General features: G+C 61.4%; 48 protein-coding genes and 1 pseudogene (1 of these 49 running past the window's edge). 22 read left to right on the forward strand and 27 right to left on the reverse strand.

Features of this window, described 5'->3' with window-relative positions; all coding sequences use genetic code 11:
* Window positions 1-919 precede the first annotated feature (919 nt).
* From rpsI to EOE18_RS12030, 3 genes are all read right to left on the reverse strand, one after another.
* A complete protein-coding gene (gene rpsI / locus EOE18_RS12020; protein WP_127709845.1) occupies window positions 920-1,399 on the reverse strand; it encodes a 30S ribosomal protein S9 in 480 nt (159 codons plus the stop codon).
* Window positions 1,399-1,878 carry a 50S ribosomal protein L13 gene (rplM, locus tag EOE18_RS12025; protein ID WP_127709847.1) on the reverse strand — a complete coding sequence of 160 codons (480 nt, stop codon included), beginning with the start codon at window positions 1,876-1,878 and terminating at the stop codon, window positions 1,399-1,401. Before rplM ends, rpsI begins: the two co-directional genes overlap by 1 nt.
* 379 nt (window positions 1,879-2,257) lie before the next feature.
* Entirely contained in the window at window positions 2,258-3,319 is a 1,062-nt protein-coding gene (locus tag EOE18_RS12030; protein ID WP_127709849.1) for a COX15/CtaA family protein, read from the reverse strand.
* 168 nt (window positions 3,320-3,487) lie between these two features.
* On the opposite strand from EOE18_RS12030, the gene EOE18_RS12035 reads away from it, so the two are divergent.
* The 3 genes from EOE18_RS12035 (at window position 3,488) to EOE18_RS12045 (ending at window position 5,550) form a co-directional block, all read left to right on the forward strand.
* Window positions 3,488-3,862 (forward strand): MerC domain-containing protein, encoded by a 375-nt coding sequence (locus tag EOE18_RS12035; protein WP_127709851.1) that lies wholly within the window; start codon window positions 3,488-3,490, stop codon window positions 3,860-3,862.
* Window positions 3,863-3,880: 18 nt separating this feature from the next.
* Complete coding sequence (gene thiS / locus EOE18_RS12040; protein ID WP_127709853.1) at window positions 3,881-4,870, forward strand: sulfur carrier protein ThiS; 990 nt, start codon at window positions 3,881-3,883, stop codon at window positions 4,868-4,870.
* A 152-nt stretch (window positions 4,871-5,022) separates the two neighbouring features.
* On the forward strand, window positions 5,023-5,550 hold the full coding sequence (locus EOE18_RS12045) for a hypothetical protein (protein WP_127709855.1): 528 nt from the start codon (window positions 5,023-5,025) through the stop codon (window positions 5,548-5,550).
* Between the two features lie 56 nt (window positions 5,551-5,606).
* Here the strand turns inward: EOE18_RS12045 and EOE18_RS12050 are convergent, their stop codons facing one another.
* The 8 genes from EOE18_RS12050 to EOE18_RS12085 form a co-directional block, all read right to left on the reverse strand.
* Window positions 5,607-6,317 carry an HTTM domain-containing protein gene (locus EOE18_RS12050; protein ID WP_127709857.1) on the reverse strand — a complete coding sequence of 237 codons (711 nt, stop codon included), beginning with the start codon at window positions 6,315-6,317 and terminating at the stop codon, window positions 5,607-5,609.
* A complete protein-coding gene (locus EOE18_RS12055) occupies window positions 6,314-6,769 on the reverse strand; it encodes a hypothetical protein (RefSeq protein ID WP_127709859.1) in 456 nt (151 codons plus the stop codon). Before EOE18_RS12055 ends, EOE18_RS12050 begins: the two co-directional genes overlap by 4 nt.
* A 45-nt stretch (window positions 6,770-6,814) precedes the next feature.
* Entirely contained in the window at window positions 6,815-7,870 is a 1,056-nt protein-coding gene (ribA, locus tag EOE18_RS12060; protein ID WP_127709861.1) for a GTP cyclohydrolase II, read from the reverse strand.
* Entirely contained in the window at window positions 7,870-8,658 is a 789-nt protein-coding gene (locus EOE18_RS12065) for an exodeoxyribonuclease III (RefSeq protein ID WP_127709863.1), read from the reverse strand. Before EOE18_RS12065 ends, ribA begins: the two co-directional genes overlap by 1 nt.
* A 364-nt stretch (window positions 8,659-9,022) precedes the next feature.
* Entirely contained in the window at window positions 9,023-9,724 is a 702-nt protein-coding gene (locus EOE18_RS12070; RefSeq protein WP_246027420.1) for a LolA family protein, read from the reverse strand.
* 69 nt (window positions 9,725-9,793) lie between these two features.
* A complete protein-coding gene (gene rpmG / locus EOE18_RS12075) occupies window positions 9,794-9,961 on the reverse strand; it encodes a 50S ribosomal protein L33 (RefSeq protein ID WP_008831595.1) in 168 nt (55 codons plus the stop codon).
* A 175-nt stretch (window positions 9,962-10,136) separates the two neighbouring features.
* The gene (locus tag EOE18_RS12080; RefSeq protein WP_127709865.1) at window positions 10,137-10,952 is read right to left on the reverse strand and encodes an undecaprenyl-diphosphate phosphatase; all 816 of its coding nucleotides are present in this window, start codon (window positions 10,950-10,952) and stop codon (window positions 10,137-10,139) included.
* Window positions 10,953-11,010: 58 nt separating this feature from the next.
* Window positions 11,011-12,852: an ABC transporter transmembrane domain-containing protein gene (locus EOE18_RS12085; RefSeq protein ID WP_127709867.1), complete on the reverse strand. Its 1,842-nt coding sequence runs from the start codon at window positions 12,850-12,852 to the stop codon at window positions 11,011-11,013.
* A gap of 188 nt (window positions 12,853-13,040) precedes the next feature.
* On the opposite strand from EOE18_RS12085, the gene EOE18_RS12090 reads away from it, so the two are divergent.
* Entirely contained in the window at window positions 13,041-14,282 is a 1,242-nt protein-coding gene (locus tag EOE18_RS12090) for a polyhydroxyalkanoate depolymerase (protein ID WP_127709869.1), read from the forward strand.
* Window positions 14,283-14,299: 17 nt separating this feature from the next.
* Here the strand turns inward: EOE18_RS12090 and EOE18_RS12095 are convergent, their stop codons facing one another.
* The 3 genes from EOE18_RS12095 to EOE18_RS12105 are packed head-to-tail and all read right to left on the reverse strand — an operon-like array spanning window position 14,300 to window position 16,960.
* Complete coding sequence (locus tag EOE18_RS12095; RefSeq protein ID WP_127709871.1) at window positions 14,300-15,376, reverse strand: acyltransferase family protein; 1,077 nt, start codon at window positions 15,374-15,376, stop codon at window positions 14,300-14,302.
* On the reverse strand, window positions 15,373-16,746 hold the full coding sequence (locus tag EOE18_RS12100; protein ID WP_127709873.1) for a putative O-glycosylation ligase, exosortase A system-associated: 1,374 nt from the start codon (window positions 16,744-16,746) through the stop codon (window positions 15,373-15,375). The genes EOE18_RS12095 and EOE18_RS12100 overlap by 4 nt, the downstream gene beginning before the upstream one ends.
* Window positions 16,739-16,960 carry a hypothetical protein gene (locus tag EOE18_RS12105; protein WP_127709875.1) on the reverse strand — a complete coding sequence of 74 codons (222 nt, stop codon included), beginning with the start codon at window positions 16,958-16,960 and terminating at the stop codon, window positions 16,739-16,741. Before EOE18_RS12105 ends, EOE18_RS12100 begins: the two co-directional genes overlap by 8 nt.
* An 85-nt stretch (window positions 16,961-17,045) precedes the next feature.
* On the opposite strand from EOE18_RS12105, the gene EOE18_RS12110 reads away from it, so the two are divergent.
* The 5 genes from EOE18_RS12110 (at window position 17,046) to EOE18_RS12130 (ending at window position 26,104) form a co-directional block, all read left to right on the forward strand.
* A complete protein-coding gene (locus tag EOE18_RS12110) occupies window positions 17,046-18,287 on the forward strand; it encodes a TIGR04063 family PEP-CTERM/XrtA system glycosyltransferase (protein ID WP_127709877.1) in 1,242 nt (413 codons plus the stop codon).
* Window positions 18,288-18,351: 64 nt separating this feature from the next.
* Entirely contained in the window at window positions 18,352-19,404 is a 1,053-nt protein-coding gene (locus EOE18_RS12115) for a hypothetical protein (RefSeq protein WP_127709879.1), read from the forward strand.
* Between the two features lie 253 nt (window positions 19,405-19,657).
* Window positions 19,658-24,298, forward strand: a complete 4,641-nt coding sequence (gene gltB, locus EOE18_RS12120) for a glutamate synthase large subunit (RefSeq protein WP_127709881.1) — start codon at window positions 19,658-19,660, stop codon at window positions 24,296-24,298.
* Window positions 24,299-24,322: 24 nt separating this feature from the next.
* On the forward strand, window positions 24,323-25,759 hold the full coding sequence (locus EOE18_RS12125; RefSeq protein ID WP_127709883.1) for a glutamate synthase subunit beta: 1,437 nt from the start codon (window positions 24,323-24,325) through the stop codon (window positions 25,757-25,759).
* A 138-nt stretch (window positions 25,760-25,897) separates the two neighbouring features.
* Window positions 25,898-26,104, forward strand: coding sequence for a hypothetical protein (locus tag EOE18_RS12130; RefSeq protein ID WP_127709885.1), 207 nt, complete (start codon window positions 25,898-25,900; stop codon window positions 26,102-26,104).
* Between the two features lie 28 nt (window positions 26,105-26,132).
* Here the strand turns inward: EOE18_RS12130 and EOE18_RS12135 are convergent, their stop codons facing one another.
* The gene (locus tag EOE18_RS12135; protein ID WP_127709887.1) at window positions 26,133-26,792 is read right to left on the reverse strand and encodes an N-acetylmuramidase domain-containing protein; all 660 of its coding nucleotides are present in this window, start codon (window positions 26,790-26,792) and stop codon (window positions 26,133-26,135) included.
* A 162-nt stretch (window positions 26,793-26,954) separates the two neighbouring features.
* On the opposite strand from EOE18_RS12135, the gene EOE18_RS12140 reads away from it, so the two are divergent.
* A complete protein-coding gene (locus tag EOE18_RS12140) occupies window positions 26,955-28,097 on the forward strand; it encodes a glycosyltransferase (RefSeq protein WP_127709889.1) in 1,143 nt (380 codons plus the stop codon).
* On the opposite strand, the gene ung is transcribed toward EOE18_RS12140, so the two are convergent.
* On the reverse strand, window positions 28,071-28,787 hold the full coding sequence (gene ung / locus EOE18_RS12145; protein WP_127709891.1) for a uracil-DNA glycosylase: 717 nt from the start codon (window positions 28,785-28,787) through the stop codon (window positions 28,071-28,073). The two genes, EOE18_RS12140 and ung, sit on opposite strands and share 27 nt — an antisense overlap.
* Window positions 28,788-28,852: 65 nt before the next feature.
* Here ung and EOE18_RS12150 point away from each other — a divergent pair, with 65 nt between their 5' ends.
* The 7 genes and pseudogenes from EOE18_RS12150 to EOE18_RS12180 all read left to right on the forward strand — a co-directional run bounded on the left by EOE18_RS12150 (window position 28,853) and on the right by EOE18_RS12180 (window position 36,032).
* A complete protein-coding gene (locus EOE18_RS12150; protein ID WP_127709893.1) occupies window positions 28,853-29,476 on the forward strand; it encodes a ribonuclease D in 624 nt (207 codons plus the stop codon).
* Window positions 29,477-29,486: 10 nt separating this feature from the next.
* Window positions 29,487-30,134 carry an LPS export ABC transporter periplasmic protein LptC gene (gene lptC, locus EOE18_RS12155; protein ID WP_127709895.1) on the forward strand — a complete coding sequence of 216 codons (648 nt, stop codon included), beginning with the start codon at window positions 29,487-29,489 and terminating at the stop codon, window positions 30,132-30,134.
* A 57-nt stretch (window positions 30,135-30,191) separates the two neighbouring features.
* Window positions 30,192-30,752 carry an LptA/OstA family protein gene (locus EOE18_RS12160; RefSeq protein ID WP_127709897.1) on the forward strand — a complete coding sequence of 187 codons (561 nt, stop codon included), beginning with the start codon at window positions 30,192-30,194 and terminating at the stop codon, window positions 30,750-30,752.
* 270 nt (window positions 30,753-31,022) lie between these two features.
* Window positions 31,023-32,300: a glycosyltransferase family 4 protein gene (locus EOE18_RS12165; protein WP_220446006.1), complete on the forward strand. Its 1,278-nt coding sequence runs from the start codon at window positions 31,023-31,025 to the stop codon at window positions 32,298-32,300.
* A 29-nt stretch (window positions 32,301-32,329) separates the two neighbouring features.
* Window positions 32,330-33,298: an NAD-dependent epimerase/dehydratase family protein gene (locus EOE18_RS12170; protein WP_127709899.1), complete on the forward strand. Its 969-nt coding sequence runs from the start codon at window positions 32,330-32,332 to the stop codon at window positions 33,296-33,298.
* Window positions 33,299-33,346: 48 nt separating this feature from the next.
* On the forward strand, window positions 33,347-34,744 hold the full coding sequence (locus tag EOE18_RS12175) for a lipopolysaccharide biosynthesis protein (RefSeq protein ID WP_127709901.1): 1,398 nt from the start codon (window positions 33,347-33,349) through the stop codon (window positions 34,742-34,744).
* Window positions 34,745-35,099: 355 nt separating this feature from the next.
* A pseudogene (locus EOE18_RS12180) lies at window positions 35,100-36,032 on the forward strand (IS5 family transposase).
* Between the two features lie 98 nt (window positions 36,033-36,130).
* On the opposite strand, the gene EOE18_RS12185 reads toward EOE18_RS12180, so the two are convergent.
* The 10 genes from EOE18_RS12185 to EOE18_RS12230 all read right to left on the reverse strand — a co-directional run bounded on the left by EOE18_RS12185 (window position 36,131) and on the right by EOE18_RS12230 (window position 50,646).
* Window positions 36,131-37,609 carry a glycoside hydrolase family 30 protein gene (locus EOE18_RS12185; RefSeq protein ID WP_127709903.1) on the reverse strand — a complete coding sequence of 493 codons (1,479 nt, stop codon included), beginning with the start codon at window positions 37,607-37,609 and terminating at the stop codon, window positions 36,131-36,133.
* 3 nt (window positions 37,610-37,612) lie between these two features.
* Entirely contained in the window at window positions 37,613-39,085 is a 1,473-nt protein-coding gene (locus EOE18_RS12190) for a nucleoside hydrolase-like domain-containing protein (protein ID WP_164852742.1), read from the reverse strand.
* Window positions 39,086-39,264: 179 nt separating this feature from the next.
* On the reverse strand, window positions 39,265-40,773 hold the full coding sequence (locus tag EOE18_RS12195) for a carboxylesterase/lipase family protein (RefSeq protein WP_127709908.1): 1,509 nt from the start codon (window positions 40,771-40,773) through the stop codon (window positions 39,265-39,267).
* Between the two features lie 5 nt (window positions 40,774-40,778).
* The gene (locus EOE18_RS12200) at window positions 40,779-42,992 is read right to left on the reverse strand and encodes a beta-glucosidase family protein (protein ID WP_127709910.1); all 2,214 of its coding nucleotides are present in this window, start codon (window positions 42,990-42,992) and stop codon (window positions 40,779-40,781) included.
* Window positions 42,993-43,089: 97 nt separating this feature from the next.
* Window positions 43,090-45,321: a TonB-dependent receptor gene (locus EOE18_RS12205; protein WP_127709912.1), complete on the reverse strand. Its 2,232-nt coding sequence runs from the start codon at window positions 45,319-45,321 to the stop codon at window positions 43,090-43,092.
* A gap of 151 nt (window positions 45,322-45,472) precedes the next feature.
* Entirely contained in the window at window positions 45,473-46,642 is a 1,170-nt protein-coding gene (locus tag EOE18_RS12210) for a glycosyltransferase (protein WP_127709914.1), read from the reverse strand.
* Complete coding sequence (locus EOE18_RS12215) at window positions 46,639-47,841, reverse strand: glycosyltransferase (RefSeq protein WP_164852743.1); 1,203 nt, start codon at window positions 47,839-47,841, stop codon at window positions 46,639-46,641. The genes EOE18_RS12210 and EOE18_RS12215 overlap by 4 nt, the downstream gene beginning before the upstream one ends.
* Entirely contained in the window at window positions 47,838-48,437 is a 600-nt protein-coding gene (locus EOE18_RS12220; RefSeq protein ID WP_220446007.1) for an LbetaH domain-containing protein, read from the reverse strand. Before EOE18_RS12220 ends, EOE18_RS12215 begins: the two co-directional genes overlap by 4 nt.
* Complete coding sequence (locus tag EOE18_RS12225; RefSeq protein ID WP_127709917.1) at window positions 48,434-49,273, reverse strand: glycosyltransferase family 2 protein; 840 nt, start codon at window positions 49,271-49,273, stop codon at window positions 48,434-48,436. Before EOE18_RS12225 ends, EOE18_RS12220 begins: the two co-directional genes overlap by 4 nt.
* A gap of 68 nt (window positions 49,274-49,341) precedes the next feature.
* On the reverse strand, window positions 49,342-50,646 hold the full coding sequence (locus EOE18_RS12230) for a hypothetical protein (protein ID WP_127709918.1): 1,305 nt from the start codon (window positions 50,644-50,646) through the stop codon (window positions 49,342-49,344).
* A gap of 294 nt (window positions 50,647-50,940) precedes the next feature.
* On the opposite strand from EOE18_RS12230, the gene EOE18_RS12235 reads away from it, so the two are divergent.
* Entirely contained in the window at window positions 50,941-51,759 is an 819-nt protein-coding gene (locus EOE18_RS12235; RefSeq protein ID WP_127709919.1) for an SGNH/GDSL hydrolase family protein, read from the forward strand.
* Here EOE18_RS12235 and EOE18_RS12240 read toward each other — a convergent pair.
* Window positions 51,737-53,749: a right-handed parallel beta-helix repeat-containing protein gene (locus EOE18_RS12240; protein ID WP_127709921.1), complete on the reverse strand. Its 2,013-nt coding sequence runs from the start codon at window positions 53,747-53,749 to the stop codon at window positions 51,737-51,739. The two genes, EOE18_RS12235 and EOE18_RS12240, sit on opposite strands and share 23 nt — an antisense overlap.
* Before the next feature lie 135 nt (window positions 53,750-53,884).
* On the opposite strand from EOE18_RS12240, the gene ruvA reads away from it, so the two are divergent.
* The 4 genes from ruvA to EOE18_RS12260 all read left to right on the forward strand — a co-directional run.
* Entirely contained in the window at window positions 53,885-54,496 is a 612-nt protein-coding gene (gene ruvA / locus EOE18_RS12245; protein ID WP_127709923.1) for a Holliday junction branch migration protein RuvA, read from the forward strand.
* A complete protein-coding gene (locus EOE18_RS12250) occupies window positions 54,496-55,353 on the forward strand; it encodes a hypothetical protein (RefSeq protein WP_127709925.1) in 858 nt (285 codons plus the stop codon). The genes ruvA and EOE18_RS12250 overlap by 1 nt, the downstream gene beginning before the upstream one ends.
* Window positions 55,350-56,390, forward strand: a complete 1,041-nt coding sequence (ruvB, locus tag EOE18_RS12255; RefSeq protein ID WP_127709927.1) for a Holliday junction branch migration DNA helicase RuvB — start codon at window positions 55,350-55,352, stop codon at window positions 56,388-56,390. The genes EOE18_RS12250 and ruvB overlap by 4 nt, the downstream gene beginning before the upstream one ends.
* A 232-nt stretch (window positions 56,391-56,622) precedes the next feature.
* Window positions 56,623-57,671: the 5' portion of a PEP-CTERM sorting domain-containing protein gene (locus tag EOE18_RS12260; RefSeq protein ID WP_127709929.1), read on the forward strand. It continues 4 nt past the right edge of the window; 1,049 of the gene's 1,053 nt are visible here — the first part of the coding sequence; the start codon lies at window positions 56,623-56,625; the stop codon falls past the right edge of the window.

The following is a 57,671-nucleotide window of genomic DNA, read 5'->3' on the forward strand; positions in this document are numbered from 1 at the left end:
CATGTTCGGGCATCTCAAAATCAACCGCGCTATCGCCACCCGCTATGACCAACTGGCCAGCAGCTTCCTCGGGATGGTCTATCTCGCCACCGCCCGATACTGGCTCAAATTTGTCCACGCTGCCTAGATAGCTTTCAAGTCCGCTTTGGACTTGGCAAAATGCTGTATCATGAAACGAGTGTGAGGATTGCTTGGGTCGGTTGATAAAGCGATTGTTCCCCTCGCCGCAGGTGAGAGTCTGATTTCGGAGCGATGATTTTCTACATGATTTCTTGGAATGACGAAGGTTGCATATCTTTCGTCAGGAATAGGGTATTCATGGGAAAACCTGCCATCGAATTGTCCAGCGATTATTAGATATTCGTAGGATTTTTAAAATCCGATGAGTTTACAAGAATGTTAGTCCAATTCCATCGCATATTGCGGCTATTTTTATTTGGTTGATTGAGCTTGCTGAACTTAACTTCGAGCTGCGCTCCATTTCCTGAGAGGACATCATAACTCGCGTCGTAGTGTTGATTGATCAGCCCGTTCGTCCACGCTGAGACAGCGGCCTCGGCCGCCGAGCATCCCGCGTGTCTCGTTGATGCAAGCAGTTCCAATGCGTCAGCCGCGCTCAAAATGTCGTCTAGCAATTTCTCGTTTGGTAGGTGAACGCCTCGTAACGCTTCCACAGCTGTATAGATGCGATTTAGGTGGTGGACGGAATATGTCTGATTTTTTTCGCTATGTCCCAAAATTGGCATACACGCTCTTGCTTTTTCAATGAAAAGACAATTTGATGGGCCGTAATTGTGGAAAACTCTAGCGCTATGTCAAACCGGCCACAAAAGAGGCGGCCCGTTTCCGGACCGCCTCTTTGTTTTCGCACCAGTACGAAGCGTGATTGGCGCTTCGAGAACTGCCAGCCGAAGCGTGATTAACGCTTCGAGAACTGGAAGCTGCGGCGTGCCTTGGCACGGCCATACTTCTTGCGTTCCACGACGCGGGGGTCGCGGGTCAGGAAGCCGGCAGCCTTTACAGCGCCACGCAGAGCGGGTTCGAACTTGGCCAGAGCCTGGCTGATGCCATGCTTCACAGCGCCAGCCTGACCCGACAGGCCGCCACCCTTGACGGTGCAAACCACGTCATAGGCGCCCGAACGGTCAGCAACGCCAAAGGGCTGGTTGATCACGAGACGCAGGGTAGGACGTGCGAAATACACTTCCTGATCGCGGCCATTGACGGTGATCTTGCCGGTGCCGGGCTTGATCCACACGCGGGCCACGGCGTCCTTACGACGGCCGGTGGCATAGGCGCGGCCCTGGGCGTCGACTTCGCGTTCGCGCAGGGGGGCGGCAGGAGCGGCAGGAGCGCTGGTTTCGGCCAGATCGGCGAGGTTGTTGATGCTATCGGACATTACGCGCCAACCTTGTTCTTGCGGTTACGAGCAGCGACATCGAGCGGCTGGGGCTGGGTGCCACCATGGGGATGCTCGGCGCCAGCATAGAGGTGCAGGGCGCGCATTTGCGCACGGCCCAGAGGACCACGCGGAATCATGCGTTCCACAGCCTTTTCCAGAACGCGCTCGGGGAAGCGGCCTTCCAGAACCTTGGCAGCGGTCACTTCCTTGATACCGCCAGCATAACCGGTGTGCTTGTAGTACACCTTGTTCTTCAGCTTGTTGCCGGTCAGACGCACCTTGTCGGCGTTGATGACCACAACATGGTCACCGCAATCGACGTGGGGCGTGAAGCTCGGCTTGTGCTTGCCGCGCAGCGTGTTGGCGATGATCACGGCCAGACGACCGAGCACCAGACCTTCGGCATCGATCAGATGCCACTTCTTTTCCACGTCAGCCGGTTTGATCGACTGCGTGACCTTGGAAAGAGCCTTCATGGCTTTGAGTTCCCGTCAAGTCAGGGGGCTTGGCCCCTATGAACAGCAATCCCCGCCTTGGCCGCGCCGGAATCGGCACAGACCCCAAGCGGGGGATTGCGCGCCTAATGTTGGAAAGGGGTTCCAGAGTCAAGGTTTCCGGCGCTTTTGACGTAAGGTAAAATAATACCGCGCAGGCATTGCGACTTTCGTGGCAGCCCCTATGCCGGCTCACGATGCGCCTTCAGAGGGGGATCGGCCGCCGAGTGGTCTTTCGGCGCGGCGCGCGAGAGCAGGCATAGAGGTGCCGACAAACGGGCCATAAGTTAGGCCGCGACCGCAAAGGGCTTCGTTTGTCGTCCTATCAACGCTTTAAGGCCAAATTTGGTTCCGCAGGAATTTATCCCTTGCGCGAAAAATCCCCCTGCGTCCCCGATTGCGGCGCGCCCAGACAGTGCAGGCTCCACACCATGGCGACCACCAAAAGCGCCCCCACCAATTGATGGGTAACGGCAATATGCAGCGAAACGCCGGTCATCACCGTGGCAATGCCCAACAGGATTTGCGTGCCCACCGCCGAATGCAGCGCGATGCTGGCAGGTCGGGCGCCGATGGCTTTGAGTCGCCGCGCAACCACCACCACCGCGATCAGCACCGCCAAGGCGAACCAGCGGTGCAGGAAATGGACAATCGCCGGATCATAGGTCAGCGCCTCGACAAATCCGCGGCCGCTTTGCGTGGCACCGGGCCAGATTGCGCCATTCATCAAAGGCCAGTCCTGCGCGACATGGCCCGCGCGCAGGCCAGCCATAAAGGCGCCCCAGATCAATTGCAGTGCCAGAGCCAGCCCCGCCAGCGCGCCAAGGCCGGTCAGCCGCGAACGGGCTTTGCCCCGCGCCAGCGCCTGTAAATCCAGCGCGGTCCATACCAGCCCCGCCAGCGTGAACAGCGCCACACCCAGATGGGTGGCAAGGCGCAGATGGCTGACTTTCACATCCTGCGCGATGCCTGATTTGACCATCCACCAGCCCACCGCGCCCTGCAAAGCGCCCAAAGCCAGCAAAGCCATCAGGCGCGGCTTGTAACCCGCAGGGATCTGTCCGCGCAGCCAGAACAGCAACATCGGCGCGGCAAATACCAGCCCGATGCTGCGCGCCAGCAGGCGATGCACCCATTCCCAGAAGAAGATGCTCTTGTAGGTTTCCAGCGTCATGCCCGCCGGACCATTGATCAGGATATATTGCGGCGTGGCGCGATATTTGGCGAATTCCTCTTCCCACGCCCCTTGGGTAAGCGGAGGCAGCGTGCCGCTGACCGGTTTCCACTCGGTGATGGACACCCCCGATTCGGTCAGCCGCGTGATGCCGCCCACCACCACAATGCCCAGCACCATCGCGGCCACCACCCATAGCCAGCGCGCCACAGCCAGCGGCTTTGCGGTAGAGGGGCGGTAATGGGGCATGGGTTGGCGCTTTCACTCGATAGATAGTTGCCCCAAGCATGGTGGTAAATTTCGCGCAGGACAAGGGCGGCGCAGGGGCAAAGGCTGCGGTTATGTTCGGGGCCTTGTGCAAAATAGCGGAGCTTGCCTCTTGCGTGATGATACATTGTTACATACATGGGGCGGGTGATGATCGGAAACCCCTTCGCCTCGATTCGCGCCAAGCTGGATCATGCCGGTGTGCTGCTGTCCGCGCTGTGCCTTGTGCATTGCGTGTCAGGGCTGGTGCTGGTGTCGCTGCTGGGGCTGGGCGGGGGCGTGCTGCTGGACCCGCGCTTTCACGAGGTGGGGCTGGTGGTAGCCATTGCCGTTGGCGCCTTGGGTCTGGGCTTTGGCGTGGCGCGCCATGGGCAAAGGCTGCCCTTGCTGCTGGGCGCGCTGGGGCTGGGGCTGATGGCGCTGGGGCTGGTGGTGCCGCATGGGCTGGCCGAGGTGGCCGCCACGGTTCCGGGCGTTATTCTGCTGGCCTTTGCCCATATCCGGAACTTGCGCGGCGCGCATTGAAGGTTCATGGGGCTGCCCATGGCTGACAAAATCTCCCTTACCGTCAATGGTGATCCGCGCAGCATCGCGGCGGGCGCCTCCGTGGCCGATCTGGTGGCCGACATCGGGCTCAACCCTGCCAAGGTGGCGGTGGAGCGTAACCGCGTGATCGTGCCGCGCAGCACTTTGGCGCAGGTGGCTTTGGCCGATGGGGATGAATTGGAAATCGTGCATTTTGTGGGAGGTGGCGACGTGACGCCTGATGACACCTGGACCGTGGCGGGGCGTACTTTCCGGTCGCGCCTGATTGTGGGCACCGGCAAGTATAAGGACTTTGCCCAAAACGCCGCCGCTTTGGAGGCTTCGGGCGCGGAAATGGTGACGGTTGCCGTGCGCCGCGTGAATGTGTCGGACCCCAGCGCGCCGATGCTGACCGATTTTATCGACCCCAAAAAGGTCACCTATCTGCCCAACACCGCCGGTTGCTTTACCGCCGATGATGCCATCCGCACCCTGCGTCTGGCGCGCGAGGCGGGCGGTTGGGATCTGGTGAAGCTGGAAGTTTTGGGCGAGGCGCGCACGCTTTACCCCGATATGCGCGAGACGCTCAAAGCCACCGAAGTGCTGGCCAAGGAAGGCTTTGCGCCGATGGTTTACTGCGTGGACGATCCGATTGCCGCCAAGCAATTGGAAGAAGCGGGCGCGGTGGCGATCATGCCTTTGGGCGCGCCGATCGGCAGTGGCCTTGGTATCCAGAACCGCGTGACCATCCGCCTGATTGTCGAAGGCGCCAAGGTTCCCGTGCTGGTGGATGCGGGCGTGGGCACGGCTTCGGATGCGGCGGTGGCGATGGAGCTGGGCGTGGATGGCGTGTTGATGAACACCGCCATTGCCGAGGCGAAAGACCCGATCCGCATGGCCCGTGCGATGCGTCTGGCGGTGGAAGGCGGGCGTGAGGCCTATCTGGCAGGGCGCATGGCCACGCGCAAATATGCCGATCCCAGCAGCCCGCTGGCCGGTCTGATCTGAGCCTTCGCATTAGGTCCGAAACCGGGGTTTTTCGCCATAGTTAACTGGCGCAACTCCGTGTTTCCCCGATGTATGGTTAACGCCATCGCAACGCGATTCGGGCGAAACCTCAGGCACGGCCCAGCGGGGGCCTTGCTTGGGGATTGATGACAATGGCGAATACGGGAATGGCGACGCTGGCAATCGCGGAATTGCGCGAATTTGCGGGCTTCACCCCCTGCGAGCAGCGTTACATCAAGCGCAGCCTTGATGTCGGGCTGGGCCGTCAGGACGCTTTCAAACTATGGGCGCGCGATGCGGCCGAAAGCGCCAGCATCCGCAGCCAATATGCCGTCTATCAGGATCTGAAATCGCTGCGCGGGGAAAAGCCCAGCGAGGGCAGTTTCGACGCGCTGGAAACCTATATGGGCAAGATCGTGCGGCTGACCGCTTTCGATCTGTCGCAGGAAAAGCTGACCGGCTTTTCCGCCTATCGCTTCCTGTATGAACGCCTGTTGGGTGCCGATGTGCGTCCTTGGCTGCCCAGCGCTTTCTGCGCCGCCGCCGCCCTGCCGCATATCAAGCCGGACCGCCGCAAGAAGCTGTTGCAATCGATCAGCGAGGCGGCTGCCACCGCGCAGGGCTGGTCCACCCGCGAACCGGCCTTTTATCCCGAATGGGTGGACAAGGAAGCGGCTTGAGATTTTTCAAAGCTTGGTCAGAGCAAAGCGGCGCCTGTGATGGGCGCCGTTTTTGTTTAAGGGAGTAGCGGGAAAACAACCCTCTCCTGCAACCACAGGATGGAAGGGTAGGCGCAGAGCCAGATCCAGAAGAAGCGGTTGAGGCCGAACAGGCAGGCATTGGCGCCGTGGAAGGTGGCGGCGATCACCAGCGCGAGGATCAGCGTGGGGCGCGTGGCCAGAGCGAGCGGGAAGGCCAGCTCAAACACCATCACCGCCCAACCCATCGCCAGCAACAGGCGCGGGTGCTGCGCCCAGCCACGAATATTCTCCCCCGCAGGATAGGCGGAGAAGCGGAATACATCGCGCAGGGCTTGCCCATTGCGCCAGGCAGGGTTCACCACTTTCACCCAACCGGAGATGAAATAGGACAGGGTGAGCTGCGCGCCCAGATAGCCGAAGGCCAGCTCGCGGTGCTGCGGCATGGCATGGGCGGCGGTGAGGCAGAGCAGGATCAGCAGGCTCATCCGGTCGTACCCGCCATTATAGGGGCCTGCAAAGAAATGCAGGATCACCATATGGTTCACCAGCAACATGGCCAGTAGCCATAACGGCGGTATTGGCAGGCCTAAGGCCGCGCCCACCAGAAGCGCGCTGAGCATAAGGCGCGGGACAAACAGCAGCCTTTCCGCTGGCCTTGCCGCAGGGCGCAAGTGTTCAAGGCTCTGCTGGATGAAAGCCATGCCCATCATCAGCGTGGTGAGTTGCATTGCGCCGTCGAGTGTCACAGCAGATCCTTCACCGCCAGCACGGGCGAGAGATAGGCGACATGGCTGTTCAGCGCGCCATCCTCATCGGGCAGGACAAAGCGCAGGCGCACTTGCAGGAAAGGCGTGGCATCGGCCTGCGGGGCCAGATGGCGGGCGATCCGGCGCAGGATCTCGCTCTGGCTATGCGCGGTGGGGTTTTGCACCAGCCTTTCGCTGCAACTGACCAGAAACAGGCTCTCGTTACGCTCGGCATTCCACAGCATACGGCGCAGCATGGCGGGGAAGGTCAGCCGCTCAGGGCGCGGGCGGAAGGGGCGCCAATCCGCGCTATCGTCAGTTTGCTTGGCCAACAGCACATAATCGAGCCGCGGCGAGGCCGAAACCGCATCAAAGAACCGCCATGACGGGATCAGCGCAGGCAGCACCAGCGCAAGGCTTTTGAAAACAGGCTGAATCAGGCGGATGATCACGCGGGCGATTACAGCGCAGGCCCAACGTCCGCGCTATAGGTTTTATTACAGGAAATGTCCGGAACGGTCGCGCTTGGTGGCCAGATAGCGTTCATTATGCGGATTGGCGGGCAGGGCGTGGGGCACGCGCTCCAGCACGTTGACACCCACCGATTGCAGCACCGCCACCTTGGCAGGATTGTTGGTCATCAACCTGATCGCGCCCACGCCCAGCAAGTCCAGCATGCGCGCCGCGACGGGGAAATCGCGTGCCTCATTGGGCAGGCCAAGGCGGGTGTTGGCATCCACCGTGTCAAAACCCTGATCCTGCAATTGATAGGCGCGCAGCTTGTTGATGAGGCCGATCCCGCGCCCTTCCTGTCGCAGATAGAGCAGGATGCCCCAGCCGCCCTGATTGGCCTCCTGCGCCATGGCGGCAAGAGCGGCATCAAGCTGCGGCCCGCAATCGCATTTCAAACTGCCCAACACGTCGCCGGTCAGGCATTCGGAATGCAGGCGCACCAAAGGCGGCCGGTCGGCATTCTGGCTACCCAGCACCAGCGCAACGTGCTCGCGCAGATCATCACGGCTGCGGAAGGCAACAATCTGTGCGCTGTCGCAAACCGAAACTGGCAGGCGCGCGCGGCTGGCTATGGCCAGATGGCGCGGGTCTTTGAAATCTTCCAGATCCTCCGGCGCCAGCGTGACCGCCGGTTCGACGCCTTTGGCATCCAGCAGGAAAGCGGGCAAAACCCCCGCCAATCGCGCCAGTTCCAGCGCTGCCACCGCTGCAGGCAGATCGGCAATCGGCAAAGCGCGGAAAGGGCCCTTCATCGGCGTGGCCAGATCGAGCGCCGGATCGGCAATGGCGCGGGCCAGAGGCAGGTCAAACGCCTCTGCCCCATGGATCAGCACCGGAGCTTCGGGCTCTGCCGCGTCGCGCTGGTTGGCCAGTTTCAACGTGGCGGCGCGCGCAGCCGAGATCAGCATCTGGCCCGAAAGCACATCCCCGCCAAAGCCGGTTTCGGCGGGCAGCAGCACCCATGGCCCGATGGCAATCGCCCAGCCATGGCGCAGCGCATCCAGCGCCAGCGCAACCTTGCGCGAACCTTCGGCCTGCATCAGAGATCAAACTCCGTGATGAGCGGCACATGGTCCGAACATTTTTCCCAATCGCGTGCGTCTTCAAACACGCGATGGGCGCTGGCCTTGGCGGCCACATCGGGCGAGGCCCAGATATGGTCCAGACGGCGGCCCTTGTCATTGGCCCGCCAATCCTTGGCGCGATAGGACCACCATGAATAGGAGCGTTCAGGCGCGGGGATCAATTGGCGGCCCACATCGACAAAGCCATGCGCCGCCTGAAACGCGGCCAAGGTTTCCACCTCGATCGGCGTATGGCTGACGACCTTGAGCAAAGCCTTGTGGCTCCACACATCGCTTTCCAGCGGGGCAATGTTGAAATCGCCGCAGATGATGGTGGGCTGGTCAATCGCGCTCGCCCAATCGGTCATGCGGGCCAGAAAATCCAGCTTCTGGCCGAATTTGGGGTTCACCTCGCGGTCGGGCTCGTCGCCACCGGCGGGGATATAGACATTGTGCAATTCCACGCCGCAGCCATCGATCCGCACGCCCACATGGCGCGCCTCGCCATTGGCTTGCCAATCGTGGCGGCTCACTTCGGTGATGGGAATGCGGCTGACGGTCGCCACGCCGTGATAGCCCTTTTGCCCATGCACCGCCTGATAGGTGTAGCCCAGCGCGGCAAAAGCCTCTGCGGGGAACAGTTCGGCCACCGTCTTGATTTCCTGCAGGCAGAGCACATCGGGCGCATGTTCGGCCAGATAGCGTTCCACCAGCGGCATCCGCAGCCGCACCGAATTGATGTTCCATGTTGCAATCGAGATCATGGCGGCAGGCTTTAGGGGAGGCCGCAGAAGATGGCAAAGAATTTGGGGCGGCGCGCCATGCCGGACAAAGAAAACCCCCGCTTCCCGGGGGCAGAGGGAAGCGAGGGTTCGGTTTGCGTTCGTCACGCTGACAGACGGATCTGATGTGAAGAGCGGGCAACAGGGGGGAAACCCGCTTGCGTCCGTTCTGTCGAGAACCGGTATAGGGGGGCTGTGCTTTCCCGCTTATGAATGGGAATGGCAGCATTGTCGCAGATTGTCGCATATTCGTCGCGCGCCAGAGTCCATTGGTCGCAGGCAGGCGTTATGGGCGCATAAAAAAGCCCGCCAGTGGGGCGGGCCTTTCACGCAGGTTTCGGCGGGGTCAGCGGCCGAAGGAATTGTTCAGCACGCGGAACAGGCTGTCTTCCAGCGGGATGCCATAGCGGTGATTCGCCAGACGAATCGTGGTGCGGCGATTTTGCGCATCGGTGGTTTGCCATGCCATCAATTCCAGCCCGCCCGGCGCGCTGACCTTGCGGGCAAAGCTCATCATCATCACGCCATATTCGGGGTGGCTGCGGTCCTCGACGCGGATCAGCACGCTTTGCCCGTCGGGGCTGGGCATCAGCTTGCCATATTGCATCACGTCTTTGGCCGGGTTCAGCAGCGCGCCCAGGGGGCTTTTACCAATCGGCCAGCGCTGGGTCTGCTTCACTTCCGAATCGACAATGGTCAAAGCCTTGCCGTCCGAAACGATCAACACCGGATAGCCGCGCTGATATTGGAAGCGGATCTTGCCCGGGCGCTTCAGGCTGATCGTGCCGCTCACCTGTTGGCCGCTCGATTCGCTGCGCTGGGTGAAATCGGCGCGCAGAGTCTCGATCTCGCGCAGGGCGGCCACGGCATGGGCCAGATCGCTGTCATTGGCCTGTGCACACGCGGGCGCCGCATACAAGGAAAGGGCCGCCGGTCCCGCAACCAGCAGCCCCTTGGCCAGATGGGTAAGCGTGAGCGGCAGCAGCTTTACACGAAAGGTCAAAGCCGATGCGCCCCGATTCGCGACAAGGTTTTTCAGATGCTTCACGGCCGATGCTTTAACCGGCGGGCGGATGAACCGCCCCTGAATTCCTAAAAAACCCTAATCGCGCAATGCTTACTTGATCTTGGCTTCCTTGAACTCGACGTGCTTGCGCACAACGGGATCGTACTTCTTGAACGAGAACTTCTCGGTCGTGTTGCGCGGGTTCTTCTTGGTCACATAGAAGAAGCCGGTGTCGGCGGTCGAAACCAGCCGGATCTTGACGGTTGCGGGCTTTGCCACGGTGCTTTCCTTATTTCCCAACGAACCCGGCGAAGCCAACCACCCGAGGGCGGCGCAACAACCAAGTTTTCAAAGTAAATCCAAACAGGCGGGGGAAGCGGTTTAACCATCGTCCCCTGCAAGAGCGCAGCCCCTTGCGACAGCAGCGCCCCAGAGTCAAGCAAGAAGCTGCGTATCAGGCCATATGCGAGAGCGCATAGATCGCCGCAGCGCCTGCCAGAATGCGATAAATGGCAAAAGGGGTGAAACCATGGCGGCCCACATAGGCCACAAAGCCCTTGATCACCGCCAGGGCGACGACAAAGGACACCACAAAGCCCACCGCGATCTCGTTGACGCCCACCGCCGAGCTGCCGCTCATCAATTCATGGCGATGGCTGGCCAATTGCAGCACCGTGGCGCCCAGCATGGTGGGTATCGCCAGAAAGAAGCTGAATTCGGCCGCCGTGGCGCGGTTGATGCCCATGCACAGCGCGCCCATGATCGTGGCGCCCGAACGCGACACGCCCGGAATCATCGCCAGACATTGCATGAAGCCCACGCCCAGCGCCTTCTTGGTCGATAGCTGGCCCAGCCCTTCATACTCACCGGGCTTTACCACGCGCTCAATGGCCAGAATCGCTACACCGCCCACCAGCAGCGCCCATGCCACCACCATCGGGCTTTCCAACAGCACATCGATCTTTTTCTTGAAGATCAGCCCCAGCACCACCGCAGGGATGAAGGCCACCAGTAGATTGACCAGAAAGCGGATCGCCAAAGGCTCGCGCCGGATCAGCCCCTGCAGCACGGCCCAGAAGGTGCGCCAGTAATGGACCACCACCGCCAGAATCGCGCCCAGCTGGATGACAATGTCAAACACCGCCCATTGCGAATCATCATAGCCAAAGAATTTGGCCGCCAGAATGAGATGGCCGGTGGAGGAGACCGGCAGGAACTCGGTCAAGCCTTCGACAATGCCGAGCAGGCCCGCGGTAAGAAGCAGCGACATGGGGGAGCTTAGTCCTTATTATCAGGCAGATAGCCGTTAAGTCGCTGACATGATTACCTTACAGGCGCGACTCGTCAAATTGCAAACTTGCAAGGCGGGCATAAAGGCCGCCCGCGCGGGAGAGGTCTTCGTGGCGGCCCACTTCCACAATGCGCCCACCTTCCATCACCACGATGCGGTCGGCCTGACGCACCGTGGCCAGACGATGCGCGATGACCAGAGTGGTGCGGCCCTGCATCAGATGCTCCAGCGCTTCCTGCACCAAAGCCTCGCTTTCGGCGTCCAGCGCGCTGGTGGCCTCGTCCAGCAGCAGGATCGGCGCGTCGCGCAGGATGGCGCGGGCAATGGCGATGCGCTGGCGCTGGCCGCCCGACAGGCGGGCGCCATTCTCGCCAAGGAAGGTGTCCAAGCCTTCGGGCAGTTCGCGCAGGAAGCTTTCGGCATTGGCGGCACGGGCGGCGGCCCAGATCGCCTCGTCGCTGGCATCCCAATTGCCATAGCGCAGATTGTCGCGGGCGCTGGCGGCGAACAGCACGCCTTCCTGCGGCACCAGCGCCATGCGTTCGCGGATTGCGGCAGGGTCGGCATGGGTCAATGGCACGCCGTCCAGCTTGATGATGCCACCCTGCGGATCATAGAAACGCTCGGCCAGTTGGAAAATGGTGGATTTGCCCGCGCCGGAGGGGCCGACAATCGCCACCGTCTCGCCCGGCTCGATCTTCAGATCAAAACCGACCAGCGCAGGCACTTCGGGACGGGTGGGATAGCGGAAGGTGACGCTTTCAAAGCTGAGCGCGCCGCGGGCAGGGCTGGGCAGGGCGGTGGGCTTGGCAGGCGCGGCAATCGCGGGGCGCTCGCTCAACAGTTCGGACAGGCGGCTGGCCGCACCAGCGCCGCGCACCAGATCGCCATAGACCTCGCTCAAGGAACCAAAGGCACCGGCGACCAAGGCCCCCGTCAGCACGAATTGCGCGATGATGCCGCCGGAAATCTCGCCGCTGGCCACGCCATTGGCGCCGCGCCACATCAGCAGGACCAGCGCGCCAAACACCAGACCCATCACCACGCTGGTCATGGTTGAACGGATGGTGATGCGGCGGCGGGCGGTTTCAAAGCTGCGCTCCACCGCGCCGGCAAAACGCTCCGCCTCGCGGGTTTCCTGATTGAAGGCTTGCACCACTTTGGCCGCGCCCAGCACTTCGGACACCATCGCGCCAATATCGGCGATCCGGTCCTGGCTGGAGCGCGATTCGCGGCGTAGGCGGCGACCGAACCATACGATGGGACCGACCACCACCGGAATGGCAATCACCAGCATCGCGGTCAGCTTGGGCGCCAGAAAGAACAGGATGACCACGCCGACAATCGCGGTGATCAGATTGCGCAAGGCCACCGAAACGGTCGTGCCCACCACCTGCTCGATCAGCGAGGTGTCCGAGGTCATCCGGCTGGAGATTTCCTTGGGGCTGTTTTCCTCGAAAAAGGCGGGGGGCTGGCGCAGCAGGTTGCGCTGCACCGCAAGGCGGATGTCGGCCACCACGCGCTCACCCAGCCAGGATACGTTGTAAAAGCGCACCGCCGTGCCAATCGCCAGCAGGATCACCATGCCGATCAGCAGCTCGAAATAGAAATTGATCGTCGCCGGATCGCTGCCCCGGGCAAAGCCCTTGTCCACCACCTGACGGAAGCCCCAAGGCACGCTGGCCGTGGTGGCCGAGGTGACGATCAGCGCCGCGCCTGCCGCCGCCAGTCGGCCCGGATATTGCACCGCCGCGCGCCATACCATGCGCAGGGGGCCAAGGCTTTTGCCTTGCTTGGCCTGTTCTGTAGCGTCTGCCGCGCCCGCGCTCTGGCTTGCGTCTTGGGCGGGGCGGGGCGAGTTGGCTGACGACGCGGACATGGTGGATGGCCCTAAACCAAAGTTTAGCCCGTTGGAACAGGCTTTCAAAGCGTTGTTGGCACCTATCTGGCGCCGATGTTCACGTAATTACCCGAAGGCCCCATTGCAACTGGTCCGCAGCATCGCCATTGTATGAGTTATAAGAAGAGAAATTGCCTTTCGGGTCATTCCGCGCAGGGGAAGAGAAAATGCTGTACAATGCCTATGAGATGCAACGTAGCCTGATGTCGGGCGCGAGCGCCATGGCGTCGGTCTGGTCAGAAGTTTTGTCCAATCCTGCCAATCCCTTGTCCGCATTGGGCGTGGGGCAGGTGGCGGCTTCGGCGCTGGATGTGTTTGCCCATGCCGCCATGCCGCGGGGCAAGCCCGCCTTTGCAATCGATTCGGTAGAGGTGGCGGGCGAAAGCTACTCCGTTACGGAATCGATTGTCATGCAGCGCCCTTTCGGCAATCTCCTGCGCTTTAGTCATACTGGATTGGGCAAAGACGCGCCAAAACTGTTGATTGTTGCGCCGATGAGCGGCCACTATGCTACGCTGTTGCGCGGGACGGTGGCGCGTATGGTGCAAAGCAGCGTGGTCTATATCACCGATTGGGCCGATGCCCGTCAGGTGCCTTTGTCCGAAGGCCGCTTCGATCTTGATGACTATATCGACTATGTAATCCGTTTCCTGGAATTTACCGGCAAGGATATCAATGATGAAGGCACCCATGTGCTGGCCGTGTGCCAGCCCTCGGTGCCCACCTATGCCGCCACGGCGATCATGGGCGCCAATGGCCATCCGCAACGCCCGCTGACGCTGACCATGATGGGCGGGCCGGTGGACACGCGTGAGGCGCCCACCAGCGTCAATGACGTGGCGGTCAACCATCCGCTGCCCTGGTTCAAGCATAATGTGATTGCCACCGTGCCGCTGCATTATCCCGGCGCGGGGCGCGAGGTTTACCCCGGTTTCCTGCAATTGGCCGGTTTCATGAGCATGAACCTGCAAAGCCATATGATGAGCCATTGGCAGATGTTCCGCCATCTGGTGGCGGGCGATGGCGAAAGCGCGGATGCCAGCAAGAGTTTTTACGAGGAATATCGCAGCGTCTGCGACATGACGGCGGAATTCTATCTGCAAACCATCGAGCATGTGTTCCAGAAGCATTCGCTGCCCAAGGGCGAATTTGTCCATCGCGGGGCGGTGATCGATCTGGGCGGGATCAAGGATACCGCGCTCTTGGCGGTCGAGGGTGAACGCGACGATATTTCGGGCATCGGCCAGACCAAGGCCGCGCTGAAACTGGCGCATAATCTGCCCGACAGCCACAAGCAGTATCTGCTGGCGGAGGGCGTGGGCCATTACGGCATTTTCAACGGCAGCAAATGGCGCAACCGCATCGCGCCGGTGCTGGAAGCATGGATGGCCCAGCACGCCAAGCGTTGAACCCAACGTCCCAGTGTTCAGATCAACCGGTTCAGCCAGCGCTGGGCCGGTTTTTCTATGGCCCGATGCAGAATGTGGGACGCGGCCAGCACCAGCATTAAATAGGCCACCCATTGGCACCAGCTGATGCGCGGTTCGCCGCCTGCCATGCTGTGCACAAAGGCTAGTTTAAACAGCACAAAGATCAGGAAATGCGATAGATAGGTGGCATAGCTGATCTCGCCCAGCCAATGTAGCACATCGGCCCCCAGCCAGCGCAGCGGCAGCCAGACCTGTTCGCGCGCCAGACAGAGAATCAGTGCGGCCATGGTGGCGGGCACGAAAGCGGCCTCTTCCCAGCCCAAAGTGATGCTCGCCATGGGCAAGGTCAGTGCCGCAAGCGCGGGCAACCAGCCAGAGCCTAGCCCCAAGCCCCAGACAATTCGCAAACCATTGCCCAGCCAGAATTCCAGCAAACAGCGCAACAATCCGGTGCGGGTCACATCCCGCCCCAGCATGCCCCCTGTCTCCACATAGAAATAGGCCCAGAGCAGTGCGAGCAACATCAGCCCGATCAGCCCCAAGGCCCAACGCGGCAGCCGACCCCAAGGCACCAGCACCAGTAGCGGGAACAGCCATGTGGCCGCCATTTCGCAGGAGATCGACCATGCCGGATCGTTCCAGCTAAGCTCGGCGGTAAAGCCCCAGTTCTGCATCAAGAGCAGGTGGAGGGGCAGTTCTGCCCAAGGATAACGCGGCGCCGGACGCCCCGTGGCCAGCAACAGCAGCGCCAGCCCTGCGCAAGCCGCCAGCATCACCCCATGCAGTGGCCAGATCCGCGCTAGTCTGCGCCACCAGAAACGCAGGGCCGCCCCAAGAATCTGTCCCCGCCGCGCCTCGGCCTGCAAACTATCGGCATAGGAGTGCCAGATGACAAAGCCCGACAGGATGAAGAACAAGTCCACCGCCAGATAGCCCTTGCCCGCCGCCAGCATCGCCCAAGGCGGCAGCAAAGGCCCAAGCGCAAGGCGGGTGTGGAACAAGACCACCAGCCAAGCCGCCAGCCCGCGCAGGCCGGTCAGGGCCGCAAATTGGGCGGGTTTCGCGCTCCTCATGCCACGTCAGGCATAGAATGCGGCCGCGCCACCACCACGCGGCGGGCCAGCGGGTTCAGCCGCATTTCGGTACGGCGGCGCACCTGCTGCACCAGCGCGATTTGCAACGCGATCAGCATATAGATGAAGGGCTGATAGGCGATGCCGACAAAGGCTGCGCCCAGCAGATAGACCAGATGCCCCTGTTGCAGCGCCAGCGCTAGATCGGCATCGCGCCGGTCCTGCGCACCTTCGCTCTTGCGAAGGCGGCGGCGGATGGCTTCGAGTTGCAGCAAGCCGCTGATTTGCAGGATCAGCCACAGCGCCAGGCCCGGCCAGCCCTGTTCGCCCAGCATTTCGAAATAGGCCGAGTGGAAGGCGCGGCCTGCATCGACAATCTTGTTGCTATTGACCTGTACGGTGGCGCCGCTGCCTTCCTCCTGCTTGGTGTTCACCACCAGTTTGTTGCCGCGATAGGAATCAAAACCCCCGCCAAAGGGATGATCGCCCGCATAGGACAGCGTCCATTTCCACACCGCAAGGCGGGTGGAGGCGGATTGGTCGGCCTTGTTGTTCTCGATCGTGCCCATGCGGCTGGAAAAACTGGAGGGCAGCAAGGGCTGCACCGCCAGCCCCGCCAGCGCCAAACCGGCCAGATAGAGCCAGCGATAGCGTACCGAGCGCATCATCAGCACCGCCAGTAGCCCTGCGCAAAGCAGGCCAGTGCGCGCCTCGGTACCCACAGGGATCAACAAAGCGGAAAAGGTCAGCGCATAGGAGAACAGTTTCGTGCGCCAGTCGGGTGGAAAGATCGTCCCATTCTTGCCCAGCCACAGGATCAGCGGGATGATGGCAATCGCCACACAGGCCAGCGTCGAGGCTTCATAAAGGCCGGTGTTATCATTGATGAAAAAGGCCAGTTCGCCATAGCCCCCGCCACCGGCCAGCGTCTTGACCCCGCCGTCAATGATCAGCGCGCCCGCCGCCATCACCATCACCAGCGCTGCAGCCTCTATGCGCAAGGGTGTACGCAGGGTGAAAGGCAGGAAAATGGCAAAAACCAGCGATTTCCACACCCATGCCCATTTGGCCGCTGCCGGATCGGGGAAATCGGCGGTCTGGGTGGTCAAAAAGCAATAGGCCAGCAACAGGACCATAATCCCCTGTCGCATCGAGGCGCGGCTGCCCATTTTGTTGTCGAAAAACACCCAGCCGACCACGGCCAGAAAGAACACCAGCAGCGAGAGCGGCACATGGCTGAGCAGGCCATAGGAGATCTTTTGCGGCGCCAGAATGTCGACATAGAGATAGGCCAGCACCCAGACAAAGGGCCGGCGCAGGCCCGCCAACAAAAAGGCGAGCATGAACAGGGATAGGAATATGTCACGCATCGGGGCGGTGGGACTCGCGGCGTTTCAGGCTTGGTGCCATGCGCCGCGCTTGCGGCCTTTGCGGGACATGGCGGCTTAATTTGGGAATGGAGGAGGGGGCGCCGCCGGGCTGTTCCTCACGCGGGACATGGTCCAGATCCTTGCGCGAGAGCAGGCGGAATGCCGCCAGCAGCAGCAGCGCATGGGTAACGCCCAGCGCGAAAAAGTCGATCATGCGGGCCCCCTTTCCTGTGTGGCCCATAGTCCTAAAGCAAAGCGGTTGACGGGACGTTAAGCCTTTATCTTTAGGAAAAGGCAGCATGACACGGGTTCTGCATATACTCGACCACTCGCTGCCGATGCATAGCGGCTATACTTTCCGCACCCGCGCGATCCTGAAGGCGCAGGAGGGCATGGGCTGGGAGGTGCGTGGCATCACCGGCCTGCGCCACACGGCCAAGGGGGCGGATGAGGAGGAGGCCGAAGGACTGCATTTCCGCCGCACGCGCGGCGCGGCCACAGGGCCGGTGGGTATCCGCGAATGGCGCGAGGTGCGCTTGCTGGCCGATTCGATCGTGGCGGCTTGCAAGGATTGGATGCCCGATATTCTCCACGCCCATTCGCCTGCTTTATGCGGGCTGGCGGGACTGATGGCGGCAAAGCGACTCGGCCTGCCCTTGGTCTATGAAATCCGCGCCTTTTGGGAAGATGCGGCGGTCGGCAATGGCACGGGGCGCGAAGGGGATGTGAAATATCGCCTGACCCGCGCGCTGGAAAATTATGTGGTGGCCAGAGCCGATGCGGTGGTGACCATTTGCGATGGGCTGCGGCAGGATCTGGTGGCGCGGGGCGTGCCGGCGGCCAAGATCAGCCTGATGCCCAACGGGGTGGATCTGGCCATGTTTGGCCAACCGGTGCCGCCCGATCTGGCGCTGGCGGAAAAGCTGGGCTTGATGTCCCATGGTCTGCGTTGCCCGACGATTGGCTTCATTGGCAGCTTCTATGATTATGAAGGCATTGACGATCTGATCGAGGCCATGCCCGCGCTGGTGGCGGCACAGCCCGATGCGCGGCTGTTGCTGGTGGGCGGCGGGCCGATGGAGGAGGTTTTGCGCCAACGCGCGGCTTTCTCGCCCGCCAAAGACGCGATTCGCTTCATGGGCCGCGTGCCGCATAGCGAGGTGGAGACCTATTACGCGCTGTGCGACATCATGGCTTACCCGCGCAAACGCAGCCGTTTGACCGATTTGGTAACTCCGTTAAAACCCCTAGAGGCGATGGCGCAGGACAAGTTGGTGGCTGCATCCGATGTGGGTGGTCACCGCGAATTGATGCAGGACGGGGTGACCGGAACGCTGTTTACGCCTGATAATCCAGCCGCTTGCGCGGCCGCACTGGCCGATCTGCTGGCCGATCGCAGCACATGGGAGGCGCGGCGCAAAGCTGGACAGGCCCATGTGATTTCCGCCCATGATTGGGCCATGAATGCCAGAAATTATCAACTTGTTTACCAAAGGGTGGCACCCAATAAAGTGGTTAACGCCAGGGTGCTTCCCCGATAAAGGCTGCGAGTCGCAGCAGCCCGGGACAGCGCCGGAGCGTAAAACAGCAAAGGGCGCGTCAATCTTGGCAAGGCAACATATCGATCAAGGGCATGACTGGCGGCGGGTGTTGACGCATCCGTTGATGGGCACGCTGGTGCCGGTATGGTTCATGGCCGCTTTTGCGCTATCGGCGCTGGCGGTGCGGGGCGAATTGATCGAGCGACTGGTGCTGGCCTTGCAGATCAACACCATCCTGCCCATGGCCGAGCCGCCGCTTGGCGTGACCGCGCGCTTGCTGATCGCGCTGGGCTTTGGTCTGGTCGGGGCCTTGCTGGGCCATCTGGTGCTGCGCTGGCTGGTGGGCGATGCTGCGCCGCAGGTGCAGGATGACAAGGTGGATTACCGCCGCCGCCGTGCCGGAGACGGCCATCCCGATGCGCCCGCGCGCCGTCCGATCCATGCCCATGATGAATTGGGCGCCTATGGTTTTGACCATACCGGCCATGAGGCCCCCGCCTATGAGCCGGTCCCCTATCAGCCCGAGCCTTCCTATATTCCCGCTCCCGCACCCGCCGCAGCGGTGGAGCCTTTGGTGCTGGATACAGCCTTGCCTTTGGCCCCTGTTCCCGCCGAGCCTGCGCCGCCGCCTCTGGCCGAATTGAACCAGCCTGCGCCGCTCTCGCCGCTCGATCCGGTGCGGGGCACGCCGCTGACGCCCTATGAGGCGCATGACATTTCCTCTGCCCCCGTGCCCAGCCCCGCCCCTCGCGTAAGCGTGGTGGCGCCTGAGGAACCGGAGCCGTTGGAGCCTGCACCGGTCATCTCGGCCAAAGATGCGCTTCCGCTGCGCAACATTCCGCGCATGGTGGACAAGCCTTTGCCGGTGCCGGTTCCCGAATCCGATGCGGCCGAACGGCTAACCTCCGCGCCGCTGGATGCGTTGGGCCATGTGGAATTGATCGAAAGGCTGGCCGTGGCGATGCAGCGCAGGCAGTCGGCTACTGTTGCGGCGCAGCAACAGTCGGGCGTGGTGGAGGCGAATCCTGCTGCGTCGCAACAAGGCTCGATCCCCGCCAATGACCAGACCAGCGCGGCCTTGCGCGCGGCTCTCGCAGGGTTACGGCAGGTTCAATAGTTGCCTGTTCGCGGGCTCGCCGCGCAGCAAATAGTGTGCCTTTGCGGTGAAAATATCCCTTTCCTTGCTACACCTATGGGCCAAAGCGGGACTCTGTTGCCCATTCACGGTTGCAAAATCGCCTTTCAGCCTGCATGGGACATATTGCGTATGTCTGCTGCCTTAAGGCGGTAGGAGATTCGCGCTCCATAACAGGGTTCAGGTCCGAACTGCCGCGGTGCGGTGGGTTCGAGGTATGCAGGATAGATAGTCGATGGGATTTCCAGAGCCCCAGGGCCTCTACAATTCGCGTAACGAGCACGATGCGTGCGGTGTTGGTTTTGTCGCCCATATTAAAGGCGAGAAAAGCCACAAGATTATTACGCAGGCTTTGGAAATTCTTAAAAACATTGACCACCGCGGTGCCGTTGGCGCGGACCCGCTGCTGGGCGATGGCGCGGGCATTCTGATCCAGATCCCCGATGCGCTGCTGCGCGATTGGGCGAATGGCGCTGGCCTGACGCTGCCCCAGCCGGGCGATTATGCCGTGGCCATGTGCTTCCTGCCGCAGGACGAAGCGAGCCGCAATTTTGTGGTCGATACGTTCGAAAAGTTCATCGAGAAGGAAGGCCAGGTCCTGATCGGCTGGCGCGATGTTCCGGTGGACACCGCTACGCTGGGCAAGACCGTGGTCGAATCCATGCCGGTGATCCGTCAGTGCATCATCGCACGCGGCGAGAACACGCCTGACCAGAACGCTTTCGAGCGCAAGATTCTGGCGATCCGCAAGCAGACGCAGAATCCGTTGGCGGCCTTGGCTGAAAAGCATGGCCTGCCAGGGCTCACCGAGCTGTATATGCCCAGCTTCTCCAGCAAGACGATTGTCTACAAGGGTCTGCTGCTGGCGAACCAGGTTGGTGAATGCTACCCTGATCTGCTGAACCCACTTTGCGTGTCGGCTCTGGGTCTGGTGCACCAGCGTTTCTCGACCAACACGTTCCCCAGCTGGAAATTGGCACATCCCTTCCGCTTCATTGCCCATAACGGTGAAATCAACACTGTGCGCGGCAATGTGAACTGGATGAATGCGCGCCGCCGCACCATGCAGTCGGACCTGCTCGGTCCCGATCTGGACAAGATGTGGCCGCTGATCCCGCATGGCCAGTCGGACACGGCCAGCCTCGACAATGCGCTGGAACTGCTGGTGGCCGGTGGCTATCCGCTGGCCCATGCCGTGATGATGCTGATCCCCGAAGCGTGGGCAGGCAATCCGTTGATGGATGCCAAGCGCCGTGCCTTCTATGAATATCACGCCGCGCTGATGGAGCCTTGGGATGGCCCCGCCGCTGTCGCCTTTACCGATGGCAAGCAGATTGGCGCCACGCTGGACCGTAACGGCCTGCGTCCCGCCCGCTTCCTGGTGACCAAGGATGATGTGGTGGTGATGGCTTCGGAAAGCGGCGTTTTGCCGATCGCCGAGGAAGACATCACCCGCAAGTGGCGCCTCCAGCCCGGCAAGATGCTGCTGATCGACTTTGATCAGGGCCGCATCATCGAGGACGAGGAAATCAAGGCCAGCCTCGCCAATGCAGAACCCTATGAGGAATGGCTGGAACAGGCCCAGTATAACCTCAAGGATCTGGAAGTGGTGGAGCCTGAACTGGCGCAGCTGCCGGTGGACACCACCAGCCTGCTCGACCGCCAGCAGGCCTTTGGCTACACGCAGGAAGATGTGTCCAAGTTCCTTGAACCCATGGGCCGCAATGGCGATGATCCGCTGGGTTCGATGGGCACCGACACGCCGATTGCCGTGCTGTCGCGTAAGTCGCGTCTGCTCTATGACTATTTCAAGCAGAACTTCGCGCAGGTGACCAACCCGCCGATCGACCCGATCCGCGAGGAACTGGTCATGTCGCTGGTCAGCATGATCGGGCCGCGCCCCAATCTGCTGGGCCGCGATGCGGGCAGCCACAAGCGTCTGGAAATCGATCAGCCGATCCTGACCAACGAAGATGTGGCCAAGATCCGCAGCGTGGAAGCCGCGCTCGACGGCGCTTTCCGCACCACCACGGTTGACACCACCTGGGACGCTTCGACCGGCGCCGAAGGTCTGGCGCAGGCGATCAAGGAAATGTGCTGGGCGGCCACCGAAGCGGTGCTGGCCGATCACAACATCCTGATCCTGTCTGACCGCGCGCAGGGTCCGGACCGTATCCCTATGCCCGCCCTGCTGGCGACGGCGGCTGTGCATCATCATCTGGTGCGTCAGGGCCTGCGTATGCAGACCGGTCTGGTGGTGGAAACCGGCGAAGCGCGTGAAGTGCATCACTTCTGCGTGCTGGCCGGTTATGGCGCCGAAGCGATCAACCCCTATGTGGCCTTTGAAACGCTGGAAGAAATCCGCGTGAAGAAGGGCATCGAGCTTGACGCCAAGGCGGTGAAGAAGAACTACATCAAGGCCGTGGGCAAGGGCATCCTGAAAGTGATGTCCAAGATGGGCATCAGCACCTACCAGTCCTATTGCGGCGCGCAGATCTTCGACGCCATCGGCCTGTCGAGCGAATTTGTGGATGCCTATTTCACCGGCACCGCCACCACGATCGAAGGCGTGGGCATCAAGGAAATCGCGGAAGAAACCGTGCGTCGCCATGCGGCGGCCTATGGTGACAACCCGATCTACAAGAACATGCTCGATGTGGGCGGCATCTATGGCTATCGCCTGCGCGGCGAGGAACATGCCTGGACGCCCAGCAACATCGCCAGCCTGCAACACGCGGTTCGCGGCAATATTCCTGAAAAGTACAAGGAATTTGCCGAGACGATCAATGATCAGTCGCAGCGCAATCTGACCATCCGTGGTCTGATCGACCTGAAGAAGGCCGACAAGCCGCTGGATATCAGCGAAGTCGAGCCCGCTTCGGAAATCGTGAAGCGTTTTGCCACCGGCGCGATGAGCTATGGCTCGATCAGCTGGGAAGCGCATACCACGCTGGCGATTGCCATGAACCGCATTGGCGGCAAGTCGAACACCGGCGAAGGCGGCGAAGACCCCGCGCGCTTCACTCCGCTGGCCAATGGCGATTCGCTGCGCTCCTCGATCAAGCAGGTGGCTTCCGGCCGCTTTGGCGTGACGACGGAATATCTGGTCAATGCCGACGATATCCAGATCAAGATGGCGCAGGGTGCCAAGCCCGGCGAAGGCGGCCAGCTGCCCGGCGACAAGGTCGACAAGACCATCGGCAAGACCCGTCACTCGACGCCGGGTGTGGGCCTGATCTCGCCGCCGCCGCATCATGACATCTATTCGATCGAAGACTTGGCGCAGCTCATTCACGATCTCAAGAACGTGAACACCGGCGCGCGTATCTCGGTCAAGCTGGTGTCGGAAGTGGGCGTGGGCACTGTGGCCGCAGGCGTGTCGAAGGCACGTGCCGACCATGTGACCATCTCCGGTTACGAAGGCGGCACCGGTGCTTCGCCTCTCACCTCGCTGACCCATGCGGGCAGCCCGTGGGAAATCGGTCTGGCCGAAACCCAGCAGACGTTGCTGCTCAACAACCTGCGTTCGCGCATCTGCGTGCAGGCCGATGGTGGTCTGCGCACGGGCCGTGACGTGGCGGTTGCCGCGCTGTTGGGCGCGGATGAGTTCGGCTTTGCCACCGCGCCGCTGATCGCCGCTGGCTGCATCATGATGCGCAAGTGCCATCTCAACACCTGCCCCGTGGGCGTGGCCACGCAGGACCCCGTCCTGCGCGCCCGCTTCACCGGCCAGCCCGAGCATGTGATCAACTACTTCTTCTTCGTTGCCGAAGAGCTGCGCGCGATCATGGCCGAAATGGGCTTCCGCACCCTTGCCGAAATGGTGGGCCGTGTGGACCGTCTGGAACCCAGCCGTGCCGTGCACCACTGGAAGGCGCAGGGCATCGACCTGTCGCGCCTGCTGCATCAGGTTCCCGAGGGCACTTCGCCCACGCTGAACTGGAGCGAGACGCAGGATCATGGTCTGGGCGGCGCTCTGGACAATGACCTGATCGTGGCCGCTTCGGATGCTCTGGTCGAAGGCAAGCCGGTGCGCATCGAGCGCAAGGTGATCAACGTCAACCGCACCGTCGGCGCGATGCTGTCGGGTGAAGTGGCCAAGCGTTATGGCCATGCGGGTCTGCCTGACAACACGATCCATGTCAGCCTGACCGGCACCGCTGGCCAGTCCTTCGGCGCTTTCCTCGCCCATGGCGTGACGCTGGAGCTGACCGGTGACGGCAATGACTATGTGGGCAAGGGCCTGTCGGGCGGTCGTGTGATCGTGCGCCAGCCTTCCCATGTCGACCGCGATCCGACCCAGAACATCATCGTGGGCAACACGGTGCTCTATGGCGCGATCTCGGGCGAGGCCTTCTTCAACGGCGTGGCAGGTGAACGCTTTGCCGTCCGTAACTCCGGCGCGATTGCCGTGGTGGAAGGCACGGGCGACCATGGCTGCGAATATATGACGGGCGGCGTTGTGGTTGTGCTGGGCAAGACCGGCCGCAATTTTGCAGCCGGCATGTCGGGCGGCGTGGCCTATGTCTATGACGAGGACGGCAAGTTCGGCGAGCTGGTCAACAAGGCGCAGGTGGACCTGTTGCCGATCAGCGCCGAGCGTGACGAGGAGGAAGGTTCGGGCCGTCCGCAGCAGCGCACGGTATCGGTCAACGATCTGGGCATGGGCGACATGCTGCGTCACGACGCGGAACGTCTGCGCATCCTGCTGGAACGCCACCATCTGCACAGCGGCTCCAAGCGCGCCGCGCAGCTGCTGGAAGACTGGGACGCCACGCTGGCCAAGTTCGTCAAGGTGATGCCGCGCGATTACGCCAAGGCGTTGAAGCAGTTCGAGGCCGAGCGCCTTGCTGCGCAAACGGTCGCCGCGGAATAAGGTTCGAGAAGGAAGGATTGAATTATGGGCAAGGAAACCGGCTTTCTCGAGCTTGACCGTCAGGACCGCACCTATGCGGACCCGAAGGAACGCGTGGCGCATTACAAGGAATTCGTGATTCCGCATGCCGAACCCGCGCTGAAGGCGCAGGCTTCGCGCTGCATGAATTGCGGCATTCCTTATTGTCACAATGGCTGTCCGGTGAACAACATTATCCCGGACTGGAACCATCTGGTCTATGAAAGCGATTGGGAGAATGCACTGGAAGTGCTGCATTCGACCAACAATTTCCCCGAGTTCACCGGCCGTATCTGCCCCGCGCCCTGCGAGGCGGCCTGCACGCTGAACATCATTGACCAGCCGGTGACGATCAAGTCGATCGAATGCGCCATTGTCGACAAGGGGTGGGAAAACGGCTGGATCAAGCCGCAGGTTCCCGCCAAGAAGTCGGGCAAGAGCGTGGCGGTGGTCGGCTCTGGCCCCGCCGGTCTGGCTGCTGCCCAGCAGTTGGCGCGCGCAGGCCACTCGGTCACTCTGTTCGAAAAGAACGACCGTATCGGCGGGCTGATGCGTTACGGCATCCCTGACTTCAAGATGGAGAAGCATCTCATCAACCGCCGCATGGTGCAGATGGAGGCCGAAGGCGTCTCCTTCCGCACTTCGGTGGAAGTGGGCGTGCATGTTTCGGTGGAATCGTTGAAGGAAAACTTTGACGCCATCGTGCTGGCAGGCGGTGCGGAAGATCCGCGTCCGCTGAACATTCCGGGCTATGAACTGCCCGGCGTGCGCTTTGCGATGGAATTCCTGACGCAGCAGAACAAGCGCGTGGCGGGCGACGATGAAATCCGCGCCGCGCCGCGTGGCAGCCTGACCGCCACGGGCAAGCATGTGGTGGTGATCGGCGGTGGTGACACCGGCAGCGACTGCGTGGGCACCTCGAACCGTCAGGGCGCCCTGTCGGTGACGCAGCTGGAAATCATGCCGCGTCCTCCTGAAAAGGAAGCCAAGGCGCTGAGCTGGCCGAACTGGCCGCTGAAGCTGCGCACCTCGACCAGCCATGAGGAAGGCGTGGTGCGTGAATTCGCCGTGCTGACCAAGCGCGTTGTGGGCGAAAACGGCATTGTCACCGGTCTGGAATGCGTCCGTGTCGAATGGCAGGGCGGCAAGATGGTGGAAGTGGAAGGCAGCGAGTTCACGCTCAAGGCCGACCTCATTCTGCTGGCCATGGGCTTTGTCGGCCCGCGCAAGGCTGGTCTGCTGGATCAGGCTGGCGTGGAACTGGATGCCCGCGGCAATGTGAAGGCCGACACCAACAGCTATCGCACCAGCGACGAGAAGATCTTTGCCTGCGGCGACATGCGCCGTGGCCAGAGCCTTGTCGTCTGGGCGATCCGTGAAGGCCGTCAGGCCGCCCGTGCGGTGGACGAGGCGCTGATGGGCACGACCCAACTGCCGCGCTGATCCGCGTTGCAACGATAAAGGGGGCGTCTGCCGGCTTGGCCGCAGGCGCCCCTTTTGTTTTGGCCCTTTGGCGCAGCTTGGCGGGGCGGGCGGGGCATCTATGGTGGCAGGCCTGATCCACAAGACGAGAGCCTGCCAATGTTCCTTGACCTGCGCGACCCCCAGCCGCCGCATGAACCATGGAACCCGCCCCCACGCCGCGAACCCCAATTGTCAAAGCGGAACGAGCGGATGGTGCTGGGGTTGGTCGGCTTCAACGTCCTGATGTTGCTGCTGGCACCGATTGCCGGGGCCACGCTGCTGGATGTGGCGATCGCCCTGATCCACGCGATGGCGAAAGGGTAGCGGTTCAAGGCTACCCTCTCGTACCTGCTTACTTCATCGCTTGCGCCAGCTTGCTGTGATAATTGAAATTCACATAGGCAGGGCCGTTATAGGCCTTGGCAAAGGCGCGGCAATCTTCCGGATTGGTCGACAGTTTGGCCATTTCATCCTGCAGATGGTTGACCTCGACATAATTGGCCAGCATTTCATAATGCGCCTTTTCCGAAGCCACGGTGGAGAAGGCAAAGGCAAAGGGCGAGGCGAAATGGAACTCGTCCCAATATTCGCCCATAACCTGAAACTTGCCCCATGAGGCCGACATGAAGGCCGCATCGACAGCGCCCGTGCCAATGGCACCGGCCAGCTTGTCCCAGCTGTTTTCATTATAGCCACCCGCAGCCTTGTTGCTGAAAGTGGTTTCGCCATAGATGCCGCCGGTCAGCTTGTAGAACTTGTGGCGCTCGAACAGGATTTTAGGCTTGCCACTGGCGTCATAACCGCTGCCGCCCGCCTCCACCGAGGCTACCGCCGCGATCTGCTTGACGGACACTTTCAGGCGGGTGGCCAATTCCTTCAACTGATCAGGCGTGATTTTGCCTGCGGCGGGATTGGCATTGGTAAAGGCATTGAGCAGCGCCTTGCGCGAGCCTTCGCCCCAGATGCCGTCGGCCTTGGCGCCGATGGCTTTTTGCAGGTCGGTGATGTTCATGCGCGCTATTTCCCTGTTTGCAGTTTGAAGGGTCAGTCCAGAATGGACAAATGTGGAGAATCTGCGGTTCCTCCAACGTGTTTTCCGTCGCAATCTACGTCAATTATTTGTATATAACAGATATATAGGTAATCTATCCATTATGGATTTGAAGGCGCTGCCATGAAAAAGATTCTCTTCCTTCTCTACCGGGATCTCGATTTTGACGGGCGCGCGGCGCGCATGATCGAGGTGGCGCGTCCTTTGGGGCAGTTGCATGTGCTGGACATGACCTTGCAGCAGGGCGATCTGGTGCGCCCCACAGGTCGACGTTCGGTGCGGTTGCAGCCTTCGTGGAGCCCGCTTCGCCGCCATTGGACCGTGCTGGTGGCCACCTTGCGCGAGGCGCGGCGGCTACGTCCCGACATGATTGTGGCGGAAAATTTCTTCTCGGTTTTTACCGGTTGGTTGGCTGCGCGGATGTTGGGCGTGCCGCTGGTCTATGATTCCTATGAATTGATGCAGCATTTTCCGCAGGAACCGGTGTCGCGTCAGGCCCGCTTCTGGTGCTGGCTGGAACGGAGGATGGCGCGCTATTGCGATTTGGTGATCGCGGCCAATCCCGAACGCGCGGCCCTGATGCAGGAGGCCTGCCAATTGCGGGAGATGCCCGAGGCCATGCGTAATATTCCCATGCAGAGTCAGGCCACCTCAACCGTGGCGTCGAACGCGGCGGAACGCTTTCCCATTCTGCGCAAGGCGAACGAGGAGGAGCGGATTATCCTGTATCAGGGCGATCTGCGCTTTGGGCCAGCGGTGGGCCGTTTCATCGATGTGCTGGACCATTTGCCTGCCCATTATCGTCTGGTGATCGTCGGCGATGGGCCATCGGCCGCCGCCTTGGCGGCGCGCGGCGAGCGTTTTGCGCGTGAAGGGCGCTTTGCCATGCTGGGCAAATTGCCGGTGGTCGATTTGCCGCAGGTCACCGCCTATGCCGATTTGGGGCTGGTGACCTATCCTTTCGACGTGAAGAATCACTATTACGCCGCCCCCAACAAGCTCTACGAATATTCCATGTCGGGCGTGCCGGTGCTGGTGTCGAACACGCCTTCCTTGGCGGCGGTGACGCAGGAATTGCAGCATGGCCTGCTGTTTGACGCGGACGAGGATGCGAAAAGCCTGGCGCTCAAGGTGGAGAAGGCGATGAAGATCCGGCTGGATGCCGAGGATTTCTGCCGCCGCATTGCCGATGAACGCGATAGTGCGATGCTGCGCGTGCGCAAGAAGATGGCGGCCCTGCTAAATCAACAATGGTTGGCCGCCTGAGGCAGGTGGCAGGCGCCAGTCGATGATGCCCCGTCCCTTGTCCTGCAAAAAGGCATTGGTCTGGCTGAAGGGCTTGCTGCCGAAAAAGCCGTGATAGGCCGATAGCGGGCTGGGGTGCGGGGCGCGCAGCAAGAGATGGCGCCCATCCTCCAGCCCCAGCCGATCGGCCTGCTTCTGCGCATGGCTGCCCCACAGGATGAACGCGCAGGGGGCGGGGCCAGCGGCCACGGCGCGGATGCAGGCATCGGTGATGGCTTCCCAACCCTTGCCTGCGTGGCTGGCGGGTTTGGCCTGTTCGACGCTCAGCACATTGTTGAGCAGCAGCACCCCCTGCTGTGCCCAGGATGATAAATCGCCATGGGCCGCGGGGGGCAGGCCAAGGTCGCTGTGCAATTCCTTGAAGATGTTGCGCAGGCTGGGCGGCAATTTGCAGCCCTGCGCCACCGAGAAAGCCAGCCCCTGCGCTTGCCCTGCGCCGTGATAGGGGTCTTGGCCCAGGATCACCACCCTGACCTCTGGCAAAGGCGTGAGCGACAGCGCGGCCAACCTCTGCCCTGCGGGGGGATAGATCACCTTGCCCGCCGCTTCCTCCGCCGCCAGAAAGGCGCGCAGCTCCGTGCCCATCGCGCCATGCCACAGCTCGCCCAAGGCAGGCTCCCAACTGGCGGGCAACAGGTCGGTGCTGGTCATAATCGTCTCGCAGGCTTAAACGGGGCTTTTCACCTCGCACAGATGGGCCTAAGCAGGAAGACATAATGGCTGTCTATTTCCACGAAGAAGATCTCCCCGAAGGCGTGCTGGCTCCCGGCGCGGTTGCGGTGGACACCGAAACCATGGGCCTGATCACGGCCCGCGACCGGCTGTGCGTTGTGCAGATTGCCGACGGGCGGGGGGACGAGCATCTCGTCCGCTTCAAGCCCGGCAGCGATTATGCCGCGCCCAATCTGCGCGCTGTGCTGGCCGATCCGGAGCGGGTGAAGATCTATCACTTCGCCCGTTTCGACATTGCCGCGATCCAGCATTATATGGGCATTACCGCAGCGCCGGTGTTTTGCACCAAGATCGCCAGCAAGCTGGTCCGCACCTATACCGACCGGCATGGTTTGAAGGATTTGGTGCGCGAATTGCTGGGCAAGGAACTGTCCAAGCAACAGCAGTCGAGCGATTGGGGCGGGGCAGACCTGTCCGACGCGCAGCGCGAATATGCCGCCAGCGATGTGCGCTATTTGCATGCCGCCATGGCTATTCTGGTGCAAAGGCTGGAACGCGAAGGGCGGATGGAACTGGCACAGGCCTGTTTCGACTTCCTGCCGCATCGCGCCGCGCTGGATCTGGCCGGTTGGCCCGACCACGATATTTTCAGCCACGAAGCCGCCTGATCCTGCGCCGATGAGTGGCAGCGCCGAAACCCTGCGCAACCGCCGGCGGGCTGATGCCGCGCCCGGCGGGCCGCATGACCGCAAGGTGCGTTTCCTGTTTTCCGCTCTGCCGATTGGCGTGGGCATGATCGGCGCGGTGATGATCATCACGCCGATGTTCCCGCGTGGGGAAGTCAGCTTTCTGCTCGACCGCAACAAGGTGGCCATGGCCAAGGAGCGACTTGCCGTATCACAGGCCCATTATCGCGGGCAGGACAGCCAGGGCCGCGCCTTCTCGCTGACGGCGGGGCAGGCGGTGCAACACTCGGCATCGGTGCCGGTGGTGGTGATGCAGGATCTCTTGGCGCAAATGCAGATGCAGGATGGGCCCAGCGCGGTTTCGGCCACATCGGGCCGGTATGACATCAACCGCGAGCGGATGGACCTGTCGGGCCCCGTACAGTTCAAGGGCGCCGATGGTTATTCCATGGTGACCAGCAGCGTGGCGGTGGATCTGAAATCGCGCCGCGCTTTTGGTTCGGGCGGGGTGCATGGCACGGTGCCTGCGGGCACGTTTAGTGCCGATCGCATCTCGGCCGACCTGCCCGAAAGGCGGGTGGTGCTGGAAGGGCACGCCCGTTTGCGTATGGCCGGTGGCCATATGGTGATCCCGCGATGAAGGCCTGGCTCACGAACGCGCTTCCCGCGCGGGCCTGCTTGGGCTAAGGGCGCTTGCATGTCGCTGATGTCTTTCTCTGCCGCTCTGCGTTCCCGCCGCCTGCAAGGCCTGATTCTGGCCACGGTTCTGGGCGGTTCGGCCAGCGCGATCATGGCGCAGACCAAGCTGGGCGAGCATAATAGCGAGGCGCCGGTCAATTACGCGGCAGACCGCATCGAGGTGCAGGACAAGGCCAACCGCGTGTTGTTGAGCGGCCATGTCGATGTGACGCAGGATGGTTTGCGGATGCAGGCCGCGCAAACGGTGGTGGCCTATATCAACGATGGCGGGGTCAAGATCCAGCGCATCGATGCCACGGGCGGTGTGACCATTACCCGCAGTGACGAACAGGCCACCGGTGAAGTGGCCAATTATGATTTTAACCGCCGAATCATAACTTTGGTTGGCCATGTGACTCTGCGCAATGATCGTGGCAATTCGCAGGGTGAACGTTTGGTGATCGATCTGGATCGCCATCTTTCCAGCTTTGTCGGTGGCGCTGTTTCGGGCGAGGGCGCAAGCTCTGGCCGTGTGGTGGGCAGCTTTAATGTTGCCAAGCGGAGCGATGCCTCCAAGTAAGCGGTTTTTGGCGTAAAACTGCCATTTCATCCTTCATTACTGAAGCAATTGCTGAGTTTTTCTTGAGCTTGGCAGGCGATGTTTCGTGTCCATTGCAGGCGTGTCGCGGTGCGTTGCGGCGTGTTTTTGCGTCTGCGAGAGATGTGGTCTTTGGCTCATCCAATTGAGATAAACAGAAAATTTCCATAAACATCCATTTTAGAGGCTTGATTAATCCATATCGGAGGTTATGCTTTCTGCACTAGCGAAATAGTCGGGAATATTTGATCCATGCGGATGCTTGCTGAGGAAATCGACGTGTCGATCGCCGATTGGGCGTCGCATATTGGTGAAAACATCCCTTTCAAATCGGGCGTGCCGCCGATGCGGATCCTGATTTCGGACTATTCGGGTCATCCATTTCAGGTGCAATTGTCGCGCGAACTGGCGCGGCGTGGCCATTTGGTCATGCATATGTTCTTTGCCGGTTTCCAGACGCCCAAGGGCAATCTGGTGCGACAGGAGCAAGACCCCGAAACTTTTGACATCACCTATGTCAATCTGGGCGAGACCTTCCGCAAAGACAGCTTTGTCCGCCGCCGCCAGCAAGAGGTGCAGGTGGGCGAGTTGATGGCGGCCAAGCTGCGCGGATTTAAGCCCGATCTGGTGATTTCCTCGAATGCGCCGCTCGACACGCAGCGGGTGTTTCAAAAGGCGGCCGATGAAATCGGTGCCAAATTTATCTTCTGGCTGCAGGATATCTATTCCGAAGGCATTTCCCGCGTGGTGCCGCGCAAATTGCCGGTGGTGGGCCATGCGGCGGCGGCTTTCTATCGCTGGCTGGAATTCACCATGCTGCGCAACAGCGACCGCGTTGTGGCGATCACGCAGGATTTCGTGCCGATCCTGACCGCCAAGGGCGTGAAGGCAGAGCAGATCTCGGTGGTGGAAAATTGGGCGCCGCTGGACGAATTGCCGCGTCATGCGCGCGAGAATGACTGGGCCGCCATCCATATGCATCCTTCGGCGCTGCGCTATGTCTATTCGGGCACGCTGGGTTATAAACATGACCCCAGCCTGTTGCATGACATCGCCCGCCGCTTGCCCGAGGCGCATGTCCATGTGTTCTCCGAAGGCGAACCGGCCAGCGCTCTGGCCCGTGAAGTGGCCGAGGCGGGCACGCCCAATCTGACCGTGCATCCCTGGGTTCCCTTTGCCGATTTGCCGCGCATGTTGTCGGGTGCCGACGTCTTTGTGGCGATGATCGAGGAAGAGGCGGGCGTCTATTCGGTGCCGTCCAAGATCCTGACCTATCTTACCGTGGGGCGGCCCATTCTGGCTTCGGTCCCGGCCGAAAATCTGGCTGCACGTTTGATTAGCCATCATGATGCGGGGCGCGTGATGCCCCCTTCGGAGCGCGAAGCCTTTTTGCAGGCTGCAGTCGATCTGGCGCAGAGCGAGGTCCGCCGCCGCGCCATGGGCAACAATGGCCGCGCCTATGCCGAGCGCGCTTTCGACATCACGGCCATCGCGGATCACTTTGAACGAATTTTGGGCGAGATCGCCTGAGCCGCAAATTTCACAGGAGTATTGGGTTCATGAAGACGGCCTTGGTCTTGGGCGCCGGCGGGTTTATTGGTGGCCATCTGGTAAAGCGTTTGAAGCGTGAAGGTTTCTGGGTGCGCGGCGTGGACCTGAAGTTCCACGAACATGCCGAGACCGAAGCCGATGACTTCGTGGTGGCCGACTTGCGCGATCCCTATAACGTGCGTGGTGTGATCGACCGTCGTTTTGATGAAGTGTACCAGCTGGCCGCCGACATGGGTGGTGCGGGCTATATCTTCACCGGCGAACATGATGCCGACATCATGCACAATTCGGCGACGATCAACCTGAACGTGGCCGACAGCGCCTATAAGCGCAACATCAGCCGCGTGTTCTATTCTTCCTCGGCCTGTATGTATCCGGCCTATAATCAGGAAGATCCCACCAATCCCAATTGCAAGGAAGACTCGGCCTATCCGGCCGCGCCCGACAGCGAATATGGCTGGGAAAAGCTGTTTTCCGAACGTCTGTTCCTTGCCTATAACCGCAATTACGGGTTGAAGAACCGCGTGGCGCGTTACCACAACATCTTTGGCCCCGAAGGCACGTGGGATGGCGGCAAGGAAAAGGCTCCCGCTGCCGTCTGCCGCAAGATCGCCCGTGCCACCAGCGGCGATGCGATCGACATCTGGGGTGATGGCGAACAGACCCGTTCTTTCCTTTACGTGGAAGAATGCGTGGAAGGCACCACCCGCCTGCTGCGTTCGGACTTTGAAGGTCCGGTCAACATCGGTTCGGATGAAATGGTCACCATCAACCAGCTGGTGGACTATGTGGCCGATATTGCCGGCAAGAAGATCGAGAAGAATCACATTCCGGGGCCCTTGGGCGTGCGTGGCCGCAACTCGGAAAATTCGCTGATCAAGGAACGTCTGGGCTGGGCGCCTTCGCAGACTTTGCGCGCCGGTCTGGAAAAGACCTATGAATGGATTGAAGCGCAGGTGCGCCGCAATTCGATCTGATAACAGGAGGGGGTGCTTTACGCGCCCCCTTTTGATAAAGGCGAGACGGTGAACGCCCTAGTTGCCAAAATCGGGCCTTTGCTTTCCGCTCTGAGCCGGGCCCCTGCCGATCTGTCCACGGCCGAGGGGCGCGCGCAGGAACGGTTGCGCCGCGCGCGACTGACCACCTTGGCGGCCATGGCTTCCAAGGTCATTTCTGTTGGCACCCAATTGATCAGCGTGCCTTTGACGCTGCCCTATCTGGGCATGGAACGATACGGCTTGTGGATCGTGTTGAGCACGGTCGTTGCCATGCAATCCTGCGTGGATTTGGGGATTGGCAGTGGCATCCTCAATCAAGCCGCCGCTGCCCATGGGCGGGAGGACCGCAGGGCGGTGCGCGTGATTGCATCGAGCGGGTTGATCGCCTTGATGTTACCGGCGCTGCTTTTGTGGACGGGTTTCATGCTATCGCGTGACCATGTGGATTGGTCGGCGCTGTTCCAATTGACCACGCCCGAAGCCAAGCGGGATATTATGCCCACTTTGCAGGTATTTGCCTGTATCTTCGCGCTCTCGATCCCTGCCAATCTGGTTTATCGCGTGCAAATCGGCACCCAGCAGGGTTTCCGCGCCAGCCTTTGGCAATGTCTGGGCAATGCACTGATGTTGCCAGCTATCCTGTTGGTGCTGTGGTGCGACGCGGGCCTGCCTGCGCTGGTAGGCGTGTTTGTCGGCATGCCGGTTCTGGCCAATCTGGCCAATACGCTGCTGTTCTTTGGCTGGCAGAGCCGTGATATCCGCCCCTCGCTAGGCTGGCTGTCCTGGGCCTCGATTGGGCAGGCGCTGCGCCAGGGCGCGGCCTTTATGACGGTGCAAACCGGCAATATCGTCATTTCGGTCTGTGTGCCCATGGTGATTACCCGCGTGTTGGGCACGGCCCATGTGCCCGAATATGCGGTGCCCGAAAGGCTGTTGGCCTTGGTGGTGATGCTGACCTCGATGTATGTGCAGCCCTTGTGGCCGGCCTATCGCGAAGCGCTGGAGCGCGGTGACGGGGCATGGGTGGCGCGTTCCTATCGCCGGACCTTGTTGCAAGTGATCGGCGCGGGCGGGCTGGTGCTGGCGCTGTTGGGGCTGGCCATGCCTTTCATCCTGCATATCTGGGTGGCGGATCGGGTGCAGCCTTCGGCATGGCTGGTCGCGGGCCTGTGCCTGATGAAACTGGGCGAGGCGCTGGTTTTCGTCAATGCCGTAGCGCTTAGCGCGCTGGAGGAGTTGCGTTCCCAATCGATTATGGCGGTGCTTGGCGCTTTCGCCATGACTTGGGGCTTGGCAATGATTTGTGGGCGCTGGGGGGTGGTCTCTATTCCCTGGGCGGGCGCGCTTATTCTGGCCATGGCTTTGTTGATGCCGGGCGGTTGGATTATCCGGCGCCGTTTGCTGGGCAGATATCAGGAGCCATAAGGCGTCATGAAACTTCCTCTGCGTCTTGGCTGGCTGTTATTGCGTCGGCGACTTTTGCGGCAAGTGACTGGTCTGCAGATCCATCCGCTGGCAGTGTCAGACGCGGCCTGCCAATTTTCCAGCCATGTCCGGTTGGAAAACGGGGTTCGCTTTCATGTCTCCTCGATCGGGACCCACAGCTATGTCGCTGCCGGTGGGCGCGTTGCCTATACGGATATCGGCAGTTTTTGCAGCATCGGGCCTGAAGTTATGTTGGGTGGATTGGGGCGGCATCCGGTCGACTGTCTGAGCACGGCTTTGTTGCATAACAACGTGATGGATTCCCTTGAAAAATCGGATGTCATAGATGGGCAGGATGCCCAGACCGACGCCGCCGAAATATCGCACGACCAATTGGCCCGAGTAAAATGCTGCGCTCAAACGGCTAGGCTCGCTGGATGCGTGGTTCGATCCTGGAATGGATTGGTTTGCAGCGCCCGATGACCGACCTGGGCGGCCACTACGCTTTTCGGGCCGAGCGATCGAGTTCTGCCTGACGCTGAAAGGGTAGTTCCAACTCCCGCTGCGGCAAGTGCCGGGTCTGGCGCAGAGCCTGCTCAGGCTGGCCGGTCTGGACTGGCCGGCACCGGATTATACGACGCTGTGCCCACGTCAGAAGAGTTTGTTGGTCGGTCTGGGCGGCAGGCCCAGCGCAGGCGGTCTGCACCTGCTGGTCGACAGCACCGGGATCAAGATGATCGGTGAGGGTGAATGGAAGGCTCGTAAACATGACGTTTCCTACCGTCGCCAGTGGCGCAAGGTGCATATCAGCATCGACGCGGAAACCTTCGATGTCCGGGCGATCGCGGTCATGAGCAATGCCGTCGGTGATGGCCAGACGCTGCCCGACCTTTTGGCGCAGATCCACGAGGATGAGACCATTGTCACCGTCGGTGGCGACGGGGCATATGACACCAGCGGGTGCCACGCGGCCATCGATGCGCGCGGTTCCGATCCAGTTATCCCGGTTCGCCGCAACGGCAAGGCCTGGACCGAGTACGGTCTCGGCGTCCAGGCCCGCAACGAGACCTTGCGCGTGATGAAACGACTGGGCAGGGCAATCTGGAAGAAATGGAGCGGCTACCATCGCCGCAGCCTGGTCGAAACCAAGATGCACTGCTTCAAGCTGCTCGGCCAACACGTCGCCGCGCACACCTTCGAGGGTCAGGTAACCGAGCTTAAAGTCCGTGCAACAATCCTTAATCGCTCCTCACAAATCGGCATTCCGAACATTATCCGCATAGCGTAATAATTACAAGCAATCATAAATTTGCACCATTCAGGCGTTATGCAACAAAGCCTTTGTAACCGCAACGGGGGCTGGAGCGATCCAGCCCCCTTTTCGTATCAGGCCAAAGCGCTGGCGGGCAGCACCAGCGTATTGAGCGAATCCGCCGGCAGATCCACCTCCAGCACCTTGCCCGCCACGCCAAAGCGCACGCGCTGGGCTTGGCCTTGGGCGTTGTTGGCGATGAGCACCAGACTGCCATCAGCGTTGCGGAAGGCCAGATGGTCGTCAAAGCCGAGGAAACTGTCGACCGGAATGGCCCGCGCCCCCACCTGCACATAGGACGAGACATGGCGCATCAGCCAATAGTCCGGCGTCAGGCGCCATGTTTTCGCCTTGGGGTCCACCACGATCAGGCTGTTTTGCGGCCAGCCCCAGCCTGACAGGCCGCCGGTGGGTAGGGCGGCGTTCCAATAGTCCCAGGCGCTGGCGCCGAAAGTGATATAGCGGTGCAGGTTGGTCCAGCCATAGCGGGCATAGTGCCAATCGTTGCTGGCCGTGCCGCATTCCCATTCCGTGCCCCAGATTTCCAGATCGGGCATATGGCGGGCGATTTCGGGCAGGGCGCGCTTGCCATCCCATTGCACGCCCACGCCCTTGATCACGGCGGCGGCCTTGGGATCGGCCATTACTTTTTCCAGCAATGCCGGATTGCCACGTTCCAGTGTGCCGAAAAACACCTTCGTGCCGACCTTGTCCATCTCGCGCCCAAGGAAGGGCAGGAAGCGCGCGAGGCCTTCAGGGGTCCAGCAGCAGGAGGCATAGGGCTGGGCCGAGTTGAATTCATTCTGCGGCATCACTGTGCCGATGGTGATGCCCAGCTTGGCATATTCCTGCACATAGCGGCCAAAATAGCGCGCATAGGCGTCGAAATAGCGATCCTCCTGAATGAAGTGATCCTCGCCCTCATGGCCGGTCTGGTCATCGCGGATGCCGGTATCCTTGCCGCCCGGCCAAGGTTTGGCCATGGCGTAAAAGCCGTTTTTCTTCATCCAGCTGGGAGGGCTCCACGGGCTGGCCCAAAGTTGCAGATCGGGGCGGAAGCTCTGCGCCTCCTTGATGAAGGGGATCAGCGTTTGATGGTCATTGGCGATGGAGAAGCGCTTCAAATCAAAATCGCCCGCCGTTTCGTCATAGGAATACCATCCGCGGGCAAAATCATTGGCGCCCACCGGCGTGCGGCACAGGCTGAAAGCGGCCTGATCGCGGGCGAAAAGCGTGGCCATGGCGGCGTGGCGATCGGCGGGGGTAAGGGCTGACAAGGCGACCCAGCCCAGCTCGTTGAAACAGGCACCAAAGCCGCGCATCGTCTGGCGCGGCTTGGCCAGATTGACCGTGGCATCGATGCCAAAGAAATTGGCCGGATTGGCAGGGGCCAATGCGGGCACCTTGCGGCTCTGCCATGGCGCGTCGGATTGGGTGGAAAACCAGAGCGCGCCGTCCAACGTGCCCTTGTCCGCCGCGCGGGCAGCAACCGGGGCGATCAGGCCCGCACCCATGGCACCTAGGGCGTGACGGCGGGAAAGTTTGGCATTCATGGCTTAACGCACCTCAATCAGAATACGGCGATAGCGGGTGATGGCGGGCTGGCCCTTGGGCGTGTCGGTCACTGCCAAAACCAGATGCGCGGTGCGCACCGGCGGGCAGGTCAATTGCGGCAGGTCCAGCCAGCTTTTGGCGCAGCGCGCGGTGATGGTGACGCTGGTGCGTGCTGCCTTGGGCGCGGCGATGGACAGGGCCGGATTGGGCGATTGGCCATCAAACCCCGCCTCGTCATAGGCGAACCAGCGATAGGTGAGCGCGTTGCCATCGGGATCGCGGCTGGCGCTGGCGTCCAGCTGGATCGTCTCGCCCGCCTTGGCCTTGATCAGCAGCGGCGCCAGCGTACCCAGCCCGTTGACCACCGGCTGCGGCGCATGGTTGGCCTTGGCAAAGGGCTGGATGGTCCAATCCATCCGCGAGGCAAAATCATTTTGAAACGCATCGCGCCAGCGCCAGATGGTGGCGTGGTCGCTGGTATGGCCGTTGACGGTATCGGCGCTGGTCACGCGCATGAAACTGTCGCCGCCTTGGCTGAACAGCTTGCGGCTTTCCCCTGTGGGCTGGCGCAGCAGATAGCGTCCGCCCCAGCCGCCCCAATCGGGACGCTCCGGCGTGTTCAGCCCATTGGGGATCAGGCCAAGGAAAGCGGGCGTGTCGCCTTCCATGATGAACATATAGCGCGGATAGGCCGCTCCCAGCGGGCCCTTGGCGCGGATGTTCTTTTCCAGCCAGTCGTTGGAGACTTTGGTGAAATCGGCCCCTTCGCCGTTGCGATAAAATTGATCGCCCGAAATGCCGGTCCATGTGGCGCTGGCATATTCGGCGCTGTCCTGCCCCGATGGTTTGCCCACCCAGAACAGGGCGGGATATTCGCGGCGCAGGAAGGGGCCGGCGTCATCCTGATCAGAGATGGAATAGATGCGCAGCTTGGCGATCAGTGCGGCAAAGGCTTCGGGTGCGAGCCGCGCTTTGGCATGGGCCAAAGCCTCGGCCAGCGTGTTGCCGCCGCCCCACAGGCCCACCCAGAGCGGGCGTGGATCGGGCTTGGCGGCCGCCTCCAGCAGGGCCAGCGCGGCAGGCGAGGGGGCATCGGGCTTGATCGAGGCCAGACCATAGCCTTCGACCCCGGGCAGGATGCGCTTGGCCAGATCCTCCGCCTTGGGGTAATCGGGCGAATGTTCGCGCAGGCGGCTTGCCACCTTGGCATAAGCGGCCAGCACATGTTGCGCGATATCGGGGCGCACTTTCTCGCGCTGGAAGATCGAGGTGGTGGCGCCAAAGCCTTCGATGTCGATATCATTGGCATAGGTCAGCAGGCGGACCAGCGACATTTGATCGTCGGGTTCATTGCCAATGTCGGACAGGACGAAGACGCGGGCTTTGCCTGCGTCGGGCAATAGGGTGGCCGCTGTGGGTTTAAAGGGCGTGGGTTTGAAAGCGGCGGGGCGGGGAGCGGCTTGCGCGACACCCACCTGTGATAGCGCTATCAAAATTGCGCCTTGTACCCAAGCGCTTGCCTTGAAATGTTCTGCCATCCTCTAACCCTTTTTGATCATCCACAGCGTGATGGCAGAAAACGGGGCCGCCGCCTTCTGCCACAACACTTGTCTTCGTCTATCAAGGCCAGTGATGGCGCTTTAACGCAAGCCCATCACTGCGCCAGATGCGGCTCCACGAAATCGAGGCGGGCCTGATACGGATCCTCGACATGGGCTGCACCCTTGCCATCGATGATTTGCACCGAGTTGTCCGGCGCTGTCAATGATGGTTTCACCGCAGGCCAAGCCGGAACCTTCCCGTCACCATCGGGCTTGCCATATTTGGCAAAATTTACCCAGTAATGATGGGTCAGGCTGGCCACGGGGCTTTCCTCGGCCAAGGGGGCGTCACCCTTGCGCGCGGGCACCGTGTCAAACACATAGGGCAGCTCGCTGGCATGGGCGGCCCCGCCGATCATCTCCTGCAGCTTGGGCACGGCATAGGCAAAGCGATAGAGCCACACCGGCTGTTTCGTGGCCAGCAGGCGGCTGACCGCGCGGGCCGGCTCGATGAACATGCGGTCGGCGCTGACCGCCATGGCGACATGCACGCCCGGCTTGCTGCCATCGGGGTCATAGACCTTGGCTGCCGCCGCCGCATCCGCGCCATAGACGGCATAGGCCTTGGCCTTGTCGGGATCAAAGGCGAAACCATCGGCGGAATTGGCGCCGATGATCACCGGGACCTTGGCAGCAAGGCCAGCGGCGGCAATATCATCGGGCGCGCCCAGAATGGTTTTGCCATCCACCATCGGGCCGGAATAGCCCTTCTGGCCCATGCTCATCATCGACAGGTCGCCGGTGATCCGCGCCTCTGGCAGGGCGCGCAATTGGGCTGCGTTCAGGCCGGGGGCAAATTGCTGACCAATAAGCGCTGCCTTGGCCAAGGTCGGCTGGGGCAGCGTGCCATTGCGCCCGCCGCCGCTTTCCACGATGGCTTGGGCAAACAAGCCGCGTGCGGCAGGGGCCTGCAACAGCATATGCATACTCATGCCGCCTGCGCTTTCGCCAAAGATGGTGACGCGGCTGGCATCACCGCCGAATTTGGCGACATTGGCGCGCACCCATTTGAGCGCGGCGATCTGGTCCATAAAGCCGAAATTGCCGCCCAGCCCTTCGGTCGCCAGCGCCGGATGGGCAAAGAAGCCAAAGCGGCCAAGGCGGTAATTGATGCTGACCAGCACCACCCCGTCACGGGCAAATTGATGCCCCGAATAGACCCCGGGCGAGGAGCCGCCGTTTACAAATCCGCCGCCATGGATCCACACCATCACCGGCAGTTTGTCACCCGCCTTGGCCGAGGCGGGCTTCCACACGTTGAGGTAAAGGCAATCCTCGGCAGGCTGGGTGGTGATCGGGGCGGCGTCGGGCGGGAAGGGGGCCTGTGCGCAATCATGGCCATAGGCGCTGCCATCGCGCACACCCTTCCACGCCACCACCGGTTGCGGCGCGCGCCAGCGGTTGGCGCCGGTGGGCGATGCGGCATAGGGGATGCCCTTGAAGGCGGTGACGCCATTCTCGGTCACGCCCGAAACCGCGCCGCCGGTGACGACCACGGTTTCTGCCGCCATCGCGGGGCTGGCCAGCATGACGCTGGCCAGCAAGAGGGAGATTTGTCGCATCGCGATCAGTCCTTCACCAGCTTGGCTGGCATTTTCACCGTCACGCTCTGGCCCAGACGTTCCGCGTCCTCGCCCAGCGCAAAGCTGTAATCGCCAGCCTTGACCACCCAGCCCTTGGGCGTCCAGTCGGCCAGCAGGCGCGGGTCGATGGTGACCGAGACGGGCTTGGCCTCGCCAGCGGCCAGTTCCACGCGGGCAAAGCCCACCAGACGCTGCTTGGCTTCACCGCCGCGCTTGGTCAGATAGAGCTGGGCCACGGTGGCGCCTGCCTTCTGGCCGGTGTTCTTCACCGTGAAGCTGGCGGTCAAGCCCTTCACATTCAGGCCCCCCTGCTCAAAGCTGGTGTAGGACAGGCCATAGCCGAAGGGGAACAACGCCTTCTGCCCCTTGCGGGCGAACCAGCGATAGCCGACATCGGAACCTTCGATGTTGTAATCGGCGGTCACCTTGGTGTCGGGCGTGGGCGGATCACCCATGAAATTGGGTTCAAAGTCCCAATAACCATCGACCTTTTGGCGCGGCAATTGATCGGCGCTGGCGGGGAAGGTGATCGGCAAGTGGCCCGAAGGGTTGGTTTCGCCAAACAGCACGCTGGCAATCGCATCGCCGCCGCGCATCCCGCCAAACCATGCTTCCAGCACGGCAGCTGCCGAACCCAGCCAAGGCATGGCCACCGGATTGCCGGTTTCCAGCACGACGATGGTGCGCGGATTGGCCGCGGTTACCGCCGCAATCAGCGCGTCCTGGCCGTTGGGTAGGCTGAAATCGGCATGGTCCTGCCCTTCGGTCGACCATTTGGTGGCGAACACAATCGCCACATCCGACTTCTTGGCCTGATCCACCGCATCGGCAATGATCGAGCCATCGCGATAGGTGACTTCGGCATTCTTGGCCTGCGCCTGAATGGCGGTCAGCGGGGCGGTGCCATGGTAATGCTGCGCCGAGAAGGCCGCCCATGGGCCATCGCCGCCCAAGGGGATCGCCGCCTTGGGGCCGCCCACGGGGTTTGTCTGGCTGGAGCCGCCGCCCGACAGCACGCCCGAATTGGCATAGCCGCCGATCACCGCAATCCGCTTGGCATTCTTGGCCAGAGGCAGCACATTGCCGCTATTCTTCAGCAGGACGATGGCCTGCTTGGCGGCTTCCTCGGCCACTTTGGCATGGGCGTCATAATCGATCGCGCCGCCCGGCTTGGCGTCATTCTTGTCCAGCCCTGCGGCATAGATCGCGGTCAGGATGCGCTGGTTCATGTCATCGACGCGGGCGGCCCATTTGGGATCAGCCTTGGCCTTGGCGGCCAGCACGTCGGTGAAGAACACGCCCTTGTCCAGTTCGGCGCCCGATTGCTGGTCCAGACCATTGATGGCGGCCTCCACACCGGGGACCGCGCCCCAGTCGGACATGACAAAGCCCTTCCAGCCCAGATCCTTTTTCAGCACCTTGTTCAGCAGCCAGTCGGAGGCACAGGCCTGATCGCCATTGACCTTGTTATAGGCGCACATCACCGAGAGCGGCTGTCCGCGTTCGATGCCCAACTGGAAAGCCAGAATGTCGCTTTCACGCGCGGCGGGTTCGGCAATGCGGATGTCGACGAATTTGCGGCCGGTTTCCTGACCGTTCAGCGCCCAATGCTTGATGGTGGAGATGATGCCATTGGACTGGATGCCGCGAATGGCTTCACCCACCAGAGTTCCCGACAGCAGCGGGTCTTCGGAGAGATATTCAAAGGTGCGGCCATTGCGCGGGTCACGCGTCAGGTTGACACCGCCTGCCAGCAGCACGTTAAAGCCCTTGGCGCGGGCTTCGGCGCCGATGGTTGCGCCGCCCTTGTAGAGGATTTCGGGGTTCCAGGTTGCGGCCTGTGCCACGCCCGAAGGCATGGCGGTGGAGCCGTCCTTGCGCAGGCCCATCACATAGGCCACGCCCAGCGAGGCGTCCGATTCCTTCAACGCAGGCACGCCAAGGCGGGCGATGCCGGGAATATAGCCAGCGCCAGCCACCGCATCGGCGGGCGGCTTGGGCGCGTTGGGGAACAGGGGCAGCGGCATGATGCCCTTGGTGAGGATGGTCTTTTCCTCGGGCTTCATCGCTTTCACCGTGGCGGCGGCGCGGGCCTGCGCCTTGGCGACATCGGCGGCGGTAGGCGCTTGGGCAAAAGCAGGGGCAGCCAGCGCCAGCAGGCTGGTGGCCGAGGCCAGAAGGACAATTTTACCAGACATGAGGGATCGCTCCGGTAGGTTTCAGGGGGAGGAGTGTTGTAAACAAAAGAAAAAGGGCCGCAACCTTGGCTGCGGCCCTTTCATGGTCAGGCGGTTATCAGAACTTGTAACCGGCCCTGACGCCATAGGTGCGCGGATCTTCAAACGAGGCGGTGCCAAGGAAGGTGCCATTGGCGGTCGCGCTGGTGATCACGATCCGGTTTTCCAGATTCTTGGCGAAAGCGCCGACATAATACTTCTTGTCAGGCGAGTTATAGGTCACCGACAGGTCGGTCTTGCTATAGTTGGGCTGACGGAAGAAGGCGCCATTGCCCACGTCGGTCAGCGCATAGCTGGCCGAGATGCGGGTTGCGGCATTGCCGACGATTTCACCACCATTGGCCAGCGGCTGGGTATAGGTATAGCCCAGCGAGACCACCGACTTGGGGCTGCGGTTCAGCTGAACGCCCGAGAAGTTGGCATTGGCGCCGTTGATGGGCGGGGTGTAATTGCCATAACGGGCGTCAAGGAAGGTGACCATCGCGTTGAACACATGGTTCTGTGCGGGGCGCAGGAAAGCTTCCAGTTCCACACCGTCCACCTTGGCCGTGGCGGCATTGGCCGTCACCTGGCAAGGACCGCCGCAGACATTCTGCACCGAGGACACCTGCAGGCCGTTGTAGTCATAGTGGAAATAGTTGCCGTTGAAGCGCAGCACATAATCAGGCGTATGCACCTTGAAGCCAGCTTCATAAGCGGTCAGCGTTTCGGGCTGATAGTAGAGCGCCGAGGCGGGCAGGGCGCAGCCGGTGCCGGTGCCGGTTTCGCAACCATCGTTGAAACCGCCAGCCTTATAGCCGGTGGCCACGTTGGCATAGAGCAGGCCCACGCCGGGCAGGTCATAGTCCACACCCACGCGCCAGGTCGTCTTGCTGAAATTGCGGCTGGCATTGTTGGTCTGGAATTTGACCAGCGTGCTGCCGATACCGCCAACGGTGGCACCCACGCGGCTCTTGTCATCGCTCGAATAGCGCACACCGGCCGTCAGCTTCAGGCTGTCGGTGAAATTATACGAGCCTTGCGCGAAGACGCCCTTGGTAACAGCCTTGGTAGGATCCTGCGGGAAGCCGAAGCGGTCAAATGCGGCCAGACCGGAGCTGAAAAGACCCGGATCAAGAATGTAGAAGGCAATACCCGACTGTTCCTTGAAGTAGTAGCCGCCGCCCTGAACGAAGAGGGGGCCCTTTTTGTAAGCCAGACGCGCTTCATGGCTGGTTTGCCAATAGCTGCCCGTGAACGTGGTGCGATTACCGCTCAGCGGGTTCGTAGCCGAATTGATGGTGCCCAGCGAATAGCGGTCGAAGGTGCGATAGGAGCCGAGATAGGTGGCAGTCAGGCTATCGCTCACGTTCCAGTCGATCTGGCCCATGATGCCAGCGCCTTTGTTGTGGTTCTTGCCCTGCCATTGTTCATTGCGGTTGCTGGTACGCAGCGCGCCAGACGAAGCGCTGGCATTATACGAGGGCTTGGACAGTACGCCCGCCGAGGGGCTTCCTGCAGCGCTGGAGAAGAAGTTGCTGGTGGGCACAGCGTTCACGCCATAGCCGTCATCCAGCGAATAGTCGGCCTTGACCAAAACCTTCAGGTCCTTGGTGGGTTCCCACAGCGCCGAGAGGCGGGCGGCGAATACGTCCTTGAACGGGCCCCAGTTGAATTTGTCGGTCGAGGCCTTGCGCACATAGGTGTCGCGGCGGTCGTAGGTGACAGCAGCGCGCAGGGCGAAAGTTTCGGTTACCGGCACATTGATGGCGGCCACGGCATTGATGTGGTTATAATTTTCATAGGAAGCATCCACCGATGCGCCCAGCTTGTGCTTGGGCGATGCGGTGATCACATTGACCACACCGGCGGTGGTGTTGCGACCATAGAGCGTGCCCTGCGGACCGCGCAGCACTTCCACGCGCTCGATGTCAAAGAAGGCCACTTCCTGTGCCTGCGGACGGGCCAGATAGATGCCATCCTGCAGGAAGGCGGCCGAGGGGTCGCCCTTTTCGGTGCCGTCGGTGCTGGTCACGCCGCGGATGGTGATCTGCAAGCCGTTGCCGCGCACGATCGACACGTTGGGCACGCTGTCGGCCAGCTGGGTGGTGTTGGTGATGCCCTTGGAAATCAGCTGGTCGCCGCTGACCGCGGTCATCGCGATCGGGGTTTTCGACAGCAGCGTTTCGGTGCGGGTGGCGGTGACGATGATGTCGCCGGTTTCAACCGGCTTGGCCTGCTGGGCCATGGCCGACGTCGACGACATGATGGCAATGGCGGACACAACGCCCGCCAAGGCGAATTTCTTCATACCCCTCTCCTTTGTAGGCGATCTTCTGACCGCTCTGAGGGTTACAATCGGTTACATTTGTCATCGCTGTCAAGCGATGAAGGAGAGGGGGTGGTGAATTAGACATGGCTATGTTGCTGAATTGCAACAAGCGCATATAGATAATTGATTTTTAGGCGGAATATTTCTGAATAATTTCCAGAATCGACAGGGCGACCTGGTCGATATGAAAGCGTTTGAGGAAACAGGGACGCGTCCGGTCGACAAGATTTTTCCGGTCCAGCGGTGTCATTTCCAACCACCTTCGCAACAATCTCGTGGTGCCCGCCTGATCATCCGGCTCGACGATTCCCGCGCCATCGGCAAGGATCTCGCGCCAGATATTGACCTTGTTGCTGATCAAGACCGGCGTGTTGCAGGCCAGCGCTTCGGCGACCACGATGCCGAAATTTTCCTGATGCGAAGGCAGGACAAAGGCCTCGGCCGCGCGGAAGGCGCCATATTTGAGATCGCCCTTCAACATGCCGGGGAAATGCAACCGGTCGGCAATGCCCAGCTTTTGCGCCTGCGCCTGCAACACGGCCACCAGACCCACCTGATCGGGCCCCGCGATCACCAGTTGCAGATCGGGATCGGTGGCGGCCACATCGGCAAAGGCCTGCACCAACAGGTCGCAGCCCTTCTTTTCGTGAATGCGGCTGAGGAACAGCAGATAGCGCTTGTCGCCCAGCGAGGGGAGATGGGCGCGGAAGGCGGCGATCTGGCTGTCTGGATCGCCCTTCACGTCCGAAGTGCCATAGCCGCCCGAAATGCCGTTGAGGCGATAGGGCCAAAAGGCCTTGTCGCACACGATGCCTTCTTCCTCGCACGTGAACAGCACGCGGCGCGCACCGGCCAGCAGCGGCCCTTCGGCCAGCCACCATGACACTTGCTTGATCAGATGTTTGAGCGGGTAGCGGCGGCGGAACCATGGGTCGAGCATGCCATGGCAGAAGCAGAAATAGGGGATGCCCAGATCGCGCAGCGCCACCAGCGCCCCGCGCGTTTGGTAACGCCACAGGCCCGATACGATCACCGCATCATATTTGGGCGCATTCTCGCGCAGCCAGGGCACGAAATCGGGCGAGTAACGATAGGCCGCCCCCAGCGTCTTGCCACGGGGTACGCCCAGAGCGGTGATGGTGCCGGGATAGTCGGGCAGGCTCATCGGGCCTTTGGGGTCCAGACAGACGATGTCATGGCTGTGGCCATTACGGGTCCAGACAATGCCCATGTTGCGCGCGGCCTCGATGGGACCTCCCGCTTCCAGAAATGCCGTTTCCAGGATGTGCAGGATTTTCATGGGCGGTTCCTCTCAGGGGCGGTTCTGTCGGCCATCAGGATGGACAGCAAGTTGGCGGCGGCGCGATCAATATGGAATCTATCGAGAAAACAGGGGCGGGTTGCCGCCCGCATCGCGGCCAGAGCAGCAGGGGGCATGGCCAGAAAGCGCGCCAGCATGGCGGCGGCGGGCGCATTGTCCTGTGTGGCAAGGCCTGCGCCTGCATCCACCACTTCGCGCCAGACATTGACCTCGTTGCCCAACAACACCGGCGTTCCGCAAGCCAGCGCCTCGGCCACCACCACGCCGAAATTTTCCTGATGCGATGTCAGCGCAAAGGCCTGCGCCGCACGATAGGCGCCGAATTTGACATCGCCGGTGACCATGCCGGGGAAATGCACCCGTCCCGCCAGCCCCAGATCCCTGGCCTGCGTTTCCAATGCGCTACGCAGGCCAACCTGATCAGGCCCTGCCACCACCAGATGGAGTTCGGGATCCTCTGCTGCCACCGCGCCAAAAGCGTCGATCAGGATGTCGCAGCCCTTTTTCTCGTGCAGGCGGCTGAGGAAGAGCAGATAGCGCTTGCCCTTTACCGCTGGCAAAGCGCCGTGAAAGGCCTCGATCTGACGCTGGTGGCTGGCCCTGTCTTCGGCTTCGGGCACATCAAGCGTCCCGCAGCCTGCCACCGCGCCGCGCACATGATAGGGCCAGAAGGCATCCTGCGCTTGCAGCATTTCCTCGCGGCAGGTGAACAGCACATTCTGCGCATGACGCAGGTATGCTCCCTCCACCATCCACCACGACAATTGTTTGAGCCAGTGTTTGACCGGATAATAGCGCTCGAACCATGGATCGAGCATGCCATGGGTAAACACGCTGTAGGGGACCCCGATCCGGTGCAGGCCGGTGATCGCTGCCCGCGCCTGATAGCGCCAGAGGCTGGACACAATCACCGCGTCATAGGAGCGCGCATGGGCGTGAAGCCAGGGCACAAGGTCGGGCGAATAGCGATAGATGCCCGAGGGCGTCTTGCGCCGAGGCGCACCCAGCGCGATCAATTCCCCCGGATAATCCCCCAGGTCGGCCTCGCCCGGCAGGTCGAGCGTGACCAGATCCTGCCGATGTCCCGCTCTGGCCCAGGCGTGGCCCAGGCTGCTTGCCACGGCAATCGGGCCACCCGATTCGGCCCGCGCCGTTTCCAGCAGATGCAGGATTTTCATGACGCGGTGACCTTGTCGATAAAGCGGGTACGATCGGCAATCCTTCGCGCTGGATTGCCGGCATAGACCGTCCATGGCTCCAGCCTGCCAAAGCATACGCCCGCACCGCCCAGCACCGCGCCTTCGCCAATATGCGCGCCGGGCCCGACAAAACAGCCCGCCGCGACCCAGGCATGGGGTTCGATGGTGATCGGCTTGGCGTAGATCTGGAAAGTGGCCGAATGGATATCATGCGTGCCCGCCATCAGGCGCGAGAATTGCGAGACAATGGCGTGGTCGCCAATCGTGATCGGCCCCATAGTATAGGCATAGGCCTGCCAGCCCAGAACGGCATGGTCGCCCATGGTCAGATTGGGCGGATACCAGACCCTCGCGCTGCCATAGACGCGTGCGCCCGTGCCCATTTCCGCCCCGAACATCCGCAACAAAAAGCGGCGCCAGCCATACATTTGCGGCGGCGTCCAACTGGCCAGCAGCAGCCATGTGGTGTTCCACAAAAGGCGCAACAGGATGTGGCGATAGCTGAAGCTGCGCAGCCGGCCTTTGGTGCCATAAGTGGTCCCTGCCAGCATATCGGGGTCGGAGGGCGCGATCATGAAAGAGCCATCTTGATATAGCGGTAGAGGAAATTGACGGGCCATAATGGTCCGCCGAAACGGCGGCAGAAATGGAGCCATTCGCGCCAGGGCACGCCCTTGGGATGGCCAAAGATAAAGCGCCGGTTGGCCCAGTTCAGCTTGGACTGGCCCAGTTCAAACGCGATATTGAACGGGGTTGTGCCCACCACATCCATGGTTTGAAACAAGCGGTAACCGGCAAGATTGGCGCGCAGGCCATAATCGATGTCGCCGGTGGAATGGGCGTAATGGGGGGAATGGATGCCAATATCCTCCACCGCGCTGGCGGGTACGATCACCGCATTGCCATTCATGGTGGCGCAGGGCTGTCCGTCATCGGGCGCCAGTTGGAAACGCAGGCGGGACAGCCCCCTTGCCCGCACCATGGCGCCATAGGTGATGGCGCCTGTATCGGGGTCGGCCACCTTGCCCACAGTGATCACCTTGGGGCCATATTCGCGTTCTTTCTGGTGGTGGAATTCGAACATGGCGGCGATGCTGCCCGGGGCGAACATCAAGTCGTCATTCCACCACAGATAGTAATCGGGCTTGTCCTCTATGGCGCGGGTCCATGCGGTTCGCATGCCGCCATTCCACCACAGGTTGCCGGTGCCATCGATGACGGTGACTTCGGCAAAGCTTGCCCGCACGGCATCGCCTGTTCCCTGTGGGCAGGCATCATCCACCAGATAGACGCGGTAATCCAGCCCTTTGGCCGCCTCGCGCAGATCGTGAAGGCGGCGCAGGGTGACCTCCCTGCGGTTAAAGACAGTGGCCAGAACGGCGATCCGCGGTGGGGGCTGGCTTGGTTTCACGCGGAACTCCGCACTAGAGTCGTCTTACTATGGGAATTTTATACTATCTATCTGATATAATTTGATTTTCAAGACAATGGCATCGGATTTTTTCCCTGCCAACGGCGCCATTTGGGCAAAGCTGCCTGTGGCCGCGCGCCATAAGAAGCTGCGCCATATCCGTTGGCAATATACAGGACATAGAACAGCGCAAAGCAGGTGAATTTGTCCGGCGCAAAGCAATTGCCGTTGAAAATGAAGGACAGGAAGACGTAAAGCTTGTACATCTTGTTGAAAGGTCTGAAGAAGAAATAGAGCAAAAATGGTCCGAAGATGCCGTAGTAGAACAAGGCGTTGTAGATCGAGTTCATCAGATATTCGTTGGGCGGCATGCCTGCCCGCGCCGATAGCGGGGTGATGGCATCAATCATCGCGGTGGACAGGGCGCCCAGAGGGTAGCTGGCCAAAAAGTCGCCCATCACGCCCGCCGGACCAAAGATGCGCACGAAAATCGAGAAGTCCCCGTTGGCCTGTCCGGCGGTGCTGAGGCGTTTGGTGATGAACAGATCGTCGCTGGCGGCCATAATGCCCAGGCCGATGATCATGCCTACCACCAGGCAGGCGATGCGATAGCGGGCAAAGGCTGGCATCGTCATCACCGCAACGCTGACCAGCACGCCCAGAAACAGCACAAAGGACAGCGATTGACTCATCAGGCCGGTGGCGACCAGCAGGATATTGGCAAAGGGGTCTCTGCCGCCCAGATGGTGGAAAAAGCCGTTGATCATCAACAGGCCCAGCACTTCAAAGGCCAGATAGCTGGGTTCGGTGAAAGTGGCGGCGGGGCGCAGATGCATGAAGCGCAGGGTCAGTTCGGTGGGGACGGTGTTGTTGCCCTGTGCGTAAAGATCGGCGGGAATCCCGAAATAGATGCCGCGCGACAGGGTCCCCATCTGCACTATGCAAAGGCAGAAAAGGAAAATCGCGATGATGCGGATAGTGCGGGTCACGGCCTTGCTGTTGGGCGCGATGGCAAAATGGCGAACGCCCAGAAAAAAGCTGACCGACAAGGTGTAAAATAGAATTTCGCGCGATATTTTCAGAATATCCTGATTGGGATCGACCGACCTTTCCCAAAGCAGCGGCGTATACATCAAAGGCATAATGAACAAAAAGGCCGGAACATCGCTCAAGCCTTTGGCAAAGACTTTGCCATAGCGAAACAGCATCAACAGGGCGGTCAGCGTGGCAAAGGAGAGCCAATAGCTGGTGCCGACCTCGATCAGCAAGGTGAGCAGCAGGCAAGTTATTTCCAGCTTTCCCATCGTCAGAACAGGCGTTTGGGCTAGCTTGTTCTGGCGGGTAACCTCGGCAGGGTGAAGCATTAGGGACATTGCAGCTATTCCACACCTACGTGATTATGCCTATAATGCTGCACTAGCGATAGAGTCGCGGATGGGTCAAGGGATTGCGCGTATTTTTGCGTAGTATCTGTTTGATTTTTAGAAAATTCTTGGCGAAGCTATAGCTCGGGTATGACGCGCCGCAACAAAATGGCAGCTCTGGTTTGCACGGCATTTCATAGGCCGGTTCGCATTCGGGACTACTGGCGTAATCCTGCGGCATTTGTTTATCATGGTGGGAATATTGTGAGAATATTGACCAAAGCGCATGCCAAATGGCTGCTTATGCTCGTGCTCGCCATCATTCCGGCGGCAGAATTCGGCTTGCGCTTGGCCGGCGCGACCAGCTTTCCGCTCTATCGGGTGGATTCTGCGATCGGCTATTATCCCGCGCCTTCGCAACAGGGCGCCTTGTTCCGCCGCAATGACTGGGCGGTCAATGCGCAATCCATGGGCACCGCGCGCCCCTTCTCGCCCACGGCCGATGCGGTGTTGTTGGTGGGGGACAGCATTGTGTTCGGCGGCAATCCGTTCCGGCAAAAGGACAAGCTGGGGCCGCAACTGGAGCAGGTGGCCAAGGTTCCGGTCTATCCTCTGGCGGCGGGGGGATGGTCGCTCAACAATGAACTGGCCATGATGCGCGCCCATCCCGAATGGCTGGCCACGCCCACCATTGTCTGGGTCAGCGAAAGCGGCGATTTCGGGGAATTGGCGACGCACAGTTCCGCCCTGCAATGGCCTGATCATCCGCCGGTCTCGGCCTTGGCTTATTATGCACAGAAATATGTGCTCAAGCCCAAGGATGTGGTGATGTCGCCGGTAACTGCCGAGGCAACCCGCCGGTGGCAGGCCAATCTGGACTGGTTCCTGCAGCATTATCACGGGCGCCTGATCTGGGTGCTCTATCCCCTGCGTAAAGAGGTTGGCCAGCCCCTACCCGCCGCTTTCGCCCCGCTTTTGGCACGATTGCAGGGGCGGGCAGAGATTGTGACCATTGCCAGGGATCCGCTCTGGAAAGATGCCCTTTATCGCGACACTGAAATCCATCCTTCGGTGGAGGGCAATCGGGTGCTGGCGGAGATTATCGCCCGGCATTTGCGCTAGGCGCCATTTGCGCGCCAGATAGTGGGGTGACGGCCAGTTGCGCCACCAAGTCCTGCAGCCTCTGCGCCTGTGTTGCCACCAGCAGGCGCCGCCCGTCGGGCAGGCGCTGCTGGGCCAGATTCGGTAGCGTGGAGTCAAGGGCGGGACCGGTCCGGTTGTTGTCCTGCGTCAGCATCGCGTCAAAGTTCAAATCGGCAGGCTCGGACGCAACCAGCTTGGCCCCCAGCACCAGATTACCCGCGAAAAGATTGCCCGCCGGATGGCCGAAATTCTCGGGCGTCAGCGTGGCCAGCGCGGGATAATGGCGCAACCACAAGGCGCTCTGATAGGGCACTTTGGCCGCCTTGGCGGCAAATTCCTCGCGGCGACCGGCTTGAAAAGTCAGGCCACGCGCGTCAAAATGCAAAGAGGCACGTTTGGGGGATAGCATCAGATTGCCCGTCGCATGGTTGTCGCGCCCTCCGGCAAAGACGATGCTGTGATCGCCCCCGACCAGAATATTGCCGCTGATATCCGCGCTGCTGAATTGATCGTCCAGATAGATGGCGGAGAGGAAATAGGTCTTCCTCTGCCCGCCAAGGTCGTGGATATAATTGCCCGCCAGCCTTGTCCCCCGCAAGGTCCAGTCTGCGCCCATATAGACCGCGCCCATATCCTCGGCATCGCGTAGGACATGGCTGATCTCGTTACGCTCCACCGCCAGATCATTGCCCCACAGCATGACGCCCGTATGCGGCCCGCCGGTGATCAGGGAATCGCGCAAGGCATTGCCCACGCCTTCCAGTTTCACACCGGGGCGATAGGTCGGGCTTTCCTGCCCGAATTCGGCGACCACGCTGTCGGCAATCACATTGTCGCCACGGGTCAGGCTGGCGCGGTCGCCGCCTTGCAGGATGATGCCGGTCTCGCCGGTCTGCTCGACCACAGTGTGGCGGATCTGCACTTGCTTGCCGCCGCGTACCACCAATCCGTTGCGGCCCGACTGGCGCAAATGGCAATCCTCGATGATGACATCCTGATCCTGCGCAAGGGTCACCAGATCGCCGCTGGCCCGTTCAAAGCCGATATGGCGCAGCGTGACATGGGCCGCGCCTTGCAGGCGCAACAAGGTGGTGGCCACCGCCAGTTCCACCTCGCCGCCGCCCGAGACCGGCGTGAACAGCGCGCGTTTTTGCGCAGGCGGCCAATAGAAGCGCCCCGACTGACCCAATTGCGACACCAGATTGGCGAGGTAGAAATCGGCCTTGGGCTGGCCATCGGGCGGGCTGCGCAAGGGGGCCACCTTGGCGCTATGGCTGGCGGGGTTCAGACCTTGCAGCGGCGCGCTCTCATAGCTCCATACCGTGCCCCAATAGGCGGCCACCCATGCCGCCTGTTCACCCCATAGCGCGGCGGGCATATCGGAGGGCAGGCGCAGCACCGGACCTTGCGCCAATGGCCCTTCGATAACGGCGGTGACGCGGGTCTGCGCGGGCCAGCGGGTGGGATAGAGGCGCTGCCCACCCTGAAACAGCAATAGCCCCTGTTCGCCGGTGTTCACATAGGTGCCATGGGGGATCAAGGCGGGGGTGAAGGGCAGGTCGCCCCATTCCGCCACCCGTGTTCCCGATGGCAGGGGATGGCCGGAAGCATCGCTGGCCTGTGCATCGTTGGCCTGCGCGTCGTTGGCCTGTGCGGGGCGGGTGGGCACGTCGCGCGCGCCACTCAGCCAGCTCGCGCCTTGGTCGGCCCCGCGCAGGATCAGCCGATGCGCGGGCGTGCCGCCATGCGCGGCATCGATCACGATGGGGGCGGACAGCCGGATGCGCCCCGCAGGAAGCACCATTTCCACCGGCTCGCCCGCAGGTAGGCTGTCGCGCAAAGCGGGCAGGGCGGCGATGGCCTGCGCGATTCCTTCAGGCGAGGCGGGGAGTGGTACAACGCGGGCGGCGGCGGTTGTGGGCAGGGCCATGAATGCCAGACTGGAAAGGGCGGCTGTGTGGATTTTCATGGCATGTAATCCTATGGGAAATATGGATATTTATACAGTTCAGGGTGCCTGGGGATCAAGCCTTGCCCGCGCCTTTTTCCGGCATCCCCCGCCAAATCTGTTCCCAAATCGTTCCGCCCGCGCTAGGGTGCGCCGATGATTGCGAAACTGACCGGCACTCTGGATGATTTTGGCCCCGATTGGGCGGTGATCGACGTCAATGGCGTGGGCTATCTGGTGTTCTGCTCCGCCCGCACGCTGGCCGCCTTTGGTGTGCGCGGCGATCGCGTTGTGGTGCATACCGAGATGCAAGTGTCGGAAACCGACATGCGCCTGATCGGCTTTACCAGCGCGGGCGAGAGGGCGTGGTTCCGCCTTTTGACGCAGGTGCAGGGTGTGGGCAGCAAGGTGGCGCTGGCCATCCTGTCCGCGCTGACCGCCGAAGAATTGCAGCGCGCCTGCGCCGGTGGCGACAGCGCCATGGTGGCCCGCGCCAATGGGGTGGGGCCGAAACTGGCGGCGCGCATTGTCAATGAATTGAAGGACAAGGCGGGCGCGATGAGCTTTGGCGGTCTGCCCGCTAGCGTGTCGGTATCGGGCGCCCTGCCCGAGGGCAATCTGGCGGCGGATATTGTTTCGGCGCTGCAAAACCTTGGTTTCAAACCCAATGTGGCGGCGGCGGCGGCGGAAAAGGCGCTGGACGAATTGGGCGAGGCGGCGGGATTGAATGCACTGATCCGCGTGGCGTTGAAGAAGGCGAGTGGGTGATGGTGGGGATTAACTGGACAGACCATGCGCGTTGTATGGTGGCAGCGAACTGGTGGTCCGATCCAAGTCAGTGTTGGTATGAGTGGCAATCGCTGCTGGGTGGCGTTTTAGCAGTTTTAGCGGCTGGTTTGACGATTCTCGTTACGCGCTGTCAGATGAAGCAGGCTGAGCGGCATAAGCAAGATGAGTTGGCATCTGTGCGAGAGCAGATGGAGCAGGTCGAAAATCAGCGATTAGATGAAATTCGTCGTCGTCATAATGCGGCCCGTATCGGGATGCCGTTTGCCGTTTCAGAGATCAGTGCGATGTGCCATTCGATGGCTGATAAACTGTTAGGTGAGATGCAGCGTCTAGATGTTGAAGCCGAGCACGGTGAGCCAGATGAAGTGGCTGTGAATCCTGACATTCTTAAGACGCGCAGACTTGATGAAATCTTGTTTCCAGCATCAGTGGCATCTAGCTTTCGTGAATTTACCGAAACACTGACGAATGATACGGATATATGTCACATCTCGGAACTTATGAGTCAGCTGCAAATTCTGTGTGCTCGCTGGGCGTCTTTTGACTTTTCCGAAATTTTGGCGAAGGATAGATTGCTCAGCCTATTGTTCGATGTCGCCAAAGTTGGCTATCTGAATGACTGCCTTTTTAACTATGTTCGCGGCTTGGAAAGCAAGGGATTTGGTGTTGTTGGAGTGATCTCTTACGAGGACGCATGGAAAGGGATTGGAGAAAAAGTTTTCAGTTTAATTTTTGATCGACCCGATATTTTTGATTTTGGCAAAATCAATGCCATGCTCAAGCGTCGGCGAGAGGATGGCTCATCCCCTTGGCTGGAAAAGTTTGAAGTTGAATGACCGATAACCCCCTCCTTTCCGCCCATCGCCAGATCGAGGATATGGACGCGGCTTTGCGTCCCAAGAGCTTGGCCGAATTTGTGGGTCAGGCCGCCGCCAAGGACAATCTGCGCGTGTTTATCGAAAGCGCGAAGAGCCGCAAGGAGGCGCTGGACCACACCTTGTTCTTCGGCCCGCCCGGCCTTGGCAAGACCACGCTGGCGCAGATTATCGCGCGCGAGCTGGGCGTGAATTTCAAGGCTACCTCCGGCCCCGTGATTGCCAAGACCGGCGATCTGGCCGCGCTGCTCACCAATCTGGAAGAGGGCGATGTGCTGTTCATCGACGAAATCCACCGCCTCAATCCGGTGGTGGAGGAAGTGCTCTATCCCGCGATGGAGGACCGCGCGCTCGATCTGATGATCGGGGAAGGCCCCTCGGCGCGTTCGGTGCGGATCGACCTGCCACCCTTCACGCTGATCGGCGCCACCACACGGCAGGGCCTGCTGCAAACGCCTCTGCGCGACCGATTCGGCATTCCGGTCCGCCTGCAATTCTACAGCGTGGAGGAATTGGAGCGGGTGATCACCCGTGGCGCCAATCTGATGGGCATGAGCATCGAGCCGGAAGGCGCGCGCGAGATTGCCCGCCGTGCGCGGGGCACGCCGCGTGTGGCAGGCCGGTTGCTGCGCCGCGTGCGCGATTTCGCCCATGTCGCGGGCAGCGACCGCGTGACTCAGGCGATTGCGGACAATGCGCTGACCCGTCTGGAGGTGGATAATGCCGGATTGGACGCGCAGGATCGCCGCTACCTGCATATGATCGCCGATATTTACAAAGGCGGGCCGGTGGGGCTGGACACTCTGGCCGCTGGCCTGTCCGAACCGCGCGACACGGTGGAAGAAGTGATCGAGCCCTATCTGATCCAGCTGGGCATGGTGGCGCGCACGGCACGCGGGCGCTGTCTCAATGATCGCGCATGGCAGCATCTGGGGATTACACCGCCCTCGGCGCAGCCACCCGCTGGCGGGTTATTCGATTCGGCTGACGAGGGGTAAAGCGCTTTACCCCTTGGCCGTCTGCCTGTTCCGATCTGATACGAGACCCCCGCGCCCCGCGCCTTTATGGCCAGAGTCCCGTTTCGGGACAGGGTGGCGCGGCCACCTGCCTTGCCCTCGCCTAGCTGTCCGGTGTTGAGTCATTCTCAAGCCGTGGATTGATCCTGCCATGCCGGCGTGCTGGCAAAAGGATCACTCGCAACAGCACGGGTGATGGAAAGAGAGCAAGAGCATGTCGGTTCGGTTGGGCCTGGCCAAAGTGGCTACCTTGATTGCAGGCACGGCGCTGGTGGGCGGCGGTGCGGTGCATTTCGCCGAGAAGCAGAGCGCGACCCATCCCCAATATATCAAGCATGCCAAAGCGCCGCTGATGGCCAAGAAGTCCGCGCCAAAGCCCAAGCCGGTGGTGCATAAAATGGCCGCCGCGCCAAAGATCAAGCCGATCGTCAAGGATGTGCTGCCCGTATCGCCCAAGGCGGCGACCGCGGTGGTCGCTCCCCCGCCTGGCCTGCCCGCTGCCGATTTCACGCCCGCTGATCCGGGCCGCGTGCGCCGTCTGGCCGGTGGCTATGGCGGTGGCGGTTTTGGCGGCTTCATCGGCGGCTTCTTTGGCGCCGGCTCCAGCGGCAGCACCGTGGTGGTGGTCAATAACAATGGCAGCACCAGCGGTTCGAGCGGCAGTTCCAGTTCGTCGAGCGGTGGCTCTTCCTCCTCCTCCTCGTCTTCTTCGTCCAGTTCGTCGTCGTCTAGCAGCGGCGGGGTGAGCACCACGACCACCACGACAACGGGCGGGGTTTCGACCAGCACCAGCACATCGACCTCGACGACGACCGGTGGCACATCGACCACCAGCGGCGCGACCAGCACCTCCACTTCGACCACCAGTGGCGCCACCAGCACCACCAGCGGCGCGGTCAGCACCAGCACGTCGACCACCACCACTACCGGCGGCACCAGCACGACCACGGGGGGCAGCAGCACCTCAACCAACAGTTCGACCAGCACCAGCACGTCGTCGACGACAGGCGGGACCAGCACGACCTCTGGCTGGTGGAACACCAATAGCAGCAGCACCAGCACGACGTCGGGCGCCAGCACCACGACGACCAGCGGCGCAACCACCACCACCACCAGCGGCGCTACTACGACTACGACCACGGGCGGCACCAGCTCGAACGGTTCCACCACCGGCGGCACCGAAGTGCCTGCTCCGCCGATGCTTCTGCTGTTTGGCGGGGCGGCATTGGCGGTGGCGGCGCGCCGGCGGAAACTGGCCAAGGC

The organism is Novosphingobium umbonatum, from assembly GCF_004005905.1.
Taxonomy (GTDB): domain Bacteria; phylum Pseudomonadota; class Alphaproteobacteria; order Sphingomonadales; family Sphingomonadaceae; genus Novosphingobium; species Novosphingobium umbonatum.

What these genes read in the sequence shown, in the direction of transcription:
- EOE18_RS12100 (WP_127709873.1), bottom strand. Translation starts at nt 16,746, where the DNA reads ATGCGTGACATATTCCTATCCCTGTTCATGCTCGCCTTTTTGTTGGCG.
- EOE18_RS12195 (WP_127709908.1), bottom strand. Translation starts at nt 40,773, where the DNA reads ATGCGACAAATCTCCCTCTTGCTGGCCAGCGTCATGCTGGCCAGCCCC.
- EOE18_RS12205 (WP_127709912.1), bottom strand. Translation starts at nt 45,321, where the DNA reads ATGAAGAAATTCGCCTTGGCGGGCGTTGTGTCCGCCATTGCCATCATG.
- EOE18_RS12035 (WP_127709851.1), top strand. Translation starts at nt 3,488, where the DNA reads ATGATCGGAAACCCCTTCGCCTCGATTCGCGCCAAGCTGGATCATGCC.
- EOE18_RS12240 (WP_127709921.1), bottom strand. Translation starts at nt 53,749, where the DNA reads ATGAAAATCCACACAGCCGCCCTTTCCAGTCTGGCATTCATGGCCCTG.
- EOE18_RS12170 (WP_127709899.1), top strand. Translation starts at nt 32,330, where the DNA reads ATGAAGACGGCCTTGGTCTTGGGCGCCGGCGGGTTTATTGGTGGCCAT.
- EOE18_RS12150 (WP_127709893.1), top strand. Translation starts at nt 28,853, where the DNA reads ATGGCTGTCTATTTCCACGAAGAAGATCTCCCCGAAGGCGTGCTGGCT.
- gltB (WP_127709881.1), top strand. Translation starts at nt 19,658, where the DNA reads ATGGGATTTCCAGAGCCCCAGGGCCTCTACAATTCGCGTAACGAGCAC.
- EOE18_RS12250 (WP_127709925.1), top strand. Translation starts at nt 54,496, where the DNA reads ATGGTGGGGATTAACTGGACAGACCATGCGCGTTGTATGGTGGCAGCG.
- ribA (WP_127709861.1), bottom strand. Translation starts at nt 7,870, where the DNA reads ATGCAGGCCGAAGGTTCGCGCAAGGTTGCGCTGGCGCTGGATGCGCTG.
- EOE18_RS12095 (WP_127709871.1), bottom strand. Translation starts at nt 15,376, where the DNA reads ATGAGGAGCGCGAAACCCGCCCAATTTGCGGCCCTGACCGGCCTGCGC.
- EOE18_RS12135 (WP_127709887.1), bottom strand. Translation starts at nt 26,792, where the DNA reads ATGAACATCACCGACCTGCAAAAAGCCATCGGCGCCAAGGCCGACGGC.
- EOE18_RS12085 (WP_127709867.1), bottom strand. Translation starts at nt 12,852, where the DNA reads ATGTCCGCGTCGTCAGCCAACTCGCCCCGCCCCGCCCAAGACGCAAGC.
- EOE18_RS12125 (WP_127709883.1), top strand. Translation starts at nt 24,323, where the DNA reads ATGGGCAAGGAAACCGGCTTTCTCGAGCTTGACCGTCAGGACCGCACC.
- EOE18_RS12200 (WP_127709910.1), bottom strand. Translation starts at nt 42,992, where the DNA reads ATGTCTGGTAAAATTGTCCTTCTGGCCTCGGCCACCAGCCTGCTGGCG.
- EOE18_RS12045 (WP_127709855.1), top strand. Translation starts at nt 5,023, where the DNA reads ATGGCGAATACGGGAATGGCGACGCTGGCAATCGCGGAATTGCGCGAA.
- EOE18_RS12185 (WP_127709903.1), bottom strand. Translation starts at nt 37,609, where the DNA reads ATGAATGCCAAACTTTCCCGCCGTCACGCCCTAGGTGCCATGGGTGCG.
- EOE18_RS12105 (WP_127709875.1), bottom strand. Translation starts at nt 16,960, where the DNA reads ATGATCGACTTTTTCGCGCTGGGCGTTACCCATGCGCTGCTGCTGCTG.
- EOE18_RS12065 (WP_127709863.1), bottom strand. Translation starts at nt 8,658, where the DNA reads ATGATCTCGATTGCAACATGGAACATCAATTCGGTGCGGCTGCGGATG.
- rpsI (WP_127709845.1), bottom strand. Translation starts at nt 1,399, where the DNA reads ATGTCCGATAGCATCAACAACCTCGCCGATCTGGCCGAAACCAGCGCT.
- EOE18_RS12235 (WP_127709919.1), top strand. Translation starts at nt 50,941, where the DNA reads ATGCTCGTGCTCGCCATCATTCCGGCGGCAGAATTCGGCTTGCGCTTG.
- lptC (WP_127709895.1), top strand. Translation starts at nt 29,487, where the DNA reads ATGAGTGGCAGCGCCGAAACCCTGCGCAACCGCCGGCGGGCTGATGCC.
- ung (WP_127709891.1), bottom strand. Translation starts at nt 28,787, where the DNA reads ATGACCAGCACCGACCTGTTGCCCGCCAGTTGGGAGCCTGCCTTGGGC.
- EOE18_RS12030 (WP_127709849.1), bottom strand. Translation starts at nt 3,319, where the DNA reads ATGCCCCATTACCGCCCCTCTACCGCAAAGCCGCTGGCTGTGGCGCGC.
- EOE18_RS12165 (WP_220446006.1), top strand. Translation starts at nt 31,023, where the DNA reads ATGCGGATGCTTGCTGAGGAAATCGACGTGTCGATCGCCGATTGGGCG.
- thiS (WP_127709853.1), top strand. Translation starts at nt 3,881, where the DNA reads ATGGCTGACAAAATCTCCCTTACCGTCAATGGTGATCCGCGCAGCATC.
- EOE18_RS12080 (WP_127709865.1), bottom strand. Translation starts at nt 10,952, where the DNA reads ATGTCGCTGCTTCTTACCGCGGGCCTGCTCGGCATTGTCGAAGGCTTG.
- EOE18_RS12140 (WP_127709889.1), top strand. Translation starts at nt 26,955, where the DNA reads ATGAAAAAGATTCTCTTCCTTCTCTACCGGGATCTCGATTTTGACGGG.
- ruvB (WP_127709927.1), top strand. Translation starts at nt 55,350, where the DNA reads ATGACCGATAACCCCCTCCTTTCCGCCCATCGCCAGATCGAGGATATG.
- EOE18_RS12215 (WP_164852743.1), bottom strand. Translation starts at nt 47,841, where the DNA reads ATGAAAATCCTGCATCTGCTGGAAACGGCGCGGGCCGAATCGGGTGGC.
- EOE18_RS12210 (WP_127709914.1), bottom strand. Translation starts at nt 46,642, where the DNA reads ATGAAAATCCTGCACATCCTGGAAACGGCATTTCTGGAAGCGGGAGGT.
- ruvA (WP_127709923.1), top strand. Translation starts at nt 53,885, where the DNA reads ATGATTGCGAAACTGACCGGCACTCTGGATGATTTTGGCCCCGATTGG.
- rplM (WP_127709847.1), bottom strand. Translation starts at nt 1,878, where the DNA reads ATGAAGGCTCTTTCCAAGGTCACGCAGTCGATCAAACCGGCTGACGTG.
- EOE18_RS12160 (WP_127709897.1), top strand. Translation starts at nt 30,192, where the DNA reads ATGTCGCTGATGTCTTTCTCTGCCGCTCTGCGTTCCCGCCGCCTGCAA.
- EOE18_RS12090 (WP_127709869.1), top strand. Translation starts at nt 13,041, where the DNA reads ATGCTGTACAATGCCTATGAGATGCAACGTAGCCTGATGTCGGGCGCG.
- EOE18_RS12110 (WP_127709877.1), top strand. Translation starts at nt 17,046, where the DNA reads ATGACACGGGTTCTGCATATACTCGACCACTCGCTGCCGATGCATAGC.
- EOE18_RS12230 (WP_127709918.1), bottom strand. Translation starts at nt 50,646, where the DNA reads ATGTCCCTAATGCTTCACCCTGCCGAGGTTACCCGCCAGAACAAGCTA.
- EOE18_RS12220 (WP_220446007.1), bottom strand. Translation starts at nt 48,437, where the DNA reads ATGATCGCGCCCTCCGACCCCGATATGCTGGCAGGGACCACTTATGGC.
- EOE18_RS12130 (WP_127709885.1), top strand. Translation starts at nt 25,898, where the DNA reads ATGTTCCTTGACCTGCGCGACCCCCAGCCGCCGCATGAACCATGGAAC.